Source organism: Rothia sp. HMSC065G12 (assembly GCF_001811455.1).
Taxonomy (GTDB): Bacteria; Actinomycetota; Actinomycetes; order Actinomycetales; family Micrococcaceae; genus Rothia; species Rothia dentocariosa.
On sequence record NZ_KV804815.1, the window covers coordinates 598,004 to 647,560 of the forward strand.

Sequence of the window (49,557 nt, forward strand, 5' to 3'; positions counted from 1 at the left end):
CGCGGTTCTGATCGACATAGGAGATCTTCACGGTTTCGCCGACCTTGAGCGAGCCGCCGTCAAGCTCTTCCAAACCGACGATGGTCTTGAACAGGGTCGATTTACCCACACCGTTCGGGCCAATCACACCCACAATGCCGTTCCGCGGCAGCGAGAACGACAGACCGTTAATGAGCGAGCGCCCGTCAAAACCCTTCTGCAGGTTCTCGGCCTCAATCACCAGGTTGCCCAGGCGCGGCCCCGGCGGAATCTGAATCTCTTCAAAATCGAGTTTGCGGGTCTTCTCAGCCTCGGCCGCCATCTCTTCGTAACGTGCCAAACGTGCTTTCGACTTCGCCTGCCGGCCCTTCGAGTTTGAGCGCACCCACTCCAGCTCTTCGTTCAGGCGTTTAGCGAGTTTCGCGTCCTTCTTGCCCTGAACTTCAAGGCGAGCACGCTTCTTCTCAAGGTAGGTGGAGTAGTTGCCTTCGTAAGGGTAGAGGTTGCCGCGGTCAACCTCGGCGATCCATTCGGCAACGTGGTCTAGGAAATAGCGGTCGTGAGTAATCGCAATGACCGCGCCTTCGTAAGACTGCAGATGCTGCTCAAGCCACAGCACCGACTCGGCGTCTAGGTGGTTGGTGGGCTCATCCAGCAGCAGCAGGTCTGGTTTCTGCAGCAGGAGCTTGCACAGTGCCACGCGGCGGCGCTCACCGCCGGAGAGGTGGGTGACGGGGGCGTCGGCGGGCGGGCAACGCAGCGCCTCCATAGCTTGTTCCAGCTGGGAGTCTAGATCCCAGGCGTTTGCGGCATCGATAGCTTCCTGCAGCTTACCCATTTCTTCCATGAGGGCATCAAAATCAGCATCAGGTTCAGCCATGAGCGCGGAAATTTCGTTGAAACGGTCCAGCTTCGCCTTGATCTCGCCCACGCCTTCTTCGACGTTGCCGAGCACGGTTTTCTCTTCGTTCAGCGGCGGCTCCTGAAGCAGAATACCTACGCTGTATTCGGGCGAGAGGCGTGCCTCGCCATTCGAGGGCTGATCCAAGCCAGCCATGATTTTCAGGATGGTCGACTTACCGGCGCCGTTGGGACCAACCATACCAATCTTGGCGCCCGGGAAGAACGACATGGAAACGTCGTTAAGAATGACCTTATCGCCCACAGTTTTGCGGGCTTTGGTCATCGTGTAAATAAATTCAGCCATAGTGTTCTATTCTACCGTGATTCTTTGGATGCGCACGCGGTTTTCGCCGCAGATTTTACGGGTATATTCCTTCTGGGTTTTCGACGTTCTACAGATGTAAACCGCCCCGGCGGCTTGGTTTTGGTTTTCTCAAACTTTGAGTCCTTTCACTACGGTGTAACAGCCGTTAGACTCGAAGGTATGGGTACACCAAATTCTCAAGAGATAACCGCCGAAGACCTCCATAAGGTTGTCGATCAGATTGCGCTTACTATGCCGTTGGCTACCTCCGATCAGCCTTTCGGACCACGTAATACGGTGTACCGCATTAGCGGCAAAATTTTTGCTATGTACACAAACGGTATCGGCTACCCGATCGTGAATCTGAAGACCGACCCCGAAGAATCCGAGGTTCTGCAGCGCATGTACCCAAGCATTATTCCAGGGTGGCATATGAATAAACGGCATTGGATTTCGGTCAGCGCAGGCAAGGGTGTTACGCGCCAGCTTCTTGAAGAGCTCATCGAAGATGCTTACCTGCGTATTATGTACGCCCTGCCCAAGGCAAAGCGCCCTATCGAATTCCGCGAGCGCCCGGTTCCCGAAAAACATTAGATACTGCAGGCTCACATGTATATTCCCGCCAGCGATCCCGTTCTTTTTCTGAAGCTTTCTGCTGATTACAATTATGCATACATGGCGCATGGACGTACCGGCGGGGTGGGCTTGCGCGCCTATGATAGGTTGCAAAAAGCGCATGCTCTCGGTATTCCTGCGGTTCCGTGGGGTTTTTCATGCCCTGAGAAAACGGTTCAGCAAATTCGCCAGGAAATTCTGCGCGCCCGTAAGCTAGGCGGCGAACTGGAAATTTTGATGATCTATCGTGAGCCTGATCTGCCGGTTATTCCGGCGCCCGAATCGCACGGTTTTGAGAGGCGTGATGATGTTCCTCAGCTGATGCCTTCCGAGTTGCGTGATAGTTGGTTGGATGCCGGTTTTTCGGCGGAACGTCACGGTAGTTTAGAGGACCGGATGCTTGCTCTCGCTCAGGTAGAGGAATTCACTGACCCTGAACCTCTAGATCTTGCCCGCTATGAGCATACGAGTACTCACCGCCCGTTATCATTCTCGATGCGCGGCTCGCTCTCCCGTGCCCTGGGCAGCAAGTATAAGCCTGCGGAAGATCCGGGTGCCCCGAGTAAGATTTATTGGGTTCAGGGGCGCGCCGTTATATACGATATTCTCGACTTTGAACGTTTTAGCCCATAACTGTAAGGGGCTTCAACGCATGCAACGGTGCTGCGTATTAGGAGTCTTCCGGTTTAGTCTGCTTGACGAGATTTGGGGAAATGCACACCGCGCTCGGCAAGAAAACGCCGGTCTTTCTTATCCCAATTTTCTTCAGGGTACGCTGCAAAAAGGTCGGGGCGGCGACTCATGGTACGTTCAATCTGCTGCTCACGCCGCCACCTGGCAATAGCACCGTGATTGCCCGACAGCAGGATAGGCGGAACCTCGTAGTCGCGCCACTGCGCCGGTTTCGTGTACACCGGGTACTCCAAAAGCCCGCCGGTGTGCGACTCTTCTGCAAGAGATTCTGGGTTTCCCAATGCCCCGGGAATTAGCCGAGTAATAGCCTCTATCATCGCCATCACCGCAACTTCTCCACCGTAGAGCACATAGTCCCCCATCGAAACGGGAAACACGCGGAAGCGGGTTTGTGCCCAGTCGAGTACCCGTTCATCAATACCTTCATAACGCGCGGGAGCAAACGCAATATGCTGTTCCTCAGCGAGTTCATAAGCCATTTGCTGGTTAAAAACCGCGCCCGCCGGGGAAGGAACAATCAGGAGAGGACGATTATCCTGCGCAGGCAAGAGTTTCTGAGGACTCGAATTTTCCTCTACTCTTTCTCGCTGTTCTTCCGGCTCATCGCGATTATTTTCATGGTGCTCCTCCTCCGCCCGCTGCGGTGAATTCGCAAGCACTTCATCAAGCGCAAGCCCCCAAGGTTCCGGTTTCATGACCATCCCGGCACCACCGCCATAGGGGGTATCATCAACCGTGTGGTGGCGGTCGAAGGTATAGTCACGCAGATTATGCACGCGCAGATCGACCAAACCGTTTTCGCGGGCTTTCCCTACCAGCGAGAGGTCTAACGGTGTCAAGTACTCGGGAAAAATAGTGATAACGTCGTAGCGCACGGGCTACTCCCCCGTATTTTCTGAGTTCCATGCGGCAGATTCTGCTTCAGCCACGTTGATAAGACCGGGTGGCGGGGTCAGAAGCACGAAACCGGGTTCGTCCTCAGCAGTGGTCACAACTTCAGGAACGATTTCTTCGACAAAGGGAATCATAATCTCGTCACCGCCGTATTCGGCAGCAAGTTTAACGAGCAGTATATCCTGCGCAGGCATGGTCTGCAGACCGGTAACCTTCCCCAGAGGCTTTCCAGCTTTAGGATTATTGACGGGGTTCTCCCCCTCAGGAACCTTCACCAGAAGATATACGGGCAGGTTCACGAGTTCCTGTTCGTAGAAGCCTTCGTCATCTTCGTCCTCGGGAACCTCAAACATCAAGCGGCTGCCCCGCAGCTCTTCCGCTTGGTTGCGGGTAGTGACTTCCTCAAAACGTACCACCAGAATCTTCTTATTCCAACGATGCCCCGCTACTTTAAGCCTGCCCGTTGGTGCAACAGTAGCCACAGGGCTTTTCGGGGTGAAGTTTTCCAAGTCGAGAACTTCTCCGGGGGCAAAGCGCTCCTCGGGGATATCTGTGAAGAGTTGAACCGTAACTTCACCGCGAATACCGTGCGGCTTGCCGATGCGCGCAACCAAAACCTGCATGTTGTAAACCTCTAGAAAAACTGGGGCTTGTAGACACCTAATATTCTACCGGCAGGTCCACTCTCACAAGCTGTGGAGGCACCCACCTGCTGTGTGATTGCCTGCTGAAAATTCTCATGATTAAAGCAGAACGTTCCAACACCTTGGTGGTGATGGAACGCTCTTGATGCTATATCAGCTAACGTTTTCTATCGGTGTCGATAATATCGATCCGAACCTGATCGCCCTCAGAAATCGCATCCATCACGGTGCGAATGCTCTTAGCGGTTCGGCCCGAACGACCAATCACTCGACCCAAATCATCGGGATGTACCCGAACCTCCAGCGTCTCGCGATGGCGCTGCTGGCGCAGACGCACTTTCACATCGTCCGGATGCTCGACAATCCCTCGAACCAAGTGTTCGAGTGCATCAGCCAACATAATTACTCAGCTGCTTCCTCGGCAGCCTCTGCTTCAGCTTCAGCAGGAGCTTCCTCGGTTGCTTCCTCAGCCTTATCGGCCTTGGGGGTGATAGCCTCAGGCAGAATAACGGAACCCTTCTGGGGAACAACGAATTCAGCCTTAGGCTCAACGGGCTTGATGCTGTTCTCAGCCTTCTCACCCTTGAAAGTTGCCCAGTCACCTGAGAGCTTCAGCAGAGCCAAGACCTGTTCGGTCGGCTGTGCGCCAACAGACAGCCAGTACTGAGCACGCTCAGAGTTAATCTCGATACGCGAGGGCTGCTCGGTCGGGTGGTAGATACCGATCTCTTCGATAGTCTTACCATCACGCTTCACGCGAGAATCCGCAATTACAATACGGTAGCGAGGATCGCGGATCTTACCCATACGCTTGAGACGAATTTTAACAGCCACTGTAGTGGTTACTCCTGTTTCAATACTTGGTGCGAAACCGCGCTTCAGCACCCGTGGGGCGGGCCGTTCACGAAGTCTCTATGGACACAACAAAGCGCGAAGAGAGGGGTCACGCAATGTCGGGTACTCAGATAGGGTAACAAATAGGGCAATTTAAATCTAGCGGGCCCCCGCGTTTTCGGGCATATGTCGCTGTTATAGCGTTAATCGTCGGAGCTTATCTCAAGAACTTCGCCGGTTTCGAGGGCTTTCAGGGCTTCTTGCAGCCGCCTCACCATCGCCGGGCGCACGTAATCGCCCAAGTTTTCGCCGGCCACCCACTCATAGGTCACCAGTTCATCATTCTGCAAAGTAATAGGGGTGTCACGCGGAATAACGCCCGCATCGTACATGTAATATGTGGAATCGCCCCAGACACCTAATGCGAGCCCATGGAAAATAGCCACCAAACGACCCGGAGTCAGGGTAAGCCCTAGCTCTTCCTGAACCTCACGGAAGCATCCTGTTTTCGGTGCCTCGCCCGCCTCTACGGTTCCGCCCGGAAGAATCCAGCCGTCCTTGTAGTTCGGCTTCACCACAAGTAGTTCGCCTTCTTCATTGCGAATAAGCGCTCCGGCGGCAAGTCGACGTGTTGGAAGTGTTGCAATAAAAGCTACCAGTTCCTCATGGCTTAAATATGTATCTTTCATAGATTCCGCTTTCGTCTGTACTTAAGCATGGTTCTTAGGAGCGTTAGAGAGTTTTAGGAGAAGAACTTACGAACGGTACGACGTACCCTCTCCCCCAGCTCTGTGGCGGACGAAGCATCTGACGTGGAACTCGCGGCCTGTGAGCGGGCTTTGCAAGACTTACGCGGAGATTCCACGTAGATGCCGTCACGCAGGTCATCAACTAAGGTTCGCCGGTGCAGCCCCTCCGACGATGCGCCCTGCGGGTTATCGCCCCGGCGCACGAGCTCCGCGTTTACGGGAGCGTCTGAAGCTTCTTTACTGCGATGCTCATCAAGTTTCTCGCCAGCAAGCCGAGCGAGACGAGGCGCTAAGAGAATCTCACTCGTGCCGCCAGCTGCGAAAACAGTACTCAGAGCTGTCAAAATTGGGGCGCTCTTACCCTGCGCTTTTTTGCGACGCGCAACAGTCCAAAACACGGTTGCCAGCCCCAACTGCGCGGTACCGTCCACCCGAAAAACACGGGTAAGCAAACGATTTTTGGGATCTTTTCCAGCAGAAGTCTCACCAGGCGATTCCGAGTGTGCGGGCTGAACTGTATGCGTTGAAGAGTTCGTCTCAACGACCGCTTTGCCTGATGCACCGCTAGGACTATACGCATCCACACGCGGACTTGAGGAAGGCTTTTTCACCAAAGACTCTTTCTGCTGATTATCACGTTGTTTGGTGGTACCCACATGAGTATATTCGTAAGGAATCTCGCCGCTTTGAGACGCAGCAAGCCACTCCGCAAGAGTCACACGGCGGTTTGTAGCTACCAGACGATAGCTACGTTTTAAAGCCTCTATATCGGGAAGTTTATCGGACTGGTAATGCGCAGACAGTGAGTTATCGTCACTCTGTGCCGGATCCATGTCTGCTTGAGACGAACTTTCGTCATGAGGTGCCGCCAGCAATTCAGCAGGGTCTTCGCCAAATACACGAGCGGTTCCAATAGCACCGATCTCAAGCCCTTCCGTCGGTACCGCTGCCAGCTCAACGGGAACGTGCAGTAGCTGAAGCACCGATTCGAGAGCAAGAGTGTTCTTCGTATCTCGCAGATAGCTTTCAAGGCGCCTTCCCGCAGAAGTTCCAGAAGGAACACCGAAAAGCAGGGAAAGCTCAACAATAGAGCGAGTAAGCTCGTCTTGGTCCAGACCAAAAGGTTCAGGCGGCAAACCTGGCAGACTCGTCAGAATATCTTCCAAAGAACCCTCATAAGAATCGCAATGTTCACGAGTCATAGTTCGTGTGAGAGTCTTCGGAACAGACTGCCAGAAGAACTCCAGAATGGTCGAGTCCTTCTCCTCCGGCTCGCCCAACATCCAGGCAGGTGCGTTCTCGTTCTGCTCTAGCTCTTGAGGGGCCTCCATAAAGATGAGGTGCTGTTGATGCGCATTCCCCTCCGCAATCAAGGCGTGACACTTTGCTTCGGCAATAACAGCCAAAATGTCATGCGGATCGCCGCTAATAATCGTCCATGTTCCCGCCGGGGCCGCGACAATCTGGCGTTCCGGCTGGGTGAGGAGCATGCTGGTGAGTGCATCTAGGTTAATATCTAGAAGCGCCGCAGCATCGCCATCAACTAAAAATTCGATCTGGTAAACATCATGCGGTACCGGTACCCACATCCCTGGTTCTTCTTCAAGAGCAATACCGGTTACTGGCATTCGTTCAAGAAGCCACTCAACGTATTCTTCCAAGGGTTCACCCTTGCGAATCTGTCCGTGTGCCACATGCAAAACGTTCAGATAACCTGCGGGATTAAGCGAACACAAAACATATATCTGAACCTCACACTCGCCCATCTCATAGGCGATAAGTTCGGGCCGTTCCCGAGTCAGCTCTATAAGAGCCTGAATCACATCATGATCGCTGGCGGCGCGCGCTAACATGCGGCGACGGTGCAGGTTCTCATCCTCAACATCAGAAAAAGTCACATCAAAGATCTCTTCGGGAGAACCCGCATGGTCATGCCGAGGAGCCGAATAATGTTCTCCGTCTTCCTCGGAGCTATCCGGGTCTTGGGGAGCCGGAGTATCCTGCCACATCTGGTTAAGTTCTTCGACCGTCAGATCATCATGGGCTAGTGAGGCAGCAACATCATCTACTTCACGCGGATCAATACGGTGTTCTTTCTCCTCATGAAGTTGTTTCGCCCGCCGGATCAGGTCAATAATAGCGCTCGCAACATCCGCAGTTTCAGGATCAGCATCATCACTAGAGTCGCTGGAATAGACCACTTTAGAACCGGCGATGTCGGGGGTGTTTTCACCATACTCTAAAGACAGGCGAACCCATAAATAATCCGGGACGGTGCCATTTTGACTGGCAGATGCCTCCGGCTTGGTGTAAGTCCAAGGGTTGGCAGTTTCATGGCGCTCACGACCGTTCTGTTCAGCGCCGCCCTGCGCCGAGTCTCGGTGATGTTGCTCGTTGTTCTGCATTCTTCCCCTTAATAGCGTTCTGCCGTTTGCCTCATCTGCCCCGCTACTAACATCGTAAAGCCTTCTGCTAATTAGTAGGCGCAGTTCGCATTTAGGGCATCGCCGGTGAGAACCGGCGTTACGAATCATCGGATGCACACTGTAGAGATCTGCATTCCACGCCTATCAATCGGATCCGTTTTCTCATGCAGGTTTTCAGCCTGCAGCACGTGACCTGATGGTGTGTGTCATAGGCGCGGTATTATCGAATCCTCTATACCAGAGTAACGCGTATGTCTTCATGATGTGTGAATACGGAGTGAGTCGTCTTCATACACCGGTAAATTCTTGTCAAACAACGTTCACGATGTTTGACGGCTCTTTCATAAAGCCGCCAGAACACCGCGAACACCATTTCACAGTCCCTCTACTGTAGGAACTTCTCAAAGCCCTTCGGCAGATTCATCTTCGAAAGATCAAGATCTTCTTGCTGCTGCGCCTGCTGCCCGAAAGCCGCACCCTGGCGTGCCTTCTGAGCGGCAAGTGCCTCTGCCTCTTGCTGCTTACGCTTCATGGGGTTGCCTGAGCGACCCGCCTTCTTCTTGTTATTATTTTTCTTATTCTTTTTACGGTTACTTCCGCCAGCCGCGGCCATACCGGGCATCTGCATGCCGCCAGGCATACCAGACATCTTGCCGGTGGCAAGCTTCTTCATCATCTTCTGTGCCTGAGCAAAACGCTCCATGAGCTGATTCACCTCAGAAACAGTCACGCCCGAACCTTTCGCGATACGCGCACGGCGTGAGCCGTTAATGATCTTCGGTGCCACACGTTCATGCGGGGTCATCGAACGTACAATAGCTTCAACGCGGTCAATTTCACGTTCGTCAAAAGACTCTAGCTGCTGGCGCATCTGGGCGGCACCGGGCATCATCATGAGAAGTTTCTTCATGGAACCCAGCTTGCGAATCTGCTGCATCTGCGCCAAGAAATCATCAAAGGTGAAGTCTTCCTGATCGATGAATTTCTTGGCCATGCGGTCGGCTTCTGCCTTATCCCACGTGGCCTCTGCCTGCTCGATCAGGGTGAGCACATCGCCCATATCCAGAATGCGGCTGGCCATACGGTCGGGGTGGAATTGCTCGAAATCATCCACGTTCTCACCCGTGGATGCGAACATAATCGGTTTGCCGGTAACCGAAGCAACGGAAAGAGCCGCACCGCCGCGGGCGTCACCATCAAGTTTAGAGAGCACTACACCGGTAAAGTCCACACCCTCGTTGAAGGCATTTGCGGTATTCACGGCGTCCTGACCAATCATCGCGTCGATTACGAACAGGACTTCTTGAGGCTCAATAGCATCGCGGATATTACGCGCCTGCTGCATGAGTTCAGCATCCACACCCAAACGGCCTGCGGTATCAACGATCACCACGTCATGGAGCTTCGCACGCGCTTCAGCAACGCCATCTCGTGCAACCTGCACAGGATCGCCAGTAGGGGTATCAAATTCACTGGTCACACCCGGGTGGGACGCGAAAACGGGTACGCCCGCGCGCTCGCCCACAACCTTCAGCTGGGTCACCGCGTTCGGACGCTGCAAGTCAGATGCCACCAGGATAGGGGTATGCCCCTGCCCCTTGAGCCACTTCGCGAGTTTACCCGCCAGCGTGGTTTTACCGGCACCCTGCAGACCAGCCAGCATAATAATGGTGGGACCGGTCTTAGCCATGTTAATGCGGCGAGTCTGCCCGCCCAGAATGGTAATAAGCTCTTCGTTTACAATCTTGACGATCTGCTGTGAAGGGTTGAGTGCCTCTGAGACCTCAGCACCGAGGGCACGCTCTTTAATATGTGCGGCGAATTCACGGACAACAGGCACGGCGACATCCGCATCCAGCAGAGCGCGGCGAATTTCGCGGACGGTTGCGTCAATGTCTGCCTCAGAGAGGCGGCCCTTGCCACGCAGGTTTTTAAAGGTTGCCGTCAAACGGTCAGAGAGAGAATTGAACACGAGCCGTGATCACTTTCTTATCGTCGAGGAAACGGACTGCACCCAGCTTGAACCCAAGATGGTCGCCCATTTTTAAGATGCTTACTCAATCTCCAAGGATACAGGATGTGCCAAGATCTACTGTCGATGACACCCTCCAATGAGCGTTTGGCGAAACTGTATACAATACGCAGTTAGATAATAAAGGTATGGATTTTCGAACGACAGCTGCAGGATATCAGTACGGTGTGCGAGCTTCGGCACTGATCATACACGCCGGTAAGCTCTTGACCTACAGTCACGACGGCAAATATTTTGTGCCCGGCGGCGCTGTACAAGTTGGTGAGCACAGCGCGGATGCGGTGCGTCGCGAAGTACGCGAAGAACTAGGCATCGGCTGCACGGTTCGGAAGCTTGCGTTCGTAGGAGAGCACCTTTTCACAGTGCACGATATACCGAACCACCGCATCGAATTTCACTACCTCGTGGAGGTTAATCCTGAAGCGGTTCCGATAACTACCTGCGAAGAGGAGCATCGCTACCCCTGTGTCTGGCTGCCGCTCGATTCCCTGGCGGATTATCCGCTCAAACCAGAGTTTCTTACACATGAGCTGCCGCAGTGGAACGGAAAACTCAAGCACCTGGCAACCCATGAATAGGGTGTTCTGGCAAGCGAATACACAAACCGGGAGCGTTTTCTTCATCTGGTAACAATTTAAGATGAAGAAAACGCTCCCGCTTCTTAAGACTCGAAGGATACTGTGTACTTGAAATACTCAGCCACCAAGCAACGCATCCTGCGCTAAGTCTTCAGCCTCACGCATAATGCGTATACGGGCTTTTTCCTGTGCTTTTGGCGGATACTTATATTTATTGAAGATACGCTTGAGTTTAACCCGGAATGCTGCACGCTCCTGTCCGCTCTCCAGCCAACGCTTGGGTAGCTTCTGAATCACAGCAGAAATATCCCTAGTGATTTTCCCCAGGACATCATCATCTAAGATTTCCTCAGGAGATGCACTTGCCTTGAGCGCGTCAAAGAGAGCCGTTTCTGCTTCAGTGAAACCGAGCGCTTCTCCACGAGCTATATCGGCCCGAAGCTCCTTTTCAAAATGAGCCAAAGCGGTCATAGTTTCCGCCAGAGTTGTGACTCCGCGGTTATAGCGTTCAACTACTTGTTTGAGCTTGTCACCGAAGTATTCCTGCCGAGTACGGTTTTTCCCGGCAACGTCCTGAATACGCTGCATCATAGCCCGCTCGGCGGTTTCTACTGCGAGAGTTGGTGTAGAAGTTTTGGCGATCCTTTTCAAGTTTTCTTCGTTGAGCTCTCGAATATTGATGTGTTCGTTGCCATCTGCCAACGTCACCAAAATAGTGTCTCGGCTTTCGAGCATGCTCTCTGCCAGTAAGCGCAGCTCATGCATAGCATTTTCAGGAGTTTGAGTACGCCCTTTAATACGTTCTTCGCCCAGGACTGCTTTAATGCTGTTCAAGACTGCTCGTAAAAATTCAATTTCGTCAGTTCGCTCAAGCACACGCTTAACATACTCGTTTTCAGTAGCTTGCTTGATATGCCGGTAGGTACGCTCCATGGTGATCAGTCGCGCCATAATTCGAGCATAACGGCGCTGGTCATCCGGCATATCGGGGTTGCTCTGTTCGTTCCTACGAAACTCTAAAATACTGTTACATACGCCCAACACCACGTTTAAACGTCGTGCCCCGTTGACATTCTGGTGCACTTGCTCTATCCAGTTTCGCTGTCCTAATAGGTTCCGCAGCTGGTCGAGAATATCAAGCAACTGGAAAGATTTAATACGCAAGCTTTCGTCGGCAGCGTTTTCAACCGGATTACGTTCATCGTCAGCATACCGTTCCAATGCTTCAGAGAGATTCTTTTGAAGCGGTAAGTAGCTCACGATGAGGCCTGCGCTTTTCCCTTGAAAACGTCGGTTAATACGGGCTATGGTCTGCATCAGGTTATGTCCGCTCTGGGATTTATCCATATAGAGCGTATGCATAACTGGAGCATCAAAACCGGTGAGAAGCATATCGCTTACTATGACCAGTTCAAGGGGGTCCTTGGGGTCCCTAATACGTGCTTGCAATTCTCGTGACTGTTTTTTGATACGTGCGAACCGAGCCATTTCAGGTCCTTCAGAAGCAGGACCACGAGAATACATAACCTGAATTTTACCGGTATGTACATCCTCACCGTTACGCTCCGGCGCCCAATCAGGGCGTATCTCTACGATAGCATCGTACAGTTTTGAGGCGTGCTCACGGCATGACGTGACTATCATACCTTTTCCATACACCCCTAACTCTTCCTCCATGTTTTCACGTCGCGTTTCCCAATGAGACACGATGTCTTGAGCAACTTGTTTAAGGCGATCTTTTGAAATCAGAAGCTCTTTTAAGCGAGCGACATTTTTAGCTATGTCTAGGCGTTGCTCTTCATCAAGGTCTTCAGTGATCTGCTCGGCGAGCGCAGTGATAGTCTCTTCGCTCTCGCCATCACGTAAGGCTAGAGGAATATAGCGAGAATCGTAGTAAAGCGGTACTGTAGCTCCTTCCGCTACGGCGCGGTCGATGCTATACACATGAATATAATCACCAAATACATGAACAGTTGAGCCGGTAGTATTGTCGATAGGAGTACCGGTGAAGGCAATATATTTAGCGTGTGGCAGGGCACGATTAATGTTATTAGCATAACCGTCATCTAAGCTGCCGTAGTGGGAGCGGTGCGCCTCATCGACAATGAGCACGATGTTCTCACGGTCTGAAAGCAACGGAAACTCTTGGTGTTTCTGCTTGTCGCTTTCCGTTAGACCAAATTTTTGTAACGTGGTGAAGTAGATCCCTCCTGCTTGGCGACCTTTAAGTTCTAGGCGCAGTTCATCCCGGCTTTGAATGCGTTGAGGCTGGTCAGTGAGAAGCTGGTCTTTGCGGAAGGTGGAATAAAGCTGATCGTCAAGGTCAGTCCGGTCAGTAACCACCACAATGGTGGGGTTGTGCATGCGTTTATGAGCCATGATGGCACGGGCATAAAACAGCATGGTATATGACTTACCGGAACCTTGAGTGTGCCATACAACGCCCACACGTCCTTTTTCTCCCCGTCCCGTGGGCACGTTGATGGTGTTTGTGAGTGCTTTCTCAACCGCGAAGTATTGGTGAGACATAGCAATAATCTTCGTGAGGTGGCTCTGCCCAGCCTTGCCTTCGTTCTGCACAAAAAGAGTGTATTTGAAGAGCATATCAAGCAGAATATCTGGGTTTCCAAGCGAGTCGAGCATACGATCCAATGTCGTGTATGTCTGCCCATCAACTTCTTCGAGAACAGGGGTTTCAGTACCACTAGGTGTATAGTTCCAGGGCGCTAAGTACTGATACGGTGTGAAAGGAGTTCCATACATGGAGGTAATCCCATCACTCATAATGTTCAGAATATTGAAGGTAAATGCTTGAGGGAAGTAGGTGCTGTAGGTATTAAGTTGCTGGTAGGCATCTTCAATAGTTGAGTTACTTGCTCCGGGATTTTTAAGTTCGATAATCCCAACGGGTAATCCGTTGCAGTAAAGCACTACGTCAAATCGGTATTCTCGCTCACGTTCTTTGATAATCACCTGCTGTACCGCCAACCATTCATTATCGTCCGCATCGCGGCTGACGATACGGGCTGTATGGGTCTGTTGCGATCCATCAGCTGCAGTCATCTCAATCTTCACCCCTTCGGTCATGTACCGGTAGGCTCGCATATTTTCTGAGATGAGGTCATTACTTTGGACAGTGGTTACTTTGGTGAATACCTCCTGTAATTTTTCAGGGGGTAGCCACGGGTTGAGAACGCTAATCGCCTCTTTGAGAGCGCCAGGAATCAGGATGGAGTGGTAACTTTCACGAGCATGCTCAGGCATGGTGAAGGGCAGGATAGACTCTTGAGCAGACCGACGCTCTGACGGATCAGTGAAGGGTGCTATAGCTGTACCGTCGGTAATTTTCCAGCCTAGATCATGGAGATCTGAAAGAACGCGTATTTCCCAATCTTTTTCAAGCATATTACTAATGGTTCCCTTCGTTTTGAGTTTATTGCTTGCATCTGAAGCGGTGTTTGAGCCTATATTCTCAGTGTGGCAGGTTGTACCTTGGTACCCAAGTAGCGTCTGAGTTACCCGGGGGTAACACTAGAAGAGACCGACCTCTTGTGGTGGAACGACATCTGTAGCTTGGACTCTAAACATCAGACCTCTTCCGAAGGTTTTGATGATGCGCAAATCCTCTGATGCTGAGGTTGCCTGAGGTGATACCATGAACACTAATGTTTTGCATGGTTCGTACTTTTTCGAGGGCACGCTGTAGCTTATCTTCCAGGTTCTTCAGATCTGTGAATGATTGAGCGTAAGCGCTGATATCAGCTTCTTCTTCCGGGGTTGGTGCAGCTTCGCCAAGCAACCACAGCATCTGATTTTCAGCGGAAGTGTATCCTTGCCGTTCTTTCGCTGGCAAGGTTCGTGGATCCTTCGCGTTTCGGAGCTTCACGCTAGGTAGATATGCCGTGTAAGGTAGACGGAGCTGCCTCCAGTTAAAAACCTTTGACTTTATGCGCTTTTCTGGAGATAGGTAACTTCCTACTCCGCTTCCTTCGCTCTCCTTCTGGCTGTTGAGGGAACTCAGCAGAAGCGCAGCTAATGTTGTAGAGCGTTCGTACCGGTGAGCGTTTCCATCTTCAGACGGAGAAAGCCGAAGGACAAACGCTGGTGAAGACACCAGGTTATTGCCCTCTTGGTCGACGTAGACAGCAGGACCTGGCGCGTCGGTTGTATGCGCGGGGTACACTACAATATCGTACTCTTCGGTCAAGGTAGCTTCATCAGGTAAATTCTGCGAAGTCAAAAAGTGAACCTGCTGAGGCAATTGTCCCATCATGTTGTATCTGCTCAAGGCATACGGATCAAACACGGTGTGCTCACTGTAATTGGGTTCACCAAATCGTAGACAGCCAGTTTCCAGTTTATTGCCGGGAACATACAGGATCCTGCGCTCTTCAATAAGATGTTCTAGAGGAACCTCGTAACTATCACTGCCACGGTAACGTATATTTTCTTCGGGAGCCCGAGGAATAACTGGCCAAGGCTCTAAAGTTGTATCCGCAATATCGTCTAGCATCTCTTGAAGCTGCTGGGGAATACGCAGCATCATCTCATAATCACTGAGCAGGCTACCGCCAGGTGCTTCACGGTACACTTCATGGAATGAAGCATGCTCAAGCTTGTCTGAGCGGACGATGCACCCAATAGTTAGATCTTCTGGATGAATTTCTCCCGTATTCAGGTATGAGAGCACGGTCTGGGCTACTGTATGGGCACGCTGGGTGTTTTTATCCGAGTCAGGTTTATCCTCTGCCAAGGCAGCGTAGGAAAGATCAGCAAGATATACGGAGTTTTGTAGCTGTTCTCCAAGAGTGGGAACGCGGAATACGGCTAGCCCCAATTTAGCTTTGGTGTTGCGTTTAAGCCTGTTATCGCCAAGGTTGATCAAGGCACGTAACCGCATCTTGTGGTACGGGTTTTCATGCTCTGTGCTGAGCATCCCAGTGCGTTCATAGGGCACATACCAGGGCTTTGTCTCTTGGGGCAGGCGACGTGAACCTCCAAATTTACTGAGGATATCGTGTAGTCCAAGCACGACCAGGTTTTCTCCAGGTTGGAGAGTACTTACTTGCTTATCCTCACTGTAGGCATATGCGAAGATTGTTTCCCATTGTTTGTCTTGCGCTTCATAAAGGTGTCGCAGGCCTGTTAAATCTGTATCTAAGGGAAGAAACAGTAGGTGATCAGAGGGCAGCTTCCCGTTGTAGGGATCTGGCGTTTCTGATCCATGTATTTCGAGAGCGCGCTGCAGTCCTTCGTCGCTCAGCGCAGCAAGCATCAGCTTATAGACGTTAAGTTGCCGCTGCTCGGTATTTTCTGAGGAAGCGCTCGATTCTACACTGAAGGATACATTTTCAGCACGCTCAAAATTGTGGGCAAGAGCTACAGAGGCAAATTCGTATGTACTGTTCGCGCCATGGACCAGAAGTTCTCGGCGGTTACCAAGTATTTCTTCCAGATAAAGCAGAACCTCGTGGTTGGGGACGGTGTGGTGCTGATCGCGGTGAGAGATTTTCTCTCGAACAGCCTGTATTTCTGCAAATTTATGGTTCTGCTCCATATACTCTTCGGCTACAGCGAAGGCGTAAGCACAGGTAAGACGCATGCAATCTTGAGACGTCAGCAGAGTATTGCGCGGTTGTGCATGGATGAGGGTTTCGCACCCCTGTTCTAAAACAGGAACCACAATATCCATAATCAGCGGGCGTTGCTCTTCAGGAAAAGCCTCAATAATAAGCCAAGTGGGTGGTTCTCGATGTACACGAATAGAGTTCTGGGAATAAGGTTCTGTTTCTGATGCTTTGAGCTCAAAGCTAGTTTGTGGACGCTGAACGTAAGCGGTTTCAAGGATATGAAGTGGGTTTTCGACCGTCTGGTCGAGTGGGGTGTAGAGCATCACGAGTGCGCTCAAAAGCTCGGTAACTCCTACCGGATCGGCGGTGTTGGTAAACTCGGCGAGAAACCGTTCACGAAGCAAATTGCAGGTGAATTCTTCGGGACTTGATGTTTTAGTGCGGTTCTTACCTGTGGCGTTTCCATGATCGTCAAGACCAAGCATAATACCGAAGGCAAGACCTAAGTCGATCTCGTTCTCGGCGGTAAGTGCAGGGGCAAGTTCTTTCTTGGTGAGCTTTTTAATGGCTGCTTCGCTCACTCCCGCTGCGGCAGCCAGTCGGGCACGGCTTAGGGAGAAGCCCGATACAAGAGCACGAAGGTCCTCCATATATCTCCTGCAAAATTTTACATTTCAACAAAATATGCTGTGGTGATGAGTTTTCTCTGATTTTGATTATCGCAAAATTCTGGAGGAAATGTGCATAAACCGTGCCGCACCCAGCAGCGATGCTGGAGGATGACGAGTTTGGTGGCAAGGTTCTTCGGAGAGTTATACGTTAGAACTGTATCTAAAGGTTCTCTTCGTATGAAGAAGGGATCATATCGTTCAAAATATTAGGAGGCGTCCATGGCAGTTCCCTTAGAAGCATTCACTTCTTTCTTTGCAAATACTATTAAAAATATCCTCCCGAAGAACGTACGTATATTTGATGTACTTGTTGCTTCGCTCATGTGGTGTGTATTTACTGAAGCGGCAATACCAAATATCTCGCTTCTTTCGGCTCTTAACGAAATCTTTCGCTATGCTCACCTTGATACGCAGTGGTACACGATAGTTCAAGAAGTTGCTCGACTCAACGGCGTGTTCATGTTTTGCTTGGTTACCCTTAGCATCGGAAATTTTCATGTGGCCTACATTAATAGGCTAGAGATGTCATTATCCTACGCACCTACATGGATTATATTAAGCTTAACAATGATCACGCTACGTGGGACTACTCCCTTCGAGTGGATCATAATTTTAAGTACTTCAGGGATACTTTTTATCTTTGGCAATGCGTATCAATTCTCCGAGAGTAGGCCTAAGAGGCTTGAAAACCTGGTAGCACTTATAAGGTCACTAATTTCTGTAGCTTTTTCCCCGATATACCTCTTATACAACATTGTGACGGCTTCTACTCAACTTCCTGAAACTATGGCGCAGAATGATTATCTTCGTCGTATGCCTTCGGGAGCGATCTACTAATAGGTATTACCTTACTATCTCATGGGCTTTCACCGCGTACCGGTCGGTGAAAGCCCATCAGATTGATCCGCCAAGGGACCTCATCATCTCGAAGGGGTCGCAGTACTTTACTCCATGTGCGTGGCAGGCGTCTGGTATCAGAATTCTATTCTTCGACTCAGGTGCAGGCTGCTCAAGAGTCACAACCATGTAGTCATGCGCTTTAGCGAAAGCGACAAGCAAGCTATCAGCAACACTCAGAAATTCATTTTTAGCTGTTTGCTTGTATTGGTCTTTGTTCTGTGCCCAGTTAGCGACTTCTCTGAAAGCTCCTATGCTTTCCGCTGTCAAAGGCTTAAAATACTCTTTTCTTTCTGTGACCCATTGTGCGAGTTCGTCCTTACCAGCGATAAGCTCTTGATAAACGGGAAGAATACTGATGATCCGTCCCTGTTGAGCGATCTCATTGTGGAGCCATCTCCAATAACTGGGGACTATATCGTGTGCATAATATCTGCGGTGAGCTTCTACTAAGACATTAGTATCAAGGAAAAAATAGTATCGGAAGACACGTTACGCTTCCCTTACCTTCTGTGCGAGTTTCTCATAGGTTTCTGTTTTGGGTACACCAAGTAGGCGGTGCGCTTCCGTATAGGTGGTGCGTCCGCTGGCGGCATCAGCGAAAACTGCGCTCGCGAACCGTTTGCCCAGAGCATAGACCTTGGTGAGGTAATAATTACCTCCACCAGAGGTTTTACCGCTTTCTTGTGCGTGAGCAATGGCCTTTTCACGCATGGACGGATACAGAGCTGCATATTTCTGCCTGGAAATAAGCTCCTCTGTTAGCAGGCTATTGAGAATCGTGAGGGTGCTAACGCAGAAGTGCGAGGCCAGCTTCTCTATCGAGTCCTCTGTTATCTCTTCCCCATCGCCGGGTAATGCTTGTATTTTTTTGTGTATCTTTGCAGGAGGAACTAAAAAGTGTGCAGCAAAGGAGTCGCACCAGCGTTCGTTGTGAGCCTGTTGCTCTGCATGCTGCTGATGTACCTCTTCGCCGCTGGAGACAGATACTCCGCTCTCCCCTAGCAGAAGATGCCCCAGCTCATGCAATAATGTAAAGATTTGGGCGTTTTTAGTGTCGCGACCGTTGACAAAAATGGTGGGTGCATAGTCATCGGACAGAGAGAACCCGCTAAACTCATTCGGATCGTAGATGCGGTGGGTGTTAGAGCCCACAACCCCAGCAATACTGACGAGAAAACCGTTTTCCTCCAGCAGCTCTATGATCGCTTTGCGTGCCTCTGCCCCAGGACGGGCCATTCCAGGTATATACCCGAATTCATGGCGGATACGGTCGGCTACCTGTTCAGGTTTGCTTGCTAGAGTTTCAGACCCCACATATTCATTCGCTTCTAAGCCACGCGCAATAGCATAGTCACGGTACCAGCTTTGTCGCCGCTGCTGTTCCATGATGGTTTCAGTCAGCTCAGCAGAGTATTTCTCTGGTGCGGAACCACGGAACCGAAAATCAAGAAGAAGTTTTTCTTCAACAGGAGGCTCAGAGAGGAAGAGCATACCGAAGGGAACATGGGTCTTCTGGGCAAACTTCGTGAGCTGGCTAATGGTTGGCTGACTATCTTGTCTGAGCCATTCAGAAATACGTAGCTTGTCAAAAGCCTTTTCAGTCTCGGACATGTCAGCACGGTCAAGCGCCCAGCGGAGCACGCTTGGCTGCACGGGAACTTTAACGCTCATTGATTTCTTCCTTTCCTCTAATACTTTACAGTCTATCGGGCCTCGTGAGGTTTTTGAGAGCACTCATTATGGGTTACCGCTTCAATAACCTTTAGTAATTACTCTCGGTAAATTGGTTATACATTTCATCAAAATCCAAGCTATACCAGTCAGACCCATAGTTATTCTCTGATTCTTGTCTTGCAGTCTGAAATATTTCAAAAAATACCTTTCGCGCAGATTCCATCTCGCTTTCAGAAAATAAATTTTTTAACTTATTATCATCTTTCCATATATCAAAGATTTCCTGTTCAAATCTAGACACGTTATATGCCGAACAGGCGGGGTAAGCACCATGCCATTCAGAGGCATAATAACTCATTATCCAATAATTCAAAAAATCAAATTTACATAAAGATTCAAGAATTATGTTAGGGTTATCCAACACCTCTGAGGGCAAGGACTCTTCAGGAATATCTGGACGAAACTCAGATAATTCTTTTATAAGTTCATAAGAGGTAGTAATCATCAAACCTGCATGTCCAGGTTCAAACTCTTGGCGGCGAGAAGATACTGTCTGTAGTGCCCTTACCCATCCATATCGGTTCCATACAGGATTAGATATCTTCTGCATAGCAGTAATACGCACTTCTTTCCACATCTTTTTACGAACCGCTAAAGACCCTAAAACGTATATCATATTAAGTATATCGAGAGACCTATCATTTAAAGAGTTTTCTGAATCTACGGACACAAGGTCAGATATTTTGGTAACACAGTAAGTATAAATTTCAGTTTTTCGAAAATCTAGTGCAACGCATCCAATAACGACTAATCTTGTTAGTGCGTCTAAGAAATATTCCCTAGGATTTCCATAATTAAACAATTTATCAATGAATCGAATAATATCGTCATTAAGGTTTTCACGCATATATAGTTCAGCGGCCTGATATATCACCTTAGGTGATGAGTGAATGTTCAATTCTACACTAGTCTTATTCATAATATCAGTATAACCAGAGCTGCGAATATCTTTGATCATTTTCATAATTTCACTCGATATTTTATTAACATGTTCCATAGATTCATTTCTAATTTTACGATTATGCTCCTCCAAAAGAATATCCCAATGTGAATTATCAATACGGGTATTTGTTGCCCCTTCTCGAATATAAATGTCACCTTTTCGAAACATAATCTTATTTTTCCTTTTATGACATTCTGGACAGTTAGTTCCCTGTACCTTATTCGTATACTCACCTTGTACAGAAAAAACAAGCGGGAACCCATTACCGGGGAAATGAATGGTGATAATTAGTACGGTAGAACCTTCAATATCATGCACTCTAGACTCTAAATTCACCTCTCCGTCTACATATTTCTTGATAATTTCTCGCAGTTTTGAGGGGTCATATATACCTTGAGGAGCGCTAAACTCTCCCGGTGGAAGAATTGCACCACTATCATCTACTCCCACAACAAGACTGCCACCTGGCGCCCTATTTGCCATAGAGACGACATCCAAGACAAAACTTATTTTTCCTTTGGGAGTTGATAGATCTATCGTCCTCTTAAAGTCTAAGTGACTGTTCTCAGACTGATTTAGAAGACTTTTAAGGTAGTCAATATCTACGCTAGGTTTCCATGTTGCCATAGTATTTTATTCCCCTATCCGATTAGTTTTTTTATAAGTAAGTTACGCATATTTGAGAGAGCTATATTCTCATCACGCAAGTTTTCGAGCTGACGAAAAAAGGACCTAATATTTCCTATCCGCGCAAGCTCTTCTTCAGAAGGAATCCTAATAGGGAGGGCAGCAAGGTCCTGCCATTTTACACGTTGGCGCCCAGTGCTGCCGCTCATGAGAGCTATTGCCCTCTCGCGGAAAGGTTCACTACGTGATATCCCATAAGGGAGCATCAAAAAATCCTTTGACTTCGCGCGCATCACGATAAATTCTGTTGAGCCACATCCTGGTTCGGACCCAAGCCCCATAGCTAGAGCAGCTTTACCGTTTTCAAGACATGGAGTGATACGTGCCAACAGTGTATCTCCATTCTCAAATTTTGCCCCCGTCCATGAGCCTTTCTTTAATATGTTACTTGTAACTGCTCCTTGAGTAGGTAAAGCATTCATATCAATATATTGATACTCTTCTTTTCCTTGAGGTTTCCTTACTCTTGGAGAGAATTCAATAATATCTGAAAGTACACCATTCGGGATGTCAGTAAACATATTAAAATTATCAACTATATTTACTGCTATATAACTTACAGTTCGGATAATGCAGTTATTTGCTTCTATTTTGTCATCAAGGGAGCCCAAAATACCAACAATGCGTTCTTGCTCTTCATGTGGAGGAATAATAACTTCAATAATATCAAAAGTTTTTCGAGTGATAGTAGAAAATATTGAACCATGCGAGTTTTGACGAAGTTCTTCAATAACAGTCCGAAGTAAATAATATAAATATGACTGATTCAACTTATCTGGAATTGCTCGGATCCCAAAGCAAGACTGATTAAATGCCATGGGACTAGATAACTGAGCTAGTTCACCAACTGTACCACGTGCCGATATTATAATATCGTCCTTTAAAAGAAGTTTAGTAGAACTATTTTCTAAACCATCCTGAGTAATTTTTTTCTCTGTATCATAAACATACCGAGAGTCACCCGAAAAGTCAGTCACAGATAACCAGGGAATATCTCCATTCCAGTACTCAGGATTAGACGTCTTAGGCGTGCCACCACCTATAATCTCTACAATGTCTGACAATACGTACTTTTTCCACCCAGCCGCACGCTGAGCATCCGTTAGAGTCGCCATTACTCCTCCACTCCTTCGGGCACTAAACCACCAAGGTCTAACGATGCCAGCTGCTCCCGAACTACCTGTGCCAGACGTTCAGACTCCGCGAACTGTTCAAGTAATTGTGCCTGCAGATCGACTATTCGAGCATCCAATGCTTGAACATCTTCTGCTTCAGCCTCGGGGCTTCCCACGTAGCGTCCAGGAGTTAGCACATAATCCTGTTCCGCCACCTGCTCACGTGACGCGCTGAAGCTAAAACCTGGCTCATCGTCATAAGGCTGAATTGCTACGGATTCTCCCTCTCCTATAAGGGTGCCGTCATCGTGATACATCGACTTCACTCCGCGCCACGCACACCAGGTATTCGCAATCTTCGCGATCTCGGCCTCAGAGAACACGCGCTCCGTGCGGCTCACCATATGACCCATCTTCCGGGCATCCATGAATAGAATCTCGCCCGAGCGATCCTTTGAACCGTTCCGTCCTGCTTTCTTGTCCTTTGACAAAATCCATACACATGCCGGAGAGCTCGTGGTCGTAAACATATTTGAGGGCAGCACCAATACAGCTGCGACCGCATCATTTTCAATCATGGCGCGGCGAATCTCGCCCTGCCCACTGGTCTCAACAGTCAACGTACCATTTGCCATCACCACGGCTGCGGTACCGTTTGGATTCAGCTTCGACCATACATGCTGCAGCCAGCCATAGTTAGCGTTCCCAGCGGGAGGAATACCAAAACGCCAGCGAGGATCATCCGTATTAAGAGCCCAGTCCTTGTCATTGAATGGAGGGTTCGTCATCACAAAATCAAAGCTCTTCGCAGGGTGACGATCTTCCACAAAAGTATCGCCCCAGCGGGTACCTAAATCTCCATCAATACCATGGATCGCAAGATTAAGACGGGCTAACCGCCATGTCTTTTGAATGGACTCTTGCCCATATACATACAGTTTCGTACGGCGACCTTGGTCATCGACGTTAAAGTTACCACCCGCATGTTCCACAAACACATTTGACTGCACGAACATGCCACCCGAGCCACAGCACGGGTCATACAGCGTGCCGTCCGTCGGCTGAAGAATACCCACCAGAGTATTCACTACCGTAGTCGGGGTATAAAACTCACCACCTTTCTGTCCCTCTTTGCGAGCAAACTTCCCCAAGAAATACTCGTACACGAATCCCAAAACGTCCTTCGTTGAGGAATGCTCCGAATCGCGCACTGCAGAAAAGTTCGTATTTGAGATCAAGTCAATCACGCTCGCCAGACGGCGCTGATCTACACCCTCACCGTTATAAATTACGGGCAGCGCGCCTTGCAGGTTCTTGTTATGCTCCATGACTGCGATCATCGCTCGATCCAGAAGCTCCCCAACTGCCCCGCTTTTCACCTGCTGGGAAATCGCTGTCCAACGGGCCTCACGTGGCACATAGAATGCTGCCTTTGCATAGTACTCGTCCGGGTCTTCTAGAGCTTCAAGAAGGTCATCTCCGTCGTACATTTCACTCAGCTCATCCTTCAGCTGAGCGCGAGTAACCTCAAACGTATCACCCACATACTTCAAGAAAATCAGACCTAAAATAAAATCACTATATTCCGAAGCGTACATAGAGCCACGTAGCTTATCTGCTGCTTTCCACAGGTGACCGGCGAGCTCTTTCGACGTGGTTGGCGTAGAGACACCTGGTTTTTTCTTTGACGAAGAGTTTTTTGGGCGCCTCTTACTGGCAGAGGTCTTATCTGTGCTAATGCTCTCTAAGTTAAGAGCCTGCTGTTCGGCGTGAGCCATGAGCAATTAATCCTAACTCTCAAAAATTCTTGCAACACCTAGTACGTTGCATTGAGATCGCTACCCATGAGGGTAATATTCATGTGTTTGAGGCAGAGGCGGAAGTCACGCCACCACTTCACTATTCTACAAACAGTGCACCGAGTGCACCTTACGATTTGTCAATCCTGACAGCCCGCAGAAACTACAGGTATAGATTTACATGCGGCTGCCATAAAACTAGTTCTTGACCAATATCTGGTTTTATCTCTGTATTCACTGATAACCGAGGATTCGAACCAGAACTAGATAACTTTATAGGCTGTGGCCGCACCTTCTGTCTTACTCCCGGTTTCTTAGATTTCTTGCCGCTCTGGTTTTTAGGCGGGAACAGATCTCTTGAGGTCAAATGCCACATTGAACAAAAGGGACATCGATAGACTCGTTTTTCTTCACGTTTACTCTTGCGGTTCATAGGACTAGCACATCTACTGAGCGCTATCATTGCTGCGAGCCTGTCTGCGTATCCCATCTTGCCAGTTCTACCGCAACGCCCTGTGGGCTTTGCACGGTATGACTTACCAGCTTTCATGCAAAGTTCCCGGCGGATTTTTCCGTTATGGCGACTTTTCCGGCTGTATCTTGCCATCTTTACATCCCCTCTACTTGGATACTTTCGCTTTTGGTGGGGTTAGTTCTTTCGCCGCCCCTTCAAGAAACACATTAGACCTAGCAGGGTTTTCAGGAAACCGCAGAAAAAGTTACCCGGGGGTAACTTTATTTCCCCTAGAAACACGAGTTTTACACGACGTACGGTAAAGACACCGAGCGGATACTATCGTCTAAATCTTCAAGGCTCTGACCGCTCCAGAGTCTTGAATACAGAGGAATGAAAGATATGAACTGGATGAATATTGCAGAGAGCACGACCGCAACGCTGATTGCCGGTGGGGTTACCGCCCTTGCAGGCGGTATTTACGCAGCAGTCAAAGTTAAACCGACTCGACGTAAAAACGGATACTCTAAGGACGGAACAAGCAACGTGAATCAAAGCATTGGCAATGTTTCCGGAAATAACAATCAAATACTGAATCACCACAGAGATGGACCCGTTGCGCAGGTTTCAGGCGACAATAATCATGTTGACCAGAGTACTAACGTGACTCATCACAACCATAATTCTCCGCAGAAAACCCCCGATGACGACGCAGAAAACATTCTCATGATGGTCGTGATACCTATTCTAGTCGCTGCCCTTTTTCTGGTCTCATGGCCAGTAGTGAATGCTATTTTGGTGGTTGCCTTAGCTATCGTAGCTATTTTGAGTATTACCGTTATTATCGCGGGGAAAAAATCTAAAAAGCTAAAGGATACTGCAACGTCCCGGTTCTTCTGGTTCCCCTTAGAAGTAACTGCACTTTCAGCACCATTAGCCCTATCACTAGTACGCATGAATACTCCGGGAAACCAGTGGAGCTTTGCTAGCATGAGGCAACGCATCTGGGAGAATATTAACGTTGCACAGGGGCAGCATGTTTCAGTAGTAGATATTGTGACATCTATCGGGAAACTCTATGGACCTCAAGGATACTTCGTCGTAATGCTCTACCTGCTGGCAGTCGTGATGATGTCTCTGGCGCTCCTGAAAGCTTTTTTGCCCTTAGTGGATTCATATGCGGTGCTTTACCATCACAAGCCTCGCACGATGAATCATCGCGAGTATCGTATCAACGCTCTGGTTGTTCTTGTACCGAGTCTAGTTGCTATTTGGCTCACTCATGATTGGGCGATTACCTGGATTGTTGAATCCTACGCTCGTCTGGCAGGGCACGGTTAGGTCGTCGCTAGATACGTCGGTCAGTAGCTTCGTAGGAAGAACTTGCGGGGTTGAGATAAAAATCGGGAGTGTTTTCTTCATCTGGGAGCAATTTAATTGCTCCCAGATGAAGAAAACACTCCCGGAAATACCGCCTCATTATGTGCCCCGCTAAAATGCCCGATGCACGAGAGCAGGGTTCAGCCGCTAATCGAGAAGCGCATCCACGAAGCCTTCGGGGTCGAAGGGGGCCAGATCGTCCGGACCTTCGCCGAGCCCCACGAGCTTGACGGGAACACCCAATTCTTCCTGAATAGCCACCACGATGCCGCCCTTTGCGGTACCGTCGAGCTTGGTGAGCACAATACCGGTCACGTCCACGATTTCGCCGAAGACCTTCGCCTGCACCATACCGTTCTGCCCGGTTGTCGCGTCAATTACCAAAAGCACCTCGGTCACGGGGGCTTCCTTTTCGATCACGCGCTTAATCTTGCCAAGCTGATCCATCAAACCGGCCTTATTCTGCAGGCGACCCGCAGTATCGACCAGCACCGTGCCAATACCCTCAGCCTTAGCGGTCTTCACCGCGTCGAAAGCAACAGAGGCAGGATCAGCACCTTCCTTCTCGCTGCGCACGGTCTTCACGCCCACGCGGTCACCCCAAGTCGTCAGCTGTTCGGAAGCCGCAGCACGGAAGGTATCAGCCGCGCCCAGCAGAAGCGAATTTCCATCTGCGACCATCACGCGGGCGATCTTACCGACCGTCGTGGTCTTCCCCACGCCGTTCACGCCGACCACAAGCACCACGCCAGGGTTACCGTCGGTGCCCTCGGTCTTTAGCTCACGATCCATTGTGGGACCGATAATCTCAAGAAGCTCTTCATGAAGCATCTTCTTCACGGCGGCAGGGTTATCGGTTCCCTCCACACGCACCCGCTTCTGAAGCGCCTCCACTAGGCGAGTGGTCGGCTCAGCACCCAAATCAGCCATGAGCAGAGTCTCTTCGACCTCATCCCAGACATCCTGATCGATGCGATCTCGTGAGAGCAGAGCCAAAAGCCCCTTGCCCAGCATGTTGTTCGACCGCGCCAAACGGGCACGCAACCGTACCAGACGCCCCGCCGAAGGATCAGGAATATCGTAACGGGAGGCTGGTTGCTCGGTCTCTTCCGATGTGTCTTCCGTCTGCGTATCATCAGCATCACGTGTGCTCGGATACCCGCCACGCGGCGCTTTAGCACCGCGTGTAAAGGCGAAAATGACGCCAGCAATCACTAATACACCCAGCACAACTGCCAGGATTATCCACATTGATTCATTCACACTACTAGCTTACCGGCTGGTATGAAGATGAAAAGGGGGCTTGTGAAGGAAAATCCGTTCTGCAGCGCACTTCCGCATAAAATGACTCTTCGCTCAGGCGTTTCACGGCAGACAAGGAATATCCTCAATGCTCCCGACCCACAATTCTTAAGAAGAGTAGACTAGTGAGAGCAAGCGGCATCAGACAAGATGATGCGCTCCCTCTAACCAACACGCACGGCAGCTTCGCCGCTAGAGTGGTTCTACCGCCAAATACTCAGAAAGAGTTATGACTCCGCACGAACACAACGCACAGTCCCGAGGCTCCTCCCCCGCAGAAACTCAGCAGGATACCGGGAAGGACGAACCTTCCAATACCGGCAGCACGCAGCAATGCACACCGGACTATATGAGCGCCGCAACCGGTGCGATCCCTATCGTCAGCCCCGGAGCGGATGCCATCGCATCCGCAACTATTGAGGATGAGAGCGGCAGGCGCATCCAGCTCACGAAGGCTGACGAAACTGAAGGTACACCGCCTGAAACACCTGCAAAAACTCGTATTCCTACCGGGTTGAAGGTACTCATTGCCGCATCTTTTATGATCGCGCTCGGGTACGGACTCGTAGCACCTGTACTCCCCAGTTTTGCGCGTAGCTTTAACGTGGGAGTAGCGGCAACAACGATTGTGGTCTCGGCATTGGCAGCCATGCGGTTAGTCTTCGCACCGGGGGCGGGCAAGCTCATCTCACGGTTTGGTGAGCGCCCTATCTACACCTGCGGCATGGTTATTGTGGCGGTTTCGTCCTTCGTAAATGCCGCTGCCTGGGATTACTGGGTGCTGCTCGCTTCGCGCGCATTCGCAGGTATTGGTTCGGTCATGTTCACGGTTTCTGCGATGGGTCTTCTGGTGCGTCTAGCACCTTCGCATATGCGCGGGCGGGTTTCGGGATACTACGCTACCGCATTCCTGCTCGGGAACATTATGGGGCCGGTCGTCGGCGGTGCACTCAGCGGCTTGGGGATGCGCCTGCCATTTGCCCTCTACGGCTGCTCTCTGCTAATAGCTGGGGCTATCGTCTGGTTCATGATGCCTCCTGCCGATCAGATTGATGCCGAACGTGAGGCATATAGCCTTCCCACCCAGCATGATACTGGCTCCAAAGCTTCCCCCGATGTTAATGAGCCCGATACTAATGATGCTCCTGCAACCGATGTACCGGCTTCGGGCGAGGAATCACCCCGGCAGAAAACCCCTATGCCAGCCACGATGACCGTTCGGCAAGCACTCAAATTTACGAACTACCGGTCGGCGCTTTTCACGAACTTTACGATTGGCTGGGCTGTTTTAGGTATACAGTCCTCTCTCATTCCTCTGCTCGCGGCGTATTTGGCGACGGGCGGCGATGCGTCTAGGGCACCAGAGGGAACCGTCCTTGCTTCCACGGTGATGGCGGTCGGTTCGTTAGCAAATGCTCTTACCCAAACCGTTTCTGGGCGTCTATCAGACAACTTGGGGCGGCGCATCATGATTTTTATCGGTTTGCTTATCGCCGGAACCGCCATTTCGACTATTGGTATTTCTTCGGCGCCTTGGATGCTTGTGGCTCTCATCGTGGGTATGGGGTCTGGGGCAGCGCTGATCACGCCCTCGCTGCAAGCCTCTGTTGCCGATGTTATCGGTAGCAAACGCGATGGTGCACCCGTGCTTGCAACCTTCCAAATGCATAGTGACTTCGGCATGATTCTGGGCCCGCTTCTCGCCGGTACTGTTGCCGATACGTGGGGCTTCACACCTGCATTCATGCTCTGCGGAGGTTTGCTCCTGGCAGCTTCACTCACCTGGCTACCGTTCCGTACTCCACACTGGCCCCGCGAACTGGCGGATGAGAACTATACCGGAAGGTAAGGGAACATTCACAAAATACTGTGGGCTAAGAACACTCGAAGGTGTTCTTAGCCCACAGTATTTTATTTTGTGCCTAGAAAACGTTTAGAGAAGCTCGCGCAGCTCATCCATATTTTGTGAGATTACAGTCGAAACACCGTTGCGCATCGAAACGCCGTAAAGGGTTTGTGCAATCTGCATCGTACGTTTTTGATGGGTGACCACGATGAGCTGCGAGCGCTCCCCCAGTTCTTGCAGTACTGTGAGGACTCGCCCTAGGTTGCGGTCGTCAAGGGCTGCTTCTACCTCATCAAGGGCATAAAACGGTGAGGGGCTTGCCATAAAGATGGCGATTAACAACGCCAGGGATGCGAGCGATCGTTCTCCACCGGAAAGAAGCGAGAGACGTTTGACTTTTTTGCCAGCCGGACGGGCATAAATATCTACGCCTGAGTTAAGAATATCGTCAGGGTCGGAGAGCTCTAGGCGACCTTCACCTCCGGGGAAAAGTATGCCGAAGATACGTTCATAGTGCTCGTTTACGGTGTTGAATGCCTGCGTGAAAACTTCAGTAATGTGGGTGGTGACTTCGTCCATGACAGTCATGACATCGCCGCGAGATTTTTTGAGGTCAGCGATTTGTTCTCGCAGGTAGGTGTGTCGTTCGGTGAGTGCTTCGTATTCTTCGAGGGCGAGGGGGTTGATTTTGCCGAGCTTTTCGAGTTCGCGTTCGGTGGCGGCAAGCCGTGTTTGAATGGTCTCGGTGGGTACGTAATCTTCGGCGTTTTCGTCTGGGTTGGGGTGTGTCTGCAGAATTTCGTCGAGAGGCAGCTGGGTCAGAAGCCGTGAGCGTTCTGCCAGAGTTTCACGACGGGTTTCGAGGCGTGCGAGTTCGGTTTCGGCGCGCGAGATGAGGGCGAGGGCTGCTTGATGGGCCGTTGCAAGGTCTTGTTCTTCGGTGTGGGTTTCGGCACGTTGTTCGGCGGTTTTGCTCATGCTATGAGCGATTTCGTCAAGATGATTTTTCCAGGTTTCTGCTTCAGTGGCTAGAGCATCAGCTAGCGCATGAGCTTGGCGCTGTTGTGACCGTGCTGCGGTAGCTAGGCGATGCGCTTGCTCGCGCGCTGCCTGCGCTGCGGTGAGAGCACGTTCTGCACGGCTATAAACCTCCCGGGTGCGTTCCATTGAGGCTTCTGCAGCATGCATTTCGGCGACTCGTTGTGCAGCTTCGGTCTGGATGCGGGCATGGTGCTGTTCTGCCTCATGCAGTGTTTTGCGTGCCTGCGCGAGAGAGCCTTCGAGATCGGCGGGGTTATCCGGGGTGCCGCCAGATTCAGCCTCTTTACTCCCTATGATGCTATGCGTCATACGAGCTTCTTCATGGGCGGTCAGCTCGTCGCGTGTCTGTTGGTATGCGCTCTGAAGTTCCTGTGCTTCATCTGCGGCATGGTGCAGTTTTTCGGCAGCGCGCGCGATCTCGGCATGCAGACTTTCGGATCGGCTTAGGATGCGCGCATGCTCCGCCTCGGCACGGGCGTGGGCGGCACGGGATTCGCCTAGAAGTTTGGCGATTCCGCGTTCTGTCTCGATTGCAGCGGTGAGAGCGCGTTCGGCAGTCGTAAGCTTTTTCTTGGCACGGTTGAGTTTTTCTAGAGCTTTTTCGGCGTCGTCACGGGAGGCCTGCGCGGCGGCGGCAAGTTCGAGGGCACTCTGTTCGTGTGCCGGGTGCAGAATACTGTAGGCGGTGTATTCGATTCCCTGCCTGTCGTAAACACGGTGAGCGCCGGCGGTAAGTGCTAAGGCAGCTGCGGGCGCATCCTGCACAAAGTAAACTCCGTGCAGGCGTGCGTAGAGTGCCGCGTTAAGAGCTGTGCGGGCAGATTTATCGAGTAAATTCTCTGCCGAGTCTGTGACAGGAGTAATGACCGTAAGCGCCGCTACGGCATCTGGCACATCTGAAAGATCCAGAGTTTTTTCCGCTAATTCTTCTGTCTTTCGAGATGGCTTCTTAGTCTTCGCTGTCTTCTTCCCAGCATCAGAGATAAGACGAGAAATATGGGTGTCTTGCGGGGCGTTAATTGCCGCCGATGCAAAGGCAGCCAGTGCGGCAGAGGCGGCGCGCTCCCAGCCTTTCTCGATGGTAAGAACCTCAAAAACACGCACGAGCTGATCGAGATGTACTTCCGAGAGATTGTCGGCTATCTCTAGGCTTTGCCCAAGGGCTTCTCGCAGAGTTGTGGCGCGTTCATGGGCACCAGCATATGTTTGGGAGGCCTCTAATACCTGGGCACGAACCTTCTCACGGGTTTCTTCGGCTTTAGTTCGTACGCTAGCGGCGGCGGTGAGATCCCGCTGGTGAGTTTCTTCTTCTGCTGCCGCCGTCTGCAGGACAGCCTCTGAGTGCGCTACGGTCTTAGCCATACGCGCAGATTCGGCGGTCAAGTCTTCGTGTTCAGCACGGCGGGTCTCTTCCATGGCACAAGCGCGTTCATAGGTGGCGCGTGCCACGGCGGTAGCTTCAGCAAGTTCGGCACGGCGTTTTCTAGCGCGGTCACGCTCAGCCTCGTGTTGAGCACGGGTGTTTTCCAATGTGGCGAGAGCACTTGTAAGTTCCTGTACTCGACGTTCAGATTCCTGAGCCTCCGTCTGCGCTTTTTCGTACTCAACAGCCGCGCTGTCACGATTTTTTTCATCCTCTGCAAGACGTTGTGCACAGCGCTCAACTTCCTGCCGATAGTCTTCAAGAGCAGGAGCGTTTTCTTCCGCTTGGGCACGCTCAACCGCTACCGCGATTACCGCGTTAACCCGTGCCACAAGCTCGCGGATGCGCACTAGATGAGCGTTCGCCTCCGTTTGCTCGCGGCGGGTTGATTCAAGATTCTCGTCGAGGGTTTTTCGCCGCGTCCGTATTTTTTCGCGGCTTTCATCGAGTTCATGCGCCTGCTCACTCGTATCGCTAAGTCGCCGGGTCTGTTCCTGTACTTGGGCGTTGAGCGCATGGGTTTCTCGGGCGATTAGTATGCCATGCAGCTCGCGGATGCGCGCTTGCAGTTCACGCGCGGTTGCCGCAGACTCTGCTTGATCCCCAAGCGGTTCCAACTGGTTGCTGAGCTCGGCAGCCAAGTCATTCAGGCGGGTCAGATTAGCACTCATGGCCTCAAGTTTGCGGGCGGTTTTATCCTGGCGGCGGCGGTATTTTAGGATTCCGGCGGCCTCTTCCATAATTTCGCGGCGTTCGGCGGCAGAGGCGTGCAAAATTTTATCGAGCTGACCCTGCCCGATAAGCACGTGCATCTCACGCCCCATTCCAGCTTCCGCGAGAATATCATGCACATCGGACAGACGAGCAGGCGACCCATTAATCTCATATTCGCTGCCACCGGCACGGAACATAGTACGTGAGATTTCGACAGTGTCGGCGGGTATCGACAGCGCACCATCCGTATTATCTAGGCGCAAAACAACTTGGGCACGCCCTAATTGGGATTTTCCGCTGTTTTCGGCTCCACTCGTACCAGAACCCGCAAAAATAACATCCTGCATGGAACCACCGCGCAGAGTTTTTGCCCCCTGCTCCCCCATAACCCAGGCGAGCGCATCCATAATATTTGATTTTCCCGAGCCGTTAGGTCCTACCACAGCGTTAATGCCGGGTGCGAATTCAAATGTGGTGGACGATGCGAAAGACTTGAAGCCGCGTAGGGTGAGCGAAGTCAGGTGCACGGATTGCCTTTCATCGGGTGGAAACCGCGCCGGGGTTTTAGCAGGCGCAGAGTAGTTCTATTGTACTCAGATGCATCATCAGCGTTCCGGGCGTGAAACGAGCTCATCCAGATTTTAAGGATGCACAACGGACGTTGCCCGGCTTTAGAAAAGTTTGCATCCTGAACTGCCGGGAAGCGTCGGCTTCCAGTTGAAGGTCTTAAGCGATAGGTGAACGAATATTCCGTATCTCGAAGCCGCCAAGGGCTGCACAATAACTTTACGCCTTGATATTCTAGGGATGTCTGCCATGCGGCGCACGGAGTCATGAATGCGGAATTTCGGACTTTAGGGCGCGGGTACGGTAGATTTAACTAAGTCGACGATGCGGGGAGCGTACCAGCGCCTCCGCTATTTCTTCGTTGTACCCATCATAGACGTACCTCCCTGTAAAGGTCATACAGATTGTCCAAACACACTGCAGCCGCGACTTCTGACGCAGATAAGCCCGGCGTAAATTCTGATATCCGGCATCGTAACGCTGCTTTACTTTCTATCGCGCATGAACTTCCTCCCCGTGTAGTTACAAGCTCATATTTTGACGAACAATTGTCCAACACCTATAAGCGTCTGAAGATGCCTAAGGGGTTACTGGAGCGTCTGGCGGGTATTAGCGAACGTCGTGGCTGGGCTGAGGGTCAAACTTTTGAAGATGGTGCCGTTGCTGCAGCAGAGAAAGCGCTTCAAGCTGCGAAGGTTGACCGGGACCAAGTGGGGCTGCTCATTAATGCTTCTGTAACCCGCGACAATTTTGAACCCGCAGTATCTGTGGGTATTCATGACCGCCTTAATCTGCCTCGTCACGCCCTAAACTTCGATATTACGAACGCCTGCCTAGGGTTTGTAAACGCTATGACTGTGGCGTCTACGATGATCGATTCCGGTGCTGTTGACTACGCTCTCGTTGTTGCCGGTGAAGATCCTTCCCCGTGGCATCGTACCGCCCTGCGGATTTTGAGCCAGCCTCATACATCTCGTGAGGATGTGCTCGCCCAGTTTGCTACCCTCACCCTCGGCTCGGGTGCGGCGGCGGCGGTACTCGGTAAGGCAGATGCGCATCCCGAAGGGCACCGCATCATCGGTTCGGTATCGCGTGCGGGAACTGAGCATCGTAATCTGTGCATTGGCGGTGAAGCTGATCAGGGCATGAATACCGATGCCGCTGGTCTTCTTGAGCATGGTCTGCAGCTGGTAGCTCAGGCTTGGGAACAAGCTCATGAGGACGGTTGGGAGTGGAGCAATATGGATTCCTATGTGACTCACCAGATTTCTAATGCTCACACCAACGCTATTATCGAAGCCGTAGGAATTAAACGTGACCGTATTCCGCTGACTTTCCCCGTTTGGGGTAACGTAGCGGCAGCGGCACTGCCTATGACTCTTGCGGAATGCGCCCCCACCTATAAAAAAGGTGACCGTATTCTATGCATGGGTGTGGGTTCCGGTTTGAATACTGCGCTCATGGAAATCAACTGGTAATGTGAATTAGTATCGTCTCATCGCGTGGGAGCCTCGGCAGGTGCGGGGCTCCTCACTGTATCGGTACATACCCCCCACGCCAAGGTACTCTGAATATCACCAGCGACGAGCCGTCGCAACAGCAAGGACAGTATATGCGCCACCTTAACTTCCCGAAGACCCAACCACCATATAACCCACACGAGTGGACGGGCGTTGATCCTCGCTACTCGCACATGCTTGAGGTACCTACCACCGCCCCGATTGAGGCGCGGGCCGCCCAGGCGCAGGCACGACGGTGGCATTACCTCGACAATACTCCAGCGCTTCAGGAACATGGGCTTGACCCTATCGGCACGATCCTGTGCGTACACGGCAACCCCACCTGGTCGTATCTGTGGCGTACCGTACTCGATGCCGGTGTGAACAGTACAGCACCGTGGCGTGTTATCGCTGTCGACCAGCTCGATATGGGGTACTCCGAACGCACTCACCTCGACCTGGAGGACGAACGGCGCTCGCTTGAAGACCGCATAGCAGACTTGAGCGATTTTACCCGCGAACTCGGGCTGGATACAACCGATAAACCGGTGGTGACCCTCGCCCATGACTGGGGCGGTTTAATCTCGCTGGGCTGGGCGCTCGAACATCAAAATATTCTTTCGGGCGTCATGCTCACGAACACAGCCGTATATCACGATGGTGTTGAGCGCATCCCGGCGGCGCTGCGCCTAGCTTTGGGGGTTCACGAGCTGGGTACACGAGACTCTACAACTTTTCTAGACGTTACTCTGGGGCTGGCACAGAACCAGGGCCGGGTACCCTCCGAAGGTGAGCCAGGCTCTTCGGAACGGGCTCTAGCCGGGCCACAGGAATCCCAACCGCGTGCGCTTTACCCCAGCAAACTTCACGAAGGGATTCGCCGCACCTACCGGGCACCCTATGCGCATCCGGCGTGGCGCGAAGGTATCCGCAATTTTGTGGGCGATATTCCCACCGGAACCGATATACCCTCATACGCTCATATGGTGCGCATTGCGGAAGGCGTTCGGGATTTGAAGGTTCCCGCGTTCTTCCAGTGGGGTACTAAAGACCCGGTTTTTCAGCGGCGCTACCTCTTCGATCTGATGGATCGTTTTCCCCAGGCCAAGGTGCACCGCTACGAAAAGGCATCGCACCTAGTTGCCGAAGATGAAGATATTGCCGCCCCTATCTTTGCTTGGCTAGGGCAGAACTTCGGCACGCTCGTTGAGGGTTATCTAGAGAAACCGGTCAACGCAGAGGCACAGCATCGTGAGGCGCGCCGTGCCTTAGAGGAACGTATTCGGCATCTGAAGTCTTCCGAAGAAGCAGCACACGAAGAATTCCGCCCGATGATAGCAGCGTTGAACGAACGCGCGCAGGACACCTCGCTCGCAATTGTAGATATGGACTCCGCAGGCGATGGCACCCAGGTTGCAGCACAGCTTACGTGGCAACAGCTCGCAATGCATGTAGATGCGGCGGCGGCACGCCTGCACGCCCTAGGGGTACGTCCCGGTGACCGTGTGAATCTAATGGTGCCACCTGGGTCACGCCTGACAACGCTTATTTATGCGTGCCTTAAACTGGGCGCGGTTATTGTGGTGGCGGATACCGGTTTGGGGCTTACGGGCCTTACGCGCGCGCTCAAGGGCGCCAACCCGCAATTTATCGTGGGCATTCCCGCCGCTCTCGCCGCCGCACGATCCCTGTTATGGCCCGGGCACCGCATTTCCGTAGAACCGCTCGGTAAATTCCAGGATCGGGTGCTCGGTGTAGAAGGTTCTGTCTTTGAGCCCACTCACAAACATTCGGCGCGTTCTAAAACATCCGAAAACACACTCAGCGCCCCTATTGCCACTCCTGCGGTTATCGAGTTCCCCGACCCCGATCCGGATGCGGATGCCGCTGTCCTGTACACTTCCGGCTCAACCGGCCCCGCAAAGGGTGTTGTGTACACCCAGCGTCAGCTGGCGGGTATGCGCGATGCCATCGTCAACACCTACGGGTTCAAGTCCGGGTCAGGTCTGGTAGCTGGATTCGCGCCCTTCGCGCTTCTAGGCCCGGCACTGGGCGCTACGAGTGTTACCCCAAAGATGGATGTGACCAAGCCCAAGACACTCACCGCAACCGCGTTAGCCTCCGCAACCGAGGCGATTGGCGCATCCACCGTCTTCGCCTCCCCTGCGGCACTCGTGAACGTGGTGGCAAGCGCCTCTGAACTCACTGATTCGCAGCGCGCAGCCCTAGCGGAGGTCACCACCGTACTGTCGGCTGGGGCGCCTATTCCTGTTCCCCTGCTTGACGAACTCTCGAAGCTGATGCCTCATGCCTCACTGCACACCCCTTATGGCATGACCGAGGGACTGCCGGTTACCGATGTATCTTTGGATATGATTCGCCAGGCACTAGCTGAGGGAACCCCAAATGCCGAGGGCGATATTCTTGATCCTTTTGCACGCGATGGGGTATGCGTGGGGTATGCGGTCTATGGCGCAGCGGTAGCGATCGCTCCTTTGCGGGAGGATGGAACCGTGGCTTCGGAGATGACTCACGAACCGGGGGTGACCGGTGAAATTTTGGTATCGGCTCCCCATGTTAAAGACCGTTACGATACTCTGTGGGTGACTGAAGAACAATCGATTTCAACCCCCGGTTGGCATCACACCGGCGATGTGGGGCATCTGGATGCTGCCGGTCGTCTCTGGGTTGAGGGGCGCTTAGCGCATGTTCTTTTGACTGCCCAAGGTGTGCTGACCCCGGTTGCCGCTGAGCAGTCCGCTGAGACCTTGGATGCGGTACGCCGTGCCGCACTGGTCTCGGTCGGTCCTGCAGGCACAGCCGCACCCGTGCTCGTCATTGAGGCCGCCAACCGTAAACTCAAGCAGGGTCAGGCACCATTCGATCTGAGTCGACAGATCCGCGAGCGCGTTCAGGATGATACGGGTATCGAGCTGGCGGCTGTGTTGGTTATCAAGGAGCATCCGACCGATATTCGCCATAACTCGAAGATTGATAGGCCTGCCCTTGGCGAGTGGGCTTCAAAGGTACTTGCGGGTGCTTAGTTCTTAAGATAACGGTGAGAGGATACGCAGGAAATCCGCCTGACATTGTTCTCCCGTTGTGTTTTCGCATATAGATTCTTGAAGATCAGGAGAAACCTGAATTTTGGAGGCTTTTATGGCTACCCCGGCTCCTTTAGCGGCTCGGTATACCGACCCTGCGCCGCGGTCTTTGCGTCCCGTCGATGAATCGTATTTTGCTGCCCGTAGCGGCGAACGTGTGCTTATTACCGGCGCAAGCGGCATGCTTGGTCGTGAAACCGCCATCGCGCTGTTGCGTGCCGGGTATGATGTGCGCGTATTCCAGCGCAGTGATGCGGGTATTGCAGCGCTGCTGCCAGATACGATACGCCCTCGTTTCGAGCAGATTCGCGGTTCTCTTAATAATGCTGAGGTTATTGAGCAGGCTCTTGTGGGAGTGGACGGTATTGTGCATGCCGCTGCGAAAGTCTCGGTTTCAGGCGATTGGGAGGATTATGAGCGTACCAATATTGTGGGCACGCAGGCTCTTCTGGATGCCGCTATAGAGCATTCGATTTCTAAGTTTTTGTATGTATCTTCTCCTTCGGTTGCTCATGCCGGAACGGCTCTCATCGGCGAGGGGAACGGGGCGGCGTCCCCCGAGCATGCTCGTGGAAACTATGCTCGTTCCAAGGCGACGGCAGAGCTTGCGGTTTTGGCGGCGAACGGCACAAAACTCGCCTCGGGCTCTACCATGCGCGTGGGGGCGTTACGCCCGCACCTCATTTGGGGACCGGGTGATACTCAGTTGGTGGAGCGTATCCTAGATAGGGCTCGGTCCGGGCGGCTACCCCTGCTTTCCGGGGGCACAGGTCTGATCGATACGCTCTATATTGATAACGCGGCAGATGCACTGGTACGCGGTTACGAGCGCCTAGAGTCGATAGCCGGGCGCGCGCTGGTGGTCACAAATGGTCAGCCCCGCACGATTGCTGAGCTGATGAGTGGTTTCTGCACGGCGGTTGGGGTTCCTGCGCCGCGTTTCTCGGTTCCCGCGCCAGCGGCGGCTTTTGCGGGGCGTTTGATCGAAAAGGTGTGGGGTCGTCTGCCGAAGTCGGTAACAGCCGGGGATGAGCCTCCCATGACCGAATTTTTGGCGGAGCAGCTTTCAACGGCGCACTGGTTCGATCAGAGGCTCACCCACGAACTTTTACAGTGGGAGCCCGCCGTTACGATCGATGAGGGGTACCGTCGTCTGGGTCTTTTTTACGGGGATAAATATTCGCGTTCCTCTTCAGCACTGTAGGAAAAACATTAGCTGATTTTTAGCCCGCGCGGGGTGCGTTGGCAGTGCGGACAGCGGTATGAGGAACGGTTCATAAATGGTTCACGCACAATAATGCTGGTGCGCCCGGCCTCTAAGCACCGTCGACAGGGTTCTCCGGCGCGACCGTAAGCGTTCAAGGACCTGTCAAAATAACCGGATTGTCCGTTGACGTTCACATAGAGCGCATCGAAACTGGTCCCGCCCGCATGGAGCGCTTCGGTCAGTACCTGGTGTACGGCGGCGAATAGCTCCCGGGTTTGGGCGGCACTGAGAGATTTTGCAGGTTTTGCGTAGTGTATTCTGGCACGCCAGAGCGCCTCATCCGCATAAATATTCCCGATCCCAGAAACCACGGACTGGTCCAGAAGCAGGCGTTTAATGCCGCTGGAAGTGCGTAGCATGATGCGGCGAATCTTTGCCACATCAAAGGATGGATCTACCGGGTCACGCCCAATATGCTCAACAGCTTCAGGAACCAAGAACTCTTCCGATATTTCTTCCGCACCAGCGGGCGAAGTGCCCGCAGGAATGTCGGGAACTAGATTCGAGAGGAACATTCCACCGAAGATACGCTGGTCGACAAACCGTAATTCAGTGGCTTTATTGGTACTCTCACCATCGGCGGGTTCGAGTTCAAGTACGATTTTGAGGTGCTTCTCAGCAGGGAATTCTGGAGTCTTCACGAGTAGCTGCCCGCTCATCCCCAGATGAATAACAAGCGCGTACGGCAGTAACGTGTCATCGCTGTCACCGGGTTTCGGGGAAGGCTCGTCATCAGAGGCAGAGAGCGTGAGCCACATATACTTGCCGCGCCTATATGCCCCGCGAATACGGGTTCCTTCTAAACGCATCGTAAAATCCGCAGAACCCCCGATATGGCGGCGAATAGAGCGTTCATCGAGAATGCGTACCCTCTCGATTACACAACCGACAGCATGATGATGTACACCCTCACGCACAGTCTCAACCTCGGGTAGCTCCGGCATCTCTCCCCTTCACAGCGTCATGAACTCGTCACTCGGCGCAAGAGCTAGTTTCTCCCACCGGGCGGCGCAAACATATTTTTAGACTAGTATGCGATACGCAGCTTCTGCGGCGAGACGCTCTGCTTCCTTCTTGCTAGGTCCGCTTCCGGTACCCGCGGTCTGCTTTGCCACGATAGCGCGGGCAGTATACACGCGAGCATGGTCGGGGCCTTCTGCTTCGATCTCGTAGGTTACATCTCCCCAAGACCGCGAGGTTACCAGCGTCTGCAGATCGGTTTTCCAGTCGCGTCCGGAATTGAGAATTTGCTCGTCTTCTAACATGGGCGCAATCAACCTCAGAACGAGCTCACGGGCGGCTTCCCGCCCCAAGCTGATGTACGTTGCTCCAAAGATAGCTTCCATGGTGTCGGCAAGAATCGAATCTTTATCGGCACCTCCCGTAAGCCTTTCCCCCTTACCTAGACGGATATGCTTACCCAGCTCTAGTTTACGGGCGGCTATTGCCAAAGCGGGAGCCGAAACCACCACATGGTGCAGTTTCACGAGCTCACCTTCGGGAAGTTCGGGGTGGCGGCGGTACACCTCCTCAGCAATGGCGAGAGAAAGTACAGAATCACCCAGGAACTCTAGGCGTTCATTATGCTCTACTCCGGGGTTTTCAAAAGCGTAGGAACGGTGTGTGAGAGACAGCAAAAACGTCTCGGCGTCAATATCGACACCGAGACGTTCAAGCAACTCCCCAGCTTCGCTAGGAATGTTAGTCATCAGGAATACTCGCGTGATTAAGCGTCGGCGACCTTACGGCCCTTGTATTCCAGGAACAGGGCATTGCCTGCAGCGTCAGTTACAACCTTTGCCTGGTGAGGCAGGCTGTAAGTCACGCGACCGTTTTCAACAGTCTTAACCAGCGGCGGCACAGATGCCTTCCACTGGGAACGACGCGCGCGGGTGTTAGCGCGGGACATCTTGCGCTTGGGAACAGCCACAGCTATCTCTCATTCTCTCGTAACAACAATTTAGTTTTCGGTATCCTCGCTCAGCAAGCCCTGTAAGGCTGACCAGCGCGGATCCAACACCTCGTGATGATGCCCGGGGTCTTCCTCCAAGCGCGCTCCGCATTCAGAGCACAGTCCCTGGCAGGTTTCCCGGCAGACGGGCTGGAACGGCAGTTGAAGGATTACTGCATCCCGCAGTGCCGGCTCAAGGTCAATAGATTCACCTTCAACGGCATACTGCTCATCGTCTTCGTCTTCGGGGCCGCCAGAGGGGGCCTTCTCGAAAACAAAAAGCTCTTGTATGTTGGTCGACATTTCGTAATCAATCGGATCCAAACATAGGCTACACTCGCCGTGTACATCCACTACGGTTGTGCCGCTTACCAGGATACCATCTACTACTGACTCCAGCCGAATGTTCAGGTCCATGTCGGTGCCTTCTTGTACACCAATCAGGGCATTACCCATCTCAGCGGGTGCCTGTACAACCTCGTCGAGGGTTTCCATAGATCCGGGACGGTGCACCAGATTTTTGACTGACACCACCAAATCAGAGGAGTTTTGAGGTGAAATGGCATATCTCCTTATACAAAATGCTTAAACCAAAGAGATATTCTATCCCCTCAACCGCCGTTAATCAAGGTTCGGGCGGCAAACTATGACATTCGACGCATCAAAATTCACATAAAATACGCGCAAACCCAGGAAAAAAGCCTTCGATCATGGGAGAATCGCGCATAAAACTACGCAATCGTGTTATCGGTCGAGACCTGTGAGTGCTTAGCGACGAGCGCATCCGAAACCACACGCGGCACATAAACCGAAACGTCGCCGCCTAAGGATGCAACCTCACGGATAATCGTTGAAGACACCCCGCCGAAACGGTCCTCCCCCGCCAAGAACACCGTCTCCAAGTTTGCCAAATGACGGTTCATACTCGCCATTGGAGCCTCATACTCGTAATCCGCCCCCGAGCGGAGGCCCTTAACAAGCACCTGCGCCCCGTGTTCCTGAGCCCACTGTGCCAAAAGTACCCCCGGCGGAATAACCTCAACCTTCACGGTGGTAATACCGCGCTCTGCTAGGGAACGCTCTACTAGGTTCACGCGCTCCGACAGAGAAAAAAGGTATTTTTTAGAGGAGTTATGCGCGACCCCCACGAGCACCTCATCAAAGAGCGTAGCGGCACGAGCAATAATCTCCAGGTGTCCATGGTGAATCGGGTCAAACGATCCGGGGCAGATAGCTAACATGAAGCATTCTCGCTTTCGGCGGGTTCAGAACCAGTATCCGTATATGATTCATCTGGTTCAAGATAGTACAGCACCGTCTCGCCATATTTCTTCATTGCAAACCGGCGCAGCTGAGAGCTCCACACAGGTTCCGCATCGCGTGAGGAACGCTCCACGACCACGATGGCACCCTCCGCTAAATTCGGGGCGATGACACACAAAATATCAAGAACCTGCTCTTGTGTAAACGCATATGGAGGGTCAAGAAATACAAGATCCCAGGGGCCGCTATGGACCGCTACATAGCTTTGCGCGCTCCCTTGAGTCACTCGGGTAATACCGGTTGCAGTTTTCGACGTTGCCGCAACATTTCGGCGGGTTATCTCACATGCCTTGGGGTGCTTCTCTACGAACTCGACGGATGCGGCACCCCGCGAGAGCGCTTCGCATCCGAGGGCACCCGATCCGGCATAAGCATCAAGAACACGCGCTCCCTGCACAACACCATAGCTCTCCAGTTTCGAGAAAAGTGATTCCTTCACTCGGTCGGTCGTGGGACGAGTGTTCTCCCCCGGCACCGAGGCAAGGCGTAGACCGCCAGCGGTTCCGGCAATAATACGGCTCATGCGTTCCTCACGTCTGTTCGTCGATAGTCTCTAGTGGCGGAGGCCCAAGGTAACAAAACCGCCAAACCCGTGTGTTAGCCATGCCCCAAAAATGCCTCACGGTCGGCATCAAGCGCCCGGTCAATCGTACGTGCCAAGTTCGGATGCTTCGCCAGCGTGGGATCCGCCGCGATCAGCGCCCGCGCATCCTCACGAGCGCGCTCAATAATGGTTGCGTCAGCGAGAGCCCTCAGGAACTTAAGGGTACTCTTCTTCCCGGACTGCGCGGCACCTAGGATATCACCCTCTCGGCGCTGCTGCAGGTCTATCTGCGAAAGTTTAAACCCGTCGGTGGTGGCCGCTACCGCGTCTAGACGTTCGCGAGATACCCCTCCCGCTTCTTGCCGGGTAACAAGCAAGCAGGTTCCGGCAAAACCACCACGCCCTACGCGACCGCGAAGCTGGTGCAGCCCGGAAATACCGAAGCGATCGGCGTCCATAATCATCATGAGGGTTGCGTTCGGTACGTTCACACCCACTTCAATAACAGTGGTGCTCACCAGAATATCTATCTCTCCGCGTTCAAACGCGGTCATTACAGCAGTTTTTTCCTCGGGGTCCATACGCCCATGCAGGCTTACAATCCGGGTTCCAGTCAGCGCCGGATTCTGTTTTAGATAGGCGGTCATCGCAGTCACGGAGGTCAGACGTGTTTTACCGTCAGAGCTCTGAGAACCTTCACGCCCGGCATCGCCAAAGAGCTGTTGACCTTCTTCAAGTTCTTCATCGTCATCGCCAATTTTGGGAACCACCACGTAGACCTGGTGCCCTGCATCAATCTCTTCGCGAGCGCGTGTCCACAGGCGATCTGCCCAGGTCGGTTTTTCCGCAAGCGGCACCACATGGGTTGCGGTCTGCTGCCGTCCGGCGGGCAGCTGATCGAGTACGGAAACATCAAGGTCACCAAACACGGTCATGGCGACGGTACGGGGAATGGGGGTTGCCGTCATCACCAGACGATGCGGCAGCTCGCCGTTGTTCCCACGCAGAGAGTCACGCTGTTCCACGCCGAAACGGTGCTGTTCATCGACCACAACCATGCCAAGGTCGCGGAAGGTGACCGTATCCGAAAGCAGGGCGTGGGTTCCGATTACCACGTCGGCGGTGCCGTCGGCGATCTCGGCGAGTACGGCACGCTTGTGTGCACTAGGCATTGAGGCGCTGAGTAGCCTAACCCGCACGCGATGCGCGGATTTTTTGCTTTCTTTTTGGTTTTGGGGGTGAAAAAGCGTAGTCTCATATCCCGGTATACCCTCGGTATCCGCTAAATCCCCGAGAATATCGAGGATCGAACGGAAATGCTGTTCGGCGAGCACTTCGGTGGGTGCGAGCATCGCGGATTGCCCACCAGAGTCGGCTACCTGAAGCATAGCGCGAAGGGCTACCACCGTTTTACCCGAGCCAACATCGCCTTGCAGAAGCCGATTCATGGGTGACGGTGAGGCGAGATCACGGGAAATTTCCTTGCCCACTCGTTGCTGCCCCTCGGTGAGCTCATAGGGAAGCACCTTCAGCAGAGCATCTGCTGCCCCATCCGGTAGAGCAGGCCGGGCCACGGTGGCGTGGGCGGCACGTGCGGCGTGTAACCGGGCCAAGGCACTCTGCAGAACGAAGGCTTCCCGGTAGCGCATCTGAGCTTGAGCGGCGCGCCAGGTGTCCTCACTATCGGGAGTGTGCAGGGCGCGATAGGTCCACTCCAGCGAAGGGACTTTTCGGGCGCGGCGTATTTTATACGGTACCGGGTCTTCAAGCTCTTTTAGAGGCACAGATTCGATGAGCTGAACAATAGCGGTCGCGATGCGATCCGTTGGCAGTTTCACCAGAGCACGATAAACGGGAATGGGCGCCTCGGCACGTTCGGGGGCGTTCGCATTTCCATCGTCTGAAAGCAGGGCGTAATGCGGGTTTGTCAGTGTATACTCCCCGCGATAAATCCCCACCTTCCCGGAGAACATCATGGTTTCGCCAGCGTGAATCTCGCGTGCTGCGGTCCATGCGTTGAAGAAAGAAAGCTTCATAGTGGAGCCCACCCGTCCGGGTCCTGATATATCCGAACCGCCAAATATATGTTGCGGCACGCCAAAGAGATTATTCCCGCCGCTCTGTTGTCCGTAGGAATCCGCATAGCCCGAGTAACCGGCGGAAGGCACGGCTAATCCGCTCACGCGCGGGTTGGTTTTACCCGCAGGCATTCGTTGCGGTGTATTGGCCCTGCCCTCGCGTACGGCAAAGGTACCTGATGAAGAATTGACCGAATTCTGGTCGGATTCTGCAAGGGTATCGGTAATCGTGACTTCGGTGATTTTTCCTCTGCGTGCCGCCATGGTTCGGGTCGAAACGTTCGTGACCCTGGCGATAATTGTCACGTCCTGTCCCTCAACAAGGTCGGCAAACCGGCTAAGTTCTCCGCGAGGCAGATACTTCCTTGGAAAATATTCCAGCAGCTCCCCCACCGTGCTTATGCTCAGGTGAGTTTTGAGGGCTCGTACCGTTGCCGCTGACAGGTAGCGTGTTAAGGGTGCGTTTTCCAGGCGTTTCTCATCGTTATAGTGTGCTAAAGCCCGCGACCGTGCGGCACGTTGCTGTTGCTTTTCTTGCTCTTGAGAAGAGTCCGAACTAGACTTTGTATTCCGCGCTCCCGCGGCTAACTTATCTGCTTTCTTAGGGGTATTTGGGTCAGCGGCTTTCTTGCGCGAAGGTTTCTTTCCCGGTGTCTTTACGGCGTTCTTCGGTTCGGCCTTTTCATGATGCGGCTCTTCTACAAGAGAAGCAAGATTATTGTTTTTCTCCGGAGAGATATCCGTGCTTAATTGCTTATGCGTAGAATTTTTTGGATTGGTTCGTGGGGGTTTCGCTTTCTTTGCTGCCGGTTTTTGCGGCTTGGTTTGTGTGGTCTTTGTGCTCTTTCGTCGGGAAGATGTTCCGTGCCTAGATGGTGCCTCAGTACGTGCCGTATACGCAATATCAGCCAGTTCGTACAGTTCCGCTGTGTCCATGCTTTGAGCTGCCGCACCCAAAGAGGCGCGCAAAGCATCCACAATACGCTGATATTCCGAACTTTCACGCTGATGCGCAAGGGTGGAGAGCTCCGCTAACGTTTTAGTACCGCGTGCATACTCGGCAAGGTCGCGAACCGTTACATATTCATGGGTTACAAGTTCGTCCTCAGAGAGAATGGCAGACGATTTGGGGTCAGAATGCTCGGCATCGGTTGGCTGCTGTTTGGCAGCTTTCTTGGCCTGTCCAAGACCGCTTTCTAAAAATTCATCAGCAAAAAGGCTGGGAGTCGAGCCCTCATCATGCGCTTCTTTCGAGTTTTGAGGTGACACGTTTTCCCTCCTTTCTGCTCGCGGCACTCCGTCAACCCGAATACCTTCGGCTCAAACGGTCTTATAAGACGTAGATTTAATACTACCGTTGCACATTTGGGGCACGCTACGAACCTCGTTAGCTCATGTCACCACGCAGCGCATGTCCTGATCGCCCACCCTCCCCGTGAACACAGGCTCTAGAAATCTTGAGAGCAGGATGGCGCAGTACTTTCATTCTCTTGGGCGCTCAGTGAGCTCACCCGTTCATCGTCCAATACGCCGTAGCGCGCGATAACTCTGCGGGCTTCTTCCAAAGACGGCACATGCACGTGTAAGGTCCACATATTGTTCTTAAAATCGAGCGGGGTGAGCAACAGCGAGTCGCCAAGCTCTTCTAATTCTGCTCGAAGCTGTACGAGAGTAAGGGGGTCTATAGTTAGCGTCCCCATGATTTCCCAGATTGACCCTGGGTTTTCCCGAGTACCGGTCGCATCATTATGATGCTCTGCTTGGTCCTGCGTTCCTTCGGTCTTTCGCGCTTTCCGAGCAGACGTACTGTTCGGCTTTGTAACATCTGTAGGAGGCTCCGCCAAGGCATAAACTTCCTGCGCAGGCATACGCGAGCTCATCCAGCGCGGATTTGATTGTACCGCTGCCAAATAAAAGCCTAGGGCACCTGCATCTACGTATCCCTTGAGTTCTGGCAGCGGCGGATTCTGCGCTGTGCCCTCAAGCGCTCGGCGCATCGTGGCGCGACGAAACTCTGCACGTGCCGTCACATCGGTAAGCTCCGATCCTGCACGATAGTGAAAACGGTAATCTGCGAGCGCAACCATAATCGCTACCATAGTGCCCTGCTCTAGGCTTTCATCCGCAATAATACGGCGTACTCGTTCGGCGGCAAGCGCTAACGCATAGCTCTCACGGTACGCGCTCTCGCGTGTACCGGTTTCCGTAACAGGTGTTTCACGGTACATCGCCTCAAGATCCTGAAGAAGTGGCAGATTATGTACCTCTTCGCCCAGCTCTTCTGCTAGACGGCCGGAAAAATTCCAGTAGGTACGCACTGCCTCCAACGCCCAGGCGCACAGGAGTGTCCCAGAATTGCCGCGAGCCATCCGACTGGCTTGCACGAGAGCATTCTCATAGATTTCACCCAGACGTTGGTTAACGCTCTGTATATCCGTCGTGAGAGCGTGAAGATCGTGCAGAAGGGTATCAAGCTCCTCACTAAAGGCCTTATTGAGGGCATCTAAAGTGTGTACCAAATTCGAGCCTGTGTCCTGGTCGGGAACAGGGAAAGCGTTCAGAGAGTTAAGTGTGTCGCAATATGCCCGCACCGTTGAGAGCGCCTCGCCAATCCACGTGACCCCGAAGTTAAGCGGGGTTTGTGCGGCAAAGTGCTCGCTCGTCATAACGTATCCTTCCCATCTAGGATTGGGTAACCGTGCTCTTTCTAGCATACGACGGTTATGCTCGGTAATGTTCCCAACCATAGTTTTGGAGCTCATATCCATCGCACAGAATTCGTGATGCACTTCGTTCTTGAGCACTGCAAGAGCCTAAAGCGACAAATCCCTCAGGAATCGTGGCACCCGCCGGAAAACATGCTAAAAGCCCGTGGTCCTCGCCACCGCCCAGAACGCATTCACGGGCCAGGCTGACCGCAGAATCACCATGATCGTTATGGGGCTGATGCTCAAGAATAAGACTTGCCACTGGTACCAGCTCACGTGCCAGCTCGGTAATCGCAGGATCATTGAACACGATATCGACGCCGGATGCTTCGGCAATTCGACGCGCGTCTTTAACGAGTCCGTCTGAAAGGTCTAGCATAGCGTTGGCGCCGTACGCTGCAGCGCGTCGCCCTGCGGGTATGGGCGATACGGGCCTTAGCTGATGGGTAACAGCGCGTTCGATACGTTCTTTCTCCGTGGAAGGCAGCTGCTCTATCAAGTCGAGAGAGCCTGTGATTGTCAGTAGCCGCAGCCCGGCATCAGCCCACCCGGTACGGCCCGCCAAAGCTACGGTATCTCCCGGTTGCGCCCCAGACCTCAGCACGGGGTTTTCGCATCGTCCAACAGCCGTTACGGTAACGCTGGCATCACGTGCGCTACCTAGATCACCGCCGCCTACCGTACAGACTGTAGCGCCGCATGCATGCAGCGAGTCGAGGATACCGCGGGCAAAGTCTTCAACCCAACCATAGGGGGTTTCGGGCGGCAGACTTAGAGATACAAAAAGGCTAACGGGTTCAGCACCCATAGCCGCAATATCGGCAAGGTTCTGGGTGGTGGCTTTCCACCCTACCTCGTAACCGCCGCTACGCGGACCGGCAGGCCAGATATCGAGAAAATCTTGCCCATGTACCAGAGTATCTGTGGTGATAACCGTGCGTCGATTATCGCCCGTGAGCACTGCGCAGTCGTCACCGGGACCTACTTCAAGCACCGGTTCCTGCCCATGTGCGGAGGCAACCTGGATTACGGAGCGGTTATGCTCATCCAGCATGGGCATAAACAATTGCAAAACACGGGACTCCCCCAGCTGAGCCAATGTACTCTTCCGGAGTGAACTTTCCCGTGCTTTATGCTTTTTGGTCCGAGGGTTCATTCCCCAATAATCGCCCATACCCTGTTACCTGGCACGGATAAAGTACCGAATCGCCACAATGGTAATCGCAAGAATTAGCAGGGAGAAGAACGCCAACGGCACGAAACCTGAGAGTCCAGGGCCACGAGAATCCGTTGAACGTTCCTGAACACTCTTAGGGCTATCGCCGTTCCGTTGCGCTTGCGAACCAGCGGACGTTGCAGGCGGACGGGCAACCGGGTTCACAGCAGATGGAACAGAATAAGAACCGTTTCTAGACTCCTGTGGGTTCGCCATTCTCAAAGTTGGCGAGCCATTCCGGGCGTTCTCTCCACGGGACAAATATCCCTGTACCCAGTCTGCGGCGCCGGGGAACGCATTGGGGAACCCTGAATTTGTTGCAAAACGCCCCAACGTCGCGATGCTATTGGGGAAGGGTTCAGCAGATGTAGACGGCGCGGGTGCTGGAGAGACATTGCTCGACGGCGTTGCCGAAGGGCTGGCATCTGGAGCTGGCGAATCGTCAGACCCCGGGTTTCCATGCCCCGAAGGACTCGGGCTAGGAGTTGGAGCTGCCGATTCGGAAGCACTTGGGCTCGGGAACGGAACAGGCTGGCTAGTAGGCTGCTCCGAAGGCGCAGGGGTCCACCCAGGATCCTGAGACGGTGCAGGTGCGGGGTCTGCAGGAGTAGGTGTTACGGGCGACGGGGTCGGAGAGACCGGGACCGGCGTGGGGGTCACGGGTGTTGGCTTAGCCGGAGCCGGTGTTATGGGAGTGGGGGTAGGATACACCGGTGTTGGGTTGGCCTGTGTAGGCGTAGGGTTCGCCGGGACCGGTGTGGGATTCACCGGAGCAGGGTTAACCGGGGTCAGATCCGGACTAGGCACAATGGTCGGTACCGGATCAGGCGCAGGGGTAACTGGTGTTGGGTTGGCCTGTGTAGGCGTAGGTTTCACTGGGGCCGGTGTGGGATTCACCGGAGCAGGGGTTACCGGTGTGGGATTCACCGGAGTCTGATCTGTAGGAGCCGGAGTAGGCGTCACAGGAGTAGGGTTGGCAGGCACAGGCTCCGGGTTCACCGGGGTCGGATTAACCGGTGTGGGCGTAGGGGTTACTGGTGTGGGATTCACCGGAGTCTGATCTGTAGGAG

The 49,557-nt window shown here is 52.6% G+C and carries 33 protein-coding genes and 3 pseudogenes (1 of these 36 running past the window's edge); 9 read left to right on the top strand and 27 right to left on the bottom strand.

What is annotated here, in order from left to right; genetic code table 11:
* On the bottom strand, positions 1–1,186 hold the 5' portion of the coding sequence (gene ettA / locus HMPREF2804_RS07785; protein ID WP_048755266.1) for an energy-dependent translational throttle protein EttA. 494 nt of this gene lie to the left of the window's left edge; the window shows 1,186 of its 1,680 coding nt (coding positions 1–1,186); it begins with the start codon at positions 1,184–1,186; its stop codon lies beyond the left edge, outside the window.
* A 180-nt stretch (positions 1,187–1,366) separates the two neighbouring features.
* Here ettA and HMPREF2804_RS07790 point away from each other — a divergent pair, with 180 nt between their 5' ends.
* Complete coding sequence (locus tag HMPREF2804_RS07790) at positions 1,367–1,780, top strand: MmcQ/YjbR family DNA-binding protein (RefSeq protein WP_048755323.1); 414 nt, start codon at positions 1,367–1,369, stop codon at positions 1,778–1,780.
* 81 nt (positions 1,781–1,861) lie between these two features.
* The gene (locus HMPREF2804_RS07795) at positions 1,862–2,434 is read left to right on the top strand and encodes a hypothetical protein (RefSeq protein ID WP_246824215.1); all 573 of its coding nucleotides are present in this window, start codon (positions 1,862–1,864) and stop codon (positions 2,432–2,434) included.
* 53 nt (positions 2,435–2,487) lie between these two features.
* Here the strand turns inward: HMPREF2804_RS07795 and trmD are convergent, their stop codons facing one another.
* The 7 genes from trmD to ffh form a co-directional block, all read right to left on the bottom strand.
* Positions 2,488–3,369 carry a tRNA (guanosine(37)-N1)-methyltransferase TrmD gene (trmD, locus tag HMPREF2804_RS07800; RefSeq protein ID WP_070627875.1) on the bottom strand — a complete coding sequence of 294 codons (882 nt, stop codon included), beginning with the start codon at positions 3,367–3,369 and terminating at the stop codon, positions 2,488–2,490.
* Between the two features lie 3 nt (positions 3,370–3,372).
* Positions 3,373–4,011, bottom strand: a complete 639-nt coding sequence (gene rimM, locus HMPREF2804_RS07805) for a ribosome maturation factor RimM (RefSeq protein ID WP_070627877.1) — start codon at positions 4,009–4,011, stop codon at positions 3,373–3,375.
* A gap of 178 nt (positions 4,012–4,189) precedes the next feature.
* Positions 4,190–4,432 (bottom strand): RNA-binding protein, encoded by a 243-nt coding sequence (locus HMPREF2804_RS07810; RefSeq protein WP_004004867.1) that lies wholly within the window; start codon positions 4,430–4,432, stop codon positions 4,190–4,192.
* 2 nt (positions 4,433–4,434) lie between these two features.
* Positions 4,435–4,866 (bottom strand): 30S ribosomal protein S16, encoded by a 432-nt coding sequence (gene rpsP, locus HMPREF2804_RS07815; RefSeq protein WP_013399230.1) that lies wholly within the window; start codon positions 4,864–4,866, stop codon positions 4,435–4,437.
* A gap of 203 nt (positions 4,867–5,069) precedes the next feature.
* Entirely contained in the window at positions 5,070–5,555 is a 486-nt protein-coding gene (locus HMPREF2804_RS07820) for an NUDIX domain-containing protein (protein WP_048751484.1), read from the bottom strand.
* Positions 5,556–5,608: 53 nt separating this feature from the next.
* Positions 5,609–8,020 carry a hypothetical protein gene (locus tag HMPREF2804_RS07825; RefSeq protein ID WP_070627878.1) on the bottom strand — a complete coding sequence of 804 codons (2,412 nt, stop codon included), beginning with the start codon at positions 8,018–8,020 and terminating at the stop codon, positions 5,609–5,611.
* 406 nt (positions 8,021–8,426) lie between these two features.
* The gene (gene ffh, locus HMPREF2804_RS07830; RefSeq protein ID WP_070627880.1) at positions 8,427–10,013 is read right to left on the bottom strand and encodes a signal recognition particle protein; all 1,587 of its coding nucleotides are present in this window, start codon (positions 10,011–10,013) and stop codon (positions 8,427–8,429) included.
* A 188-nt stretch (positions 10,014–10,201) separates the two neighbouring features.
* Between ffh and HMPREF2804_RS07835 the strand changes: the two genes are divergently transcribed.
* Positions 10,202–10,651 (top strand): NUDIX hydrolase, encoded by a 450-nt coding sequence (locus HMPREF2804_RS07835; protein WP_070627882.1) that lies wholly within the window; start codon positions 10,202–10,204, stop codon positions 10,649–10,651.
* 117 nt (positions 10,652–10,768) lie between these two features.
* Here the strand turns inward: HMPREF2804_RS07835 and HMPREF2804_RS07840 are convergent, their stop codons facing one another.
* Positions 10,769–14,056, bottom strand: coding sequence for a type I restriction endonuclease subunit R (locus tag HMPREF2804_RS07840; RefSeq protein WP_070627884.1), 3,288 nt, complete (start codon positions 14,054–14,056; stop codon positions 10,769–10,771).
* Positions 14,057–14,231: 175 nt separating this feature from the next.
* A complete protein-coding gene (locus tag HMPREF2804_RS07845; RefSeq protein WP_070627886.1) occupies positions 14,232–16,871 on the bottom strand; it encodes a hypothetical protein in 2,640 nt (879 codons plus the stop codon).
* A gap of 240 nt (positions 16,872–17,111) precedes the next feature.
* Between HMPREF2804_RS07845 and HMPREF2804_RS07850 the strand changes: the two genes are divergently transcribed.
* Complete coding sequence (locus HMPREF2804_RS07850; protein ID WP_070627888.1) at positions 17,112–17,729, top strand: hypothetical protein; 618 nt, start codon at positions 17,112–17,114, stop codon at positions 17,727–17,729.
* A gap of 57 nt (positions 17,730–17,786) precedes the next feature.
* Here the strand turns inward: HMPREF2804_RS07850 and HMPREF2804_RS11460 are convergent.
* The 5 genes and pseudogenes from HMPREF2804_RS11460 to HMPREF2804_RS07875 form a co-directional block, all read right to left on the bottom strand.
* Positions 17,787–18,251 (bottom strand): annotated as a pseudogene (locus tag HMPREF2804_RS11460) (DUF4411 family protein); the annotation flags it as partial.
* A gap of 30 nt (positions 18,252–18,281) precedes the next feature.
* Positions 18,282–19,463 carry an ImmA/IrrE family metallo-endopeptidase gene (locus HMPREF2804_RS07860; protein WP_070627892.1) on the bottom strand — a complete coding sequence of 394 codons (1,182 nt, stop codon included), beginning with the start codon at positions 19,461–19,463 and terminating at the stop codon, positions 18,282–18,284.
* 91 nt (positions 19,464–19,554) lie between these two features.
* Complete coding sequence (locus HMPREF2804_RS07865; RefSeq protein WP_070627894.1) at positions 19,555–21,096, bottom strand: AlbA family DNA-binding domain-containing protein; 1,542 nt, start codon at positions 21,094–21,096, stop codon at positions 19,555–19,557.
* Between the two features lie 14 nt (positions 21,097–21,110).
* On the bottom strand, positions 21,111–22,271 hold the full coding sequence (locus tag HMPREF2804_RS07870; RefSeq protein ID WP_070627896.1) for a restriction endonuclease subunit S: 1,161 nt from the start codon (positions 22,269–22,271) through the stop codon (positions 21,111–21,113).
* Positions 22,271–24,049, bottom strand: coding sequence for a type I restriction-modification system subunit M (locus HMPREF2804_RS07875; RefSeq protein ID WP_083308361.1), 1,779 nt, complete (start codon positions 24,047–24,049; stop codon positions 22,271–22,273). Before HMPREF2804_RS07875 ends, HMPREF2804_RS07870 begins: the two co-directional genes overlap by 1 nt.
* 877 nt (positions 24,050–24,926) lie before the next feature.
* Here HMPREF2804_RS07875 and HMPREF2804_RS07880 point away from each other — a divergent pair.
* On the top strand, positions 24,927–25,865 hold the full coding sequence (locus HMPREF2804_RS07880) for a hypothetical protein (RefSeq protein WP_070627899.1): 939 nt from the start codon (positions 24,927–24,929) through the stop codon (positions 25,863–25,865).
* A 186-nt stretch (positions 25,866–26,051) separates the two neighbouring features.
* Here HMPREF2804_RS07880 and ftsY read toward each other — a convergent pair whose 3' ends face one another.
* On the bottom strand, positions 26,052–27,155 hold the full coding sequence (ftsY, locus tag HMPREF2804_RS07885; protein WP_048755259.1) for a signal recognition particle-docking protein FtsY: 1,104 nt from the start codon (positions 27,153–27,155) through the stop codon (positions 26,052–26,054).
* A 280-nt stretch (positions 27,156–27,435) separates the two neighbouring features.
* Between ftsY and HMPREF2804_RS07890 the strand changes: the two genes are divergently transcribed.
* Positions 27,436–29,055, top strand: coding sequence for an MFS transporter (locus HMPREF2804_RS07890; protein WP_246824217.1), 1,620 nt, complete (start codon positions 27,436–27,438; stop codon positions 29,053–29,055).
* Between the two features lie 84 nt (positions 29,056–29,139).
* On the opposite strand, the gene smc is transcribed toward HMPREF2804_RS07890, so the two are convergent.
* A complete protein-coding gene (smc, locus tag HMPREF2804_RS07895) occupies positions 29,140–32,757 on the bottom strand; it encodes a chromosome segregation protein SMC (RefSeq protein ID WP_070627901.1) in 3,618 nt (1,205 codons plus the stop codon).
* Positions 32,758–33,201: 444 nt separating this feature from the next.
* Here smc and HMPREF2804_RS07900 point away from each other — a divergent pair, with 444 nt between their 5' ends.
* The 3 genes from HMPREF2804_RS07900 (at position 33,202) to HMPREF2804_RS07910 (ending at position 38,604) form a co-directional block, all read left to right on the top strand.
* Positions 33,202–34,275, top strand: a complete 1,074-nt coding sequence (locus HMPREF2804_RS07900) for a 3-oxoacyl-ACP synthase III (RefSeq protein WP_070627903.1) — start codon at positions 33,202–33,204, stop codon at positions 34,273–34,275.
* 134 nt (positions 34,276–34,409) lie between these two features.
* Complete coding sequence (locus HMPREF2804_RS07905; RefSeq protein WP_070627904.1) at positions 34,410–37,340, top strand: alpha/beta fold hydrolase; 2,931 nt, start codon at positions 34,410–34,412, stop codon at positions 37,338–37,340.
* A 115-nt stretch (positions 37,341–37,455) separates the two neighbouring features.
* Positions 37,456–38,604: an NAD-dependent epimerase/dehydratase family protein gene (locus HMPREF2804_RS07910; protein WP_070627906.1), complete on the top strand. Its 1,149-nt coding sequence runs from the start codon at positions 37,456–37,458 to the stop codon at positions 38,602–38,604.
* A gap of 8 nt (positions 38,605–38,612) precedes the next feature.
* On the opposite strand, the gene mutM is transcribed toward HMPREF2804_RS07910, so the two are convergent.
* The 10 genes and pseudogenes from mutM to HMPREF2804_RS07960 form a co-directional block, all read right to left on the bottom strand.
* On the bottom strand, positions 38,613–39,611 hold the full coding sequence (mutM, locus tag HMPREF2804_RS07915) for a bifunctional DNA-formamidopyrimidine glycosylase/DNA-(apurinic or apyrimidinic site) lyase (RefSeq protein ID WP_070627908.1): 999 nt from the start codon (positions 39,609–39,611) through the stop codon (positions 38,613–38,615).
* A gap of 78 nt (positions 39,612–39,689) precedes the next feature.
* Positions 39,690–40,376, bottom strand: coding sequence for a ribonuclease III (rnc, locus tag HMPREF2804_RS07920; protein WP_004004884.1), 687 nt, complete (start codon positions 40,374–40,376; stop codon positions 39,690–39,692).
* A gap of 17 nt (positions 40,377–40,393) precedes the next feature.
* On the bottom strand, positions 40,394–40,597 hold the full coding sequence (gene rpmF, locus HMPREF2804_RS07925) for a 50S ribosomal protein L32 (RefSeq protein ID WP_004004885.1): 204 nt from the start codon (positions 40,595–40,597) through the stop codon (positions 40,394–40,396).
* A gap of 30 nt (positions 40,598–40,627) precedes the next feature.
* Positions 40,628–41,113: a YceD family protein gene (locus HMPREF2804_RS07930; protein ID WP_179958720.1), complete on the bottom strand. Its 486-nt coding sequence runs from the start codon at positions 41,111–41,113 to the stop codon at positions 40,628–40,630.
* A 236-nt stretch (positions 41,114–41,349) separates the two neighbouring features.
* Entirely contained in the window at positions 41,350–41,859 is a 510-nt protein-coding gene (gene coaD, locus HMPREF2804_RS07935) for a pantetheine-phosphate adenylyltransferase (RefSeq protein WP_070627910.1), read from the bottom strand.
* Positions 41,853–42,470: pseudogene (gene rsmD / locus HMPREF2804_RS07940) on the bottom strand (16S rRNA (guanine(966)-N(2))-methyltransferase RsmD); the annotation flags it as partial. The gene coaD and the pseudogene rsmD, both read right to left, overlap by 7 nt.
* A 68-nt stretch (positions 42,471–42,538) precedes the next feature.
* Positions 42,539–45,832: an ATP-dependent DNA helicase RecG gene (locus tag HMPREF2804_RS07945; protein ID WP_168164910.1), complete on the bottom strand. Its 3,294-nt coding sequence runs from the start codon at positions 45,830–45,832 to the stop codon at positions 42,539–42,541.
* A gap of 179 nt (positions 45,833–46,011) precedes the next feature.
* Positions 46,012–47,229 carry a DAK2 domain-containing protein gene (locus HMPREF2804_RS07950; protein ID WP_070627914.1) on the bottom strand — a complete coding sequence of 406 codons (1,218 nt, stop codon included), beginning with the start codon at positions 47,227–47,229 and terminating at the stop codon, positions 46,012–46,014.
* Between the two features lie 55 nt (positions 47,230–47,284).
* Entirely contained in the window at positions 47,285–48,370 is a 1,086-nt protein-coding gene (thiL, locus tag HMPREF2804_RS07955; RefSeq protein ID WP_141744090.1) for a thiamine-phosphate kinase, read from the bottom strand.
* A gap of 81 nt (positions 48,371–48,451) precedes the next feature.
* Positions 48,452–49,557, bottom strand: a pseudogene (locus HMPREF2804_RS07960) (transcriptional regulator); the annotation flags it as partial.

What these genes read in the sequence shown, in the direction of transcription:
- HMPREF2804_RS07790 (WP_048755323.1), top strand. Translation starts at nt 1,367, where the DNA reads ATGGGTACACCAAATTCTCAAGAGATAACCGCCGAAGACCTCCATAAG.
- HMPREF2804_RS07795 (WP_246824215.1), top strand. Translation starts at nt 1,862, where the DNA reads ATGGCGCATGGACGTACCGGCGGGGTGGGCTTGCGCGCCTATGATAGG.
- rimM (WP_070627877.1), bottom strand. Translation starts at nt 4,011, where the DNA reads ATGCAGGTTTTGGTTGCGCGCATCGGCAAGCCGCACGGTATTCGCGGT.
- HMPREF2804_RS07810 (WP_004004867.1), bottom strand. Translation starts at nt 4,432, where the DNA reads ATGTTGGCTGATGCACTCGAACACTTGGTTCGAGGGATTGTCGAGCAT.
- HMPREF2804_RS07820 (WP_048751484.1), bottom strand. Translation starts at nt 5,555, where the DNA reads ATGAAAGATACATATTTAAGCCATGAGGAACTGGTAGCTTTTATTGCA.
- HMPREF2804_RS07825 (WP_070627878.1), bottom strand. Translation starts at nt 8,020, where the DNA reads ATGCAGAACAACGAGCAACATCACCGAGACTCGGCGCAGGGCGGCGCT.
- HMPREF2804_RS07835 (WP_070627882.1), top strand. Translation starts at nt 10,202, where the DNA reads ATGGATTTTCGAACGACAGCTGCAGGATATCAGTACGGTGTGCGAGCT.
- HMPREF2804_RS07840 (WP_070627884.1), bottom strand. Translation starts at nt 14,056, where the DNA reads ATGCTTGAAAAAGATTGGGAAATACGCGTTCTTTCAGATCTCCATGAT.
- HMPREF2804_RS07845 (WP_070627886.1), bottom strand. Translation starts at nt 16,871, where the DNA reads ATGGAGGACCTTCGTGCTCTTGTATCGGGCTTCTCCCTAAGCCGTGCC.
- HMPREF2804_RS07850 (WP_070627888.1), top strand. Translation starts at nt 17,112, where the DNA reads ATGGCAGTTCCCTTAGAAGCATTCACTTCTTTCTTTGCAAATACTATT.
- HMPREF2804_RS07860 (WP_070627892.1), bottom strand. Translation starts at nt 19,463, where the DNA reads ATGAGCGTTAAAGTTCCCGTGCAGCCAAGCGTGCTCCGCTGGGCGCTT.
- HMPREF2804_RS07865 (WP_070627894.1), bottom strand. Translation starts at nt 21,096, where the DNA reads ATGGCAACATGGAAACCTAGCGTAGATATTGACTACCTTAAAAGTCTT.
- HMPREF2804_RS07870 (WP_070627896.1), bottom strand. Translation starts at nt 22,271, where the DNA reads ATGGCGACTCTAACGGATGCTCAGCGTGCGGCTGGGTGGAAAAAGTAC.
- HMPREF2804_RS07875 (WP_083308361.1), bottom strand. Translation starts at nt 24,049, where the DNA reads ATGGCTCACGCCGAACAGCAGGCTCTTAACTTAGAGAGCATTAGCACA.
- HMPREF2804_RS07880 (WP_070627899.1), top strand. Translation starts at nt 24,927, where the DNA reads ATGAACTGGATGAATATTGCAGAGAGCACGACCGCAACGCTGATTGCC.
- ftsY (WP_048755259.1), bottom strand. Translation starts at nt 27,155, where the DNA reads ATGTGGATAATCCTGGCAGTTGTGCTGGGTGTATTAGTGATTGCTGGC.
- HMPREF2804_RS07890 (WP_246824217.1), top strand. Translation starts at nt 27,436, where the DNA reads ATGACTCCGCACGAACACAACGCACAGTCCCGAGGCTCCTCCCCCGCA.
- HMPREF2804_RS07905 (WP_070627904.1), top strand. Translation starts at nt 34,410, where the DNA reads ATGCGCCACCTTAACTTCCCGAAGACCCAACCACCATATAACCCACAC.
- HMPREF2804_RS07910 (WP_070627906.1), top strand. Translation starts at nt 37,456, where the DNA reads ATGGCTACCCCGGCTCCTTTAGCGGCTCGGTATACCGACCCTGCGCCG.
- mutM (WP_070627908.1), bottom strand. Translation starts at nt 39,611, where the DNA reads ATGCCGGAGCTACCCGAGGTTGAGACTGTGCGTGAGGGTGTACATCAT.
- rnc (WP_004004884.1), bottom strand. Translation starts at nt 40,376, where the DNA reads ATGACTAACATTCCTAGCGAAGCTGGGGAGTTGCTTGAACGTCTCGGT.
- HMPREF2804_RS07930 (WP_179958720.1), bottom strand. Translation starts at nt 41,113, where the DNA reads ATGGAAACCCTCGACGAGGTTGTACAGGCACCCGCTGAGATGGGTAAT.
- coaD (WP_070627910.1), bottom strand. Translation starts at nt 41,859, where the DNA reads ATGTTAGCTATCTGCCCCGGATCGTTTGACCCGATTCACCATGGACAC.
- HMPREF2804_RS07950 (WP_070627914.1), bottom strand. Translation starts at nt 47,229, where the DNA reads ATGACGAGCGAGCACTTTGCCGCACAAACCCCGCTTAACTTCGGGGTC.